The organism is Streptosporangium sandarakinum (assembly GCF_050942225.1).
In the GTDB taxonomy this organism is placed as follows: domain Bacteria; phylum Actinomycetota; class Actinomycetes; order Streptosporangiales; family Streptosporangiaceae; genus Streptosporangium; species Streptosporangium nondiastaticum.
Map to the genome: position 1 here is coordinate 4,348,216 of NZ_CP192034.1, position 56,079 is coordinate 4,404,294.

At 71.1% G+C, this 56,079-nt stretch carries 53 protein-coding genes and 4 pseudogenes (1 of these 57 only partly in view); 23 read left to right on the plus strand and 34 right to left on the minus strand.

Annotated features, from left to right (window positions below; genetic code table 11):
- Together ACQP10_RS20385 and ACQP10_RS20390 are read right to left on the minus strand one after the other, a co-directional pair.
- Positions 1-35 carry the start of a hypothetical protein gene (locus ACQP10_RS20385; protein WP_433539495.1) on the minus strand. The gene continues 361 nt to the left of window position 1, outside the view, so only the first 35 of its 396 coding nucleotides appear in the window; its start codon is at positions 33-35; its stop codon lies beyond the left edge, outside the window.
- Between the two features lie 33 nt (positions 36-68).
- Positions 69-179 (minus strand): annotated as a pseudogene (locus ACQP10_RS20390) (IS5/IS1182 family transposase); the annotation flags it as partial.
- Positions 180-213: 34 nt separating this feature from the next.
- Between ACQP10_RS20390 and ACQP10_RS20395 the strand changes: the two are divergent.
- Positions 214-759 carry a GrpB family protein gene (locus tag ACQP10_RS20395; protein ID WP_433539496.1) on the plus strand — a complete coding sequence of 182 codons (546 nt, stop codon included), beginning with the start codon at positions 214-216 and terminating at the stop codon, positions 757-759.
- A 40-nt stretch (positions 760-799) separates the two neighbouring features.
- Here the strand turns inward: ACQP10_RS20395 and ACQP10_RS20400 are convergent.
- Both ACQP10_RS20400 and cynR read right to left on the minus strand, forming a co-directional pair.
- A protein-coding gene (locus ACQP10_RS20400) for an IS5 family transposase (protein WP_399499141.1) occupies positions 800-1,637 on the minus strand; the annotation gives its coding sequence in 2 pieces (ribosomal slippage) (positions 800-1,261 and positions 1,263-1,637; 837 coding nt in all).
- Between the two features lie 82 nt (positions 1,638-1,719).
- Positions 1,720-2,628: a transcriptional regulator CynR gene (cynR, locus tag ACQP10_RS20405; RefSeq protein WP_346021169.1), complete on the minus strand. Its 909-nt coding sequence runs from the start codon at positions 2,626-2,628 to the stop codon at positions 1,720-1,722.
- Between the two features lie 123 nt (positions 2,629-2,751).
- Here cynR and ACQP10_RS20410 point away from each other — a divergent pair, with 123 nt between their 5' ends.
- The 3 genes from ACQP10_RS20410 to ACQP10_RS20420 all read left to right on the plus strand — a co-directional run bounded on the left by ACQP10_RS20410 (position 2,752) and on the right by ACQP10_RS20420 (position 4,538).
- A complete protein-coding gene (locus tag ACQP10_RS20410; RefSeq protein ID WP_346021168.1) occupies positions 2,752-3,339 on the plus strand; it encodes a carbonic anhydrase in 588 nt (195 codons plus the stop codon).
- 87 nt (positions 3,340-3,426) lie between these two features.
- Positions 3,427-3,897, plus strand: a complete 471-nt coding sequence (cynS, locus tag ACQP10_RS20415; RefSeq protein WP_346021167.1) for a cyanase — start codon at positions 3,427-3,429, stop codon at positions 3,895-3,897.
- 143 nt (positions 3,898-4,040) lie between these two features.
- Positions 4,041-4,538 (plus strand): nucleoside deaminase, encoded by a 498-nt coding sequence (locus ACQP10_RS20420; RefSeq protein WP_433539497.1) that lies wholly within the window; start codon positions 4,041-4,043, stop codon positions 4,536-4,538.
- A gap of 155 nt (positions 4,539-4,693) precedes the next feature.
- Here ACQP10_RS20420 and ACQP10_RS20425 read toward each other — a convergent pair whose 3' ends face one another.
- The 3 genes from ACQP10_RS20425 to ACQP10_RS20435 form a co-directional block, all read right to left on the minus strand.
- A complete protein-coding gene (locus ACQP10_RS20425; RefSeq protein ID WP_346021165.1) occupies positions 4,694-5,008 on the minus strand; it encodes a hypothetical protein in 315 nt (104 codons plus the stop codon).
- Positions 5,008-5,202 carry a hypothetical protein gene (locus tag ACQP10_RS20430; protein ID WP_346021164.1) on the minus strand — a complete coding sequence of 65 codons (195 nt, stop codon included), beginning with the start codon at positions 5,200-5,202 and terminating at the stop codon, positions 5,008-5,010. Before ACQP10_RS20430 ends, ACQP10_RS20425 begins: the two co-directional genes overlap by 1 nt.
- 456 nt (positions 5,203-5,658) lie before the next feature.
- Positions 5,659-6,423 (minus strand): SDR family oxidoreductase, encoded by a 765-nt coding sequence (locus ACQP10_RS20435; protein WP_433539498.1) that lies wholly within the window; start codon positions 6,421-6,423, stop codon positions 5,659-5,661.
- 68 nt (positions 6,424-6,491) lie between these two features.
- Between ACQP10_RS20435 and ACQP10_RS20440 the strand changes: the two genes are divergently transcribed.
- The gene (locus tag ACQP10_RS20440) at positions 6,492-7,109 is read left to right on the plus strand and encodes a TetR/AcrR family transcriptional regulator (protein WP_433539499.1); all 618 of its coding nucleotides are present in this window, start codon (positions 6,492-6,494) and stop codon (positions 7,107-7,109) included.
- Between the two features lie 990 nt (positions 7,110-8,099).
- Here ACQP10_RS20440 and ACQP10_RS20445 read toward each other — a convergent pair.
- The 9 genes and pseudogenes from ACQP10_RS20445 to ACQP10_RS20485 form a co-directional block, all read right to left on the minus strand.
- Positions 8,100-9,332, minus strand: a complete 1,233-nt coding sequence (locus ACQP10_RS20445) for an RNA polymerase sigma factor (protein WP_346021161.1) — start codon at positions 9,330-9,332, stop codon at positions 8,100-8,102.
- Entirely contained in the window at positions 9,329-9,652 is a 324-nt protein-coding gene (locus ACQP10_RS20450) for a YciI family protein (RefSeq protein ID WP_346021160.1), read from the minus strand. The genes ACQP10_RS20445 and ACQP10_RS20450 overlap by 4 nt, the downstream gene beginning before the upstream one ends.
- A 53-nt stretch (positions 9,653-9,705) precedes the next feature.
- Positions 9,706-10,314, minus strand: a complete 609-nt coding sequence (locus ACQP10_RS20455; protein WP_346021159.1) for a dihydrofolate reductase family protein — start codon at positions 10,312-10,314, stop codon at positions 9,706-9,708.
- A 696-nt stretch (positions 10,315-11,010) separates the two neighbouring features.
- Entirely contained in the window at positions 11,011-11,478 is a 468-nt protein-coding gene (locus ACQP10_RS20460; protein ID WP_346021158.1) for a hypothetical protein, read from the minus strand.
- A 154-nt stretch (positions 11,479-11,632) separates the two neighbouring features.
- Positions 11,633-12,106: pseudogene (locus ACQP10_RS20465) on the minus strand (NmrA family NAD(P)-binding protein); the annotation flags it as partial.
- Complete coding sequence (locus ACQP10_RS20470; protein WP_433541928.1) at positions 12,019-12,351, minus strand: NmrA family NAD(P)-binding protein; 333 nt, start codon at positions 12,349-12,351, stop codon at positions 12,019-12,021. The gene ACQP10_RS20470 and the pseudogene ACQP10_RS20465, both read right to left, overlap by 88 nt.
- An 81-nt stretch (positions 12,352-12,432) precedes the next feature.
- The gene (locus tag ACQP10_RS20475; RefSeq protein ID WP_433539500.1) at positions 12,433-13,893 is read right to left on the minus strand and encodes an MDR family MFS transporter; all 1,461 of its coding nucleotides are present in this window, start codon (positions 13,891-13,893) and stop codon (positions 12,433-12,435) included.
- An 82-nt stretch (positions 13,894-13,975) separates the two neighbouring features.
- The gene (locus ACQP10_RS20480; protein ID WP_346021156.1) at positions 13,976-14,626 is read right to left on the minus strand and encodes an LUD domain-containing protein; all 651 of its coding nucleotides are present in this window, start codon (positions 14,624-14,626) and stop codon (positions 13,976-13,978) included.
- Positions 14,627-14,685: 59 nt separating this feature from the next.
- Complete coding sequence (locus ACQP10_RS20485) at positions 14,686-15,069, minus strand: DoxX family protein (RefSeq protein WP_346021155.1); 384 nt, start codon at positions 15,067-15,069, stop codon at positions 14,686-14,688.
- 119 nt (positions 15,070-15,188) lie between these two features.
- Here ACQP10_RS20485 and ACQP10_RS20490 point away from each other — a divergent pair, with 119 nt between their 5' ends.
- The 5 genes from ACQP10_RS20490 (at position 15,189) to ACQP10_RS20510 (ending at position 20,334) form a co-directional block, all read left to right on the plus strand.
- Entirely contained in the window at positions 15,189-15,614 is a 426-nt protein-coding gene (locus tag ACQP10_RS20490) for a MarR family winged helix-turn-helix transcriptional regulator (RefSeq protein WP_346021154.1), read from the plus strand.
- 394 nt (positions 15,615-16,008) lie between these two features.
- On the plus strand, positions 16,009-16,827 hold the full coding sequence (locus ACQP10_RS20495; RefSeq protein ID WP_346021153.1) for a hypothetical protein: 819 nt from the start codon (positions 16,009-16,011) through the stop codon (positions 16,825-16,827).
- A gap of 235 nt (positions 16,828-17,062) precedes the next feature.
- Positions 17,063-18,337 (plus strand): MFS transporter, encoded by a 1,275-nt coding sequence (locus tag ACQP10_RS20500; protein ID WP_390005221.1) that lies wholly within the window; start codon positions 17,063-17,065, stop codon positions 18,335-18,337.
- Positions 18,338-18,578: 241 nt separating this feature from the next.
- The gene (locus ACQP10_RS20505) at positions 18,579-19,295 is read left to right on the plus strand and encodes a recombinase family protein (RefSeq protein WP_390005219.1); all 717 of its coding nucleotides are present in this window, start codon (positions 18,579-18,581) and stop codon (positions 19,293-19,295) included.
- A 31-nt stretch (positions 19,296-19,326) separates the two neighbouring features.
- The gene (locus tag ACQP10_RS20510) at positions 19,327-20,334 is read left to right on the plus strand and encodes an RNA polymerase subunit sigma-70 (RefSeq protein WP_433539501.1); all 1,008 of its coding nucleotides are present in this window, start codon (positions 19,327-19,329) and stop codon (positions 20,332-20,334) included.
- Positions 20,335-20,531: 197 nt separating this feature from the next.
- On the opposite strand, the gene ACQP10_RS20515 is transcribed toward ACQP10_RS20510, so the two are convergent.
- Positions 20,532-21,116: a dihydrofolate reductase family protein gene (locus ACQP10_RS20515; protein ID WP_433539502.1), complete on the minus strand. Its 585-nt coding sequence runs from the start codon at positions 21,114-21,116 to the stop codon at positions 20,532-20,534.
- A gap of 484 nt (positions 21,117-21,600) precedes the next feature.
- On the opposite strand from ACQP10_RS20515, the gene ACQP10_RS20520 reads away from it, so the two are divergent.
- The 4 genes from ACQP10_RS20520 to ACQP10_RS20535 are packed head-to-tail and all read left to right on the plus strand — an operon-like array spanning position 21,601 to position 26,015.
- Entirely contained in the window at positions 21,601-22,368 is a 768-nt protein-coding gene (locus ACQP10_RS20520) for an ABC transporter ATP-binding protein (RefSeq protein WP_399501019.1), read from the plus strand.
- Positions 22,353-24,170: a hypothetical protein gene (locus tag ACQP10_RS20525; RefSeq protein ID WP_433539503.1), complete on the plus strand. Its 1,818-nt coding sequence runs from the start codon at positions 22,353-22,355 to the stop codon at positions 24,168-24,170. The genes ACQP10_RS20520 and ACQP10_RS20525 overlap by 16 nt, the downstream gene beginning before the upstream one ends.
- Before the next feature lie 19 nt (positions 24,171-24,189).
- Entirely contained in the window at positions 24,190-25,398 is a 1,209-nt protein-coding gene (locus tag ACQP10_RS20530; protein WP_433539504.1) for a sensor histidine kinase, read from the plus strand.
- Entirely contained in the window at positions 25,395-26,015 is a 621-nt protein-coding gene (locus ACQP10_RS20535; protein ID WP_399501016.1) for a response regulator, read from the plus strand. Before ACQP10_RS20530 ends, ACQP10_RS20535 begins: the two co-directional genes overlap by 4 nt.
- A gap of 113 nt (positions 26,016-26,128) precedes the next feature.
- Here the strand turns inward: ACQP10_RS20535 and ACQP10_RS20540 are convergent, their stop codons facing one another.
- Complete coding sequence (locus ACQP10_RS20540) at positions 26,129-27,352, minus strand: GNAT family N-acetyltransferase (RefSeq protein WP_399501015.1); 1,224 nt, start codon at positions 27,350-27,352, stop codon at positions 26,129-26,131.
- 67 nt (positions 27,353-27,419) lie between these two features.
- Here ACQP10_RS20540 and ACQP10_RS20545 point away from each other — a divergent pair, with 67 nt between their 5' ends.
- Entirely contained in the window at positions 27,420-30,173 is a 2,754-nt protein-coding gene (locus ACQP10_RS20545; RefSeq protein ID WP_346021144.1) for a helix-turn-helix transcriptional regulator, read from the plus strand.
- Between the two features lie 88 nt (positions 30,174-30,261).
- Here ACQP10_RS20545 and ACQP10_RS20550 read toward each other — a convergent pair whose 3' ends face one another.
- Positions 30,262-31,191: a LysR family transcriptional regulator gene (locus tag ACQP10_RS20550; RefSeq protein ID WP_433539505.1), complete on the minus strand. Its 930-nt coding sequence runs from the start codon at positions 31,189-31,191 to the stop codon at positions 30,262-30,264.
- 157 nt (positions 31,192-31,348) lie between these two features.
- On the opposite strand from ACQP10_RS20550, the gene ACQP10_RS20555 reads away from it, so the two are divergent.
- Positions 31,349-31,570 (plus strand): hypothetical protein, encoded by a 222-nt coding sequence (locus ACQP10_RS20555; RefSeq protein ID WP_433539506.1) that lies wholly within the window; start codon positions 31,349-31,351, stop codon positions 31,568-31,570.
- 31 nt (positions 31,571-31,601) lie between these two features.
- Positions 31,602-32,177, plus strand: a complete 576-nt coding sequence (locus ACQP10_RS20560; protein WP_399501012.1) for a DoxX family protein — start codon at positions 31,602-31,604, stop codon at positions 32,175-32,177.
- Positions 32,178-32,226: 49 nt separating this feature from the next.
- On the opposite strand, the gene ACQP10_RS20565 is transcribed toward ACQP10_RS20560, so the two are convergent.
- The 6 genes and pseudogenes from ACQP10_RS20565 to ACQP10_RS20590 form a co-directional block, all read right to left on the minus strand.
- Complete coding sequence (locus ACQP10_RS20565) at positions 32,227-32,511, minus strand: hypothetical protein (RefSeq protein ID WP_433539507.1); 285 nt, start codon at positions 32,509-32,511, stop codon at positions 32,227-32,229.
- Between the two features lie 35 nt (positions 32,512-32,546).
- A complete protein-coding gene (locus ACQP10_RS20570) occupies positions 32,547-33,455 on the minus strand; it encodes an NmrA family NAD(P)-binding protein (protein ID WP_433539508.1) in 909 nt (302 codons plus the stop codon).
- 88 nt (positions 33,456-33,543) lie between these two features.
- On the minus strand, positions 33,544-34,467 hold the full coding sequence (locus ACQP10_RS20575; RefSeq protein ID WP_346021138.1) for a zinc-binding dehydrogenase: 924 nt from the start codon (positions 34,465-34,467) through the stop codon (positions 33,544-33,546).
- Positions 34,468-34,577: 110 nt separating this feature from the next.
- Positions 34,578-35,054 carry a MarR family winged helix-turn-helix transcriptional regulator gene (locus tag ACQP10_RS20580; protein WP_346021137.1) on the minus strand — a complete coding sequence of 159 codons (477 nt, stop codon included), beginning with the start codon at positions 35,052-35,054 and terminating at the stop codon, positions 34,578-34,580.
- A 63-nt stretch (positions 35,055-35,117) separates the two neighbouring features.
- On the minus strand, positions 35,118-35,666 hold the full coding sequence (locus ACQP10_RS20585) for a hypothetical protein (protein ID WP_433539509.1): 549 nt from the start codon (positions 35,664-35,666) through the stop codon (positions 35,118-35,120).
- Positions 35,663-36,049: pseudogene (locus tag ACQP10_RS20590) on the minus strand (AAA family ATPase); the annotation flags it as partial. The gene ACQP10_RS20585 and the pseudogene ACQP10_RS20590, both read right to left, overlap by 4 nt.
- A gap of 28 nt (positions 36,050-36,077) precedes the next feature.
- On the opposite strand from ACQP10_RS20590, the gene ACQP10_RS20595 reads away from it, so the two are divergent.
- The gene (locus ACQP10_RS20595; protein WP_433539510.1) at positions 36,078-36,770 is read left to right on the plus strand and encodes a sensor histidine kinase; all 693 of its coding nucleotides are present in this window, start codon (positions 36,078-36,080) and stop codon (positions 36,768-36,770) included.
- An 11-nt stretch (positions 36,771-36,781) separates the two neighbouring features.
- Positions 36,782-37,099, plus strand: a pseudogene (locus tag ACQP10_RS20600) (response regulator); the annotation flags it as partial.
- A 74-nt stretch (positions 37,100-37,173) separates the two neighbouring features.
- Here the strand turns inward: ACQP10_RS20600 and ACQP10_RS20605 are convergent.
- The 7 genes from ACQP10_RS20605 to ACQP10_RS20635 all read right to left on the minus strand — a co-directional run bounded on the left by ACQP10_RS20605 (position 37,174) and on the right by ACQP10_RS20635 (position 48,406).
- The gene (locus tag ACQP10_RS20605) at positions 37,174-37,314 is read right to left on the minus strand and encodes a hypothetical protein (RefSeq protein ID WP_433539511.1); all 141 of its coding nucleotides are present in this window, start codon (positions 37,312-37,314) and stop codon (positions 37,174-37,176) included.
- A 58-nt stretch (positions 37,315-37,372) separates the two neighbouring features.
- Entirely contained in the window at positions 37,373-38,359 is a 987-nt protein-coding gene (locus ACQP10_RS20610; protein ID WP_346021133.1) for an ROK family protein, read from the minus strand.
- Between the two features lie 12 nt (positions 38,360-38,371).
- Positions 38,372-39,205 (minus strand): DUF7158 domain-containing protein, encoded by an 834-nt coding sequence (locus ACQP10_RS20615; protein WP_433539512.1) that lies wholly within the window; start codon positions 39,203-39,205, stop codon positions 38,372-38,374.
- Entirely contained in the window at positions 39,202-43,425 is a 4,224-nt protein-coding gene (locus ACQP10_RS20620; protein WP_433539513.1) for an NEW3 domain-containing protein, read from the minus strand. Before ACQP10_RS20620 ends, ACQP10_RS20615 begins: the two co-directional genes overlap by 4 nt.
- A 101-nt stretch (positions 43,426-43,526) precedes the next feature.
- Positions 43,527-46,037: an endo-beta-N-acetylglucosaminidase gene (locus ACQP10_RS20625; RefSeq protein ID WP_433539514.1), complete on the minus strand. Its 2,511-nt coding sequence runs from the start codon at positions 46,035-46,037 to the stop codon at positions 43,527-43,529.
- Between the two features lie 36 nt (positions 46,038-46,073).
- Complete coding sequence (locus tag ACQP10_RS20630) at positions 46,074-47,327, minus strand: glycoside hydrolase 5 family protein (RefSeq protein ID WP_433539515.1); 1,254 nt, start codon at positions 47,325-47,327, stop codon at positions 46,074-46,076.
- A 50-nt stretch (positions 47,328-47,377) separates the two neighbouring features.
- Positions 47,378-48,406: a LacI family DNA-binding transcriptional regulator gene (locus ACQP10_RS20635; protein WP_346021128.1), complete on the minus strand. Its 1,029-nt coding sequence runs from the start codon at positions 48,404-48,406 to the stop codon at positions 47,378-47,380.
- Positions 48,407-48,557: 151 nt separating this feature from the next.
- Between ACQP10_RS20635 and ACQP10_RS20640 the strand changes: the two genes are divergently transcribed.
- The 4 genes from ACQP10_RS20640 to ACQP10_RS20655 are packed head-to-tail and all read left to right on the plus strand — an operon-like array spanning position 48,558 to position 54,680.
- The gene (locus tag ACQP10_RS20640) at positions 48,558-49,784 is read left to right on the plus strand and encodes an ABC transporter substrate-binding protein (RefSeq protein ID WP_433539516.1); all 1,227 of its coding nucleotides are present in this window, start codon (positions 48,558-48,560) and stop codon (positions 49,782-49,784) included.
- Positions 49,781-50,680 (plus strand): carbohydrate ABC transporter permease, encoded by a 900-nt coding sequence (locus ACQP10_RS20645; protein WP_346021126.1) that lies wholly within the window; start codon positions 49,781-49,783, stop codon positions 50,678-50,680. The genes ACQP10_RS20640 and ACQP10_RS20645 overlap by 4 nt, the downstream gene beginning before the upstream one ends.
- Position 50,681: 1 nt before the next feature.
- Positions 50,682-51,638: a carbohydrate ABC transporter permease gene (locus ACQP10_RS20650; protein ID WP_346021125.1), complete on the plus strand. Its 957-nt coding sequence runs from the start codon at positions 50,682-50,684 to the stop codon at positions 51,636-51,638.
- Positions 51,639-51,665: 27 nt separating this feature from the next.
- Positions 51,666-54,680 (plus strand): alpha-mannosidase, encoded by a 3,015-nt coding sequence (locus tag ACQP10_RS20655; RefSeq protein ID WP_433539517.1) that lies wholly within the window; start codon positions 51,666-51,668, stop codon positions 54,678-54,680.
- A 245-nt stretch (positions 54,681-54,925) separates the two neighbouring features.
- Here the strand turns inward: ACQP10_RS20655 and ACQP10_RS20660 are convergent, their stop codons facing one another.
- Both ACQP10_RS20660 and ACQP10_RS20665 read right to left on the minus strand, forming a co-directional pair.
- A complete protein-coding gene (locus tag ACQP10_RS20660) occupies positions 54,926-55,564 on the minus strand; it encodes a maleylpyruvate isomerase N-terminal domain-containing protein (RefSeq protein WP_346021123.1) in 639 nt (212 codons plus the stop codon).
- A 159-nt stretch (positions 55,565-55,723) separates the two neighbouring features.
- Positions 55,724-55,897 (minus strand): hypothetical protein, encoded by a 174-nt coding sequence (locus ACQP10_RS20665; RefSeq protein WP_346021122.1) that lies wholly within the window; start codon positions 55,895-55,897, stop codon positions 55,724-55,726.
- Positions 55,898-56,079: the final 182 nt, after the last annotated feature.

The following is a 56,079-nucleotide window of genomic DNA, read 5'->3' on the forward strand; positions in this document are numbered from 1 at the left end:
GCCCAGCGCGGGGTGTGGCGCATCCATCCGATCACGCTGTGGATCGTCCCATTTCCGGGCGCTGCCCGTCAGGCCACCAGCCTGCGATAGCAGATGAGAGCGGCTGCGATCCCGGCGAAGGCCGGGAAGTGCTCGGCCTTGCGCTCGTAGCGGCGGTGCAGGCGGCGGCAGCCGCACATCACGGTTGCGGCAAGCCCTGCAACACTTCTCAGCATGGGAGAGCCAGTCGAGATCATGCCTTACGACCCTGCATGGCCAGCCATGTTCGCCAAGTGGGGCACGCACCTACGTGTCGCCCTCGGTGATGCCGTGGCTCGTATCGACCACATCGGGTCCACCTCGGTGCCAGGACTGGCGGCCAAGCCGGTGATTGACATCCAGATCTCAGTGGCATCGCTGGAAGCGACGGATGCATTCCTGCGCCCGCTGACAGAGATGGGGCTCGTGTACCGGGCGGACAATCCCGAACGGACCAAACGATACTTCCGGGAACCTCCAGGTCAGCACCGGACCCACGTGCACGTGCGGCAAATGGGCAGCTTCTCACAGCAGTTCCCACTACTGTTTCGCGACTACCTCCGGTGCCACACGGCTGCCGCGAACGAGTACGCGGCAGCCAAGAAGCACTGCGCAGCCAAATTCCGCAACGACCGTCCCGCCTACGTCCAAGCAAAAGATGCCTTCGTATGGGACATCATCCGGCGCGCTGACGCCTGGGCCCAGCACGCCGGCTGGGCTCCCGGTCCCAGTGACGCCTGACCAAGCTTTCCGATCACAGTCGAAGCCAAGGCCGTCGGAGTCACGAGACAACCCTTACGGCAGGAGTCACCTCATTTGGTGAGTTGAGTCCGCGGTAGCAGATCAGGGTGCAGGCGATGCTGGTGAAGGCGAGGAAGTGCTCGGCCTTGCGTTCGTAGCGTCGGTGGAGTCGTCGGCAGCCGGCGAGCCAGGACATGGTTCGCTCGATGGTCCATCGGTGTCGTCCGAGTCGCTGGGAACTCTCGATGCCTTTACGGGCGATGCGGTGACGGATGCCTCGGCCGGAGAGCCATTGCCGCAGGTGGCGGTAGTCGTAGCCCTTGTCGGCGTGAAGCTTGCCGGGCTTGCGCCGGCGCCGGCCGCGGCGTGAACGGATCGGGGGTATGCCCTTCACCAGCGGGATCAGGGCCTGACTGTCGTGGAGGTTGGCGCCGGAGATCCCGGCGGAAATGGGCAGACCGGTCCGCTCAGTGATCAGATGGATCTTCGATCCGTACTTGCCCCCGGTCGACAGGATTCGGACCCGTCAGCTCCCCCTTTTTCATCGCCCGCACGCTGACCGGGTCGATCGCGCACCTCGACCAGTCCAACTCGCCCCGAGAGCCGAGCTCGTCGAGGACCAGGCGGTGCAGCTTGGCCCACACCCTGGCCTTCGACCACTCGGCGAACCGGCGGTGAGCCGTGGCCCGGGAAGGCCCGAATGATGCGGCAGGCAACTGCTGCCAGGTGCACCCGGAGGTGGCTACGAACACGATCGCCGCCAGCACCTCCCGATCGCCATGCCGACGCCGGCCCCCACCCTGAGGCCGCGAAGGAGCCTCCGGCACCACCCGCTGGAACAACTCCCACAGCTCATCCGGCACCAACCGCTCAACGATCCCCGCCACGGGCACAGCCCACCGAGCCAATTGAGATGGCTTCTAAGGACCGTTCGCGGGAGTCCCGCCTTGGGCAGGCGGTTCACGGAGGCGGGGTGTAGCCGCGGGTGCGGACGAGGTCATGGGTGAGGTGGATGAAGGCGCGCGTGGCGGCGCTTTGGTAGGCGTTCTCGCGGTGCAGGAGGGTGACGGTGCGGGTGGGCAGGGGTGGGTTCAGGGGGACGGGGGTGAGGTGGGGGTGGTCATGGGTGATGGCATCGGGCAGGACGGTGGCCAGGTGGGTGCGTTGGACGATTTCGGTGAGGGCCTGGATGGAGTTGGCTTCGACCGTGATGCGTGGGGTGGCCCGGTGGTGGGTGAAGTAGGCGTCGATGTGGCTGCGGGTGGCGAAGTCGCCGCTGAGCAGGGCGAGTTGTTCGTCCTTGAGGGCGTGGACCGGTAGGGGGTTGGGCATCGCTTGGACACGCGGGGTGCTGGTGACGAGGCTGAGGGTCTCGGTGAACAGGGCGGTGGCGATGACGCCGGGCAGGTGGGGGCCGGCGAAGGCGATGCCGAGGTCGAGGTCGTCGGCGAGCAGGGCCGCTTCGATGCGATCCTGGGTCGTCTCCGTCAGGGTGAGGTTGATGGCGGGGTGGCGGGTATGGAACTCGGCGGTGAGCGGGCCGACCAGGTAGGCGGTGAAGGTGGGTGTGACGCCCAGTCGCAGGTGGCCGCGGGAGAGGTCCTGGACGTCGTGGACGGCGCGTTCGGCGGCGGCCAGGTCGCGCAGTGCCCGCCGGGCGTGGTCGGTGTAGACGGCCCCGGCGTCGGTGAGCCGTACGGTGCGGCCGGTGCGGTCCAGCAGTTGTGCGCCCACCGTCCGTTCAAGCTGCCTGATCTGCTGGGAGAGCGTGGGCTGCGAGATGTGCAGTTCCTGGGCGGCGCGGGTGAAGTTGCCGTGTTCGGCCACGGCGAGCAGATAGCGCAGGTGACGCAGTTCGAGAACGGCCATGGGAAAACTATAGATGAAACCAATAGGCTTCAGGCCTAATGACTCTTGGACACTATAGGGACAGGTCATGCATGCTGGATGCCACCAGCCCGCAAGGGTCGGCCACCGCCGAAGGGAGTGACCATGCAGGACCTCGCCGAAGGCGTCGCCCGTTTCCAGCGGGACGTCTTCCCGGCCAAGGCGGAGCTCTTCGCCCGCCTGGCCACGCATCACACACCGCACACGCTGTTCATCGGCTGCTCCGACGCCCGCGTCGTCCCCGAGCTGATCACCGGCACCGAACCGGGTGACCTGTTCGTCATCCGCACCGCCGGCAACCTGGTGCCCGCCTACAGCTCCGAAGCCGACGGAGTGGCGGCGAGCATCGAGTACGCCGTCGCCGCACTGGGCGTGCAGGACATCGTCATCTGCGGCCACTCGGCGTGCGGCGCGATGACCGCGCTCGCCGAGGGGCACGACCTCAGCGGCGCCCCGACGGTCGCCGCCTGGCTGCGACACGCGGATGCCTCCCGGGCCCGCACCACCGCCCACGGTGACGTGCCTGCCCTGGTACGGCAGAACGTGCTCGCCCAGCTGGCGAACCTGGCCACCCACCCCTCGGTCGCCCGCGCCCTGGCGGAGGAGAAGGTCGCCCTGCACGGCTGGGTCTACGACATCCCCACCGGCCGCGTCGAGGACCTGACGGCCGCGGGCTCCGCGCTCACGGCCTGACCGTCCCGGCTTCGAGGTTCCCGCCCGCAACCGCCCGCCGGGAACCCGTATCCATCCGACACCACCTGAGAGAAGGACGTACCGATCATGGTGCACGCACAGTTCGACCCCACCGCCCGCCAGGCCCTGGCCGCCGCCGCCGTCGAGGCCAAGACCCGTAAGAACCTCTCCTGGCAGCAGATCGCCGACGCCTCCGGCCTGTCGGTGGCCTTCACCACCGCCGCCGTCCTCGGCCAGCACCCGCTGCCGGAAAGCTCCGCCAAAGCCGTGGCCGAGCTACTGGACCTGGACGAGGACGCGGTGATGCTGCTCCAGACGATCCCGGTCCGCGGCTCGATGCCGGACCGGATCCCGACCGACCCGACCATGTACCGCTTCTACGAAATTCTCCAGGTCTACGGCACGACCCTCAAAGCCCTGATCCACGAGCAGTTCGGTGACGGCATCATCTCCGCGATCAACTTCAAGCTCGACGTGAAGAAGGTCGCCGACCCCGAGGGCGGCGAGCGCGCCGTCATCACCCTGGACGGCAAGTACCTGCCGACCAAGCCCTTCTGACGACCCGCCACCGAGACGGCGCCGCACACGGACGGCAACGGGGCGGGCCGGAAACACCTTCCGGCCCGCCCCATCTCCCCCCGAACCCCGCGAAGCCGCCTGCCGGCGGCCCCGCACCCCCTTCCACCTTTGGAGGACCTTTCATGGACTTCGCCCAGCGCACCATCGACATTGCCCGCCAGAACGTCGCCGAGGGCGGCCGCCCGTTCGCGACCGTCATCGTCAAGAACGGCAAGATCCTCGCCGAGAGCCCCAACAAGGTCGCCCAGACAAGCGACCCCACCGCACACGCGGAAATCCTCGCGATCCGCGAGGCCTGCATGAAGCTGGGCACCGAGCACCTGACCGGCACCACCATCTACGTCCTCGCCCACCCCTGCCCGATGTGCCTGGGATCGCTGTACTACTGCTCGCCGGACGAGGTCGTCTTCCTCACCACCCGCGACGCCTACGAGCCCCACTACGTCGATGACCGCAAGTACTTCGAGCTCGACACTTTCTACGACGAGTTCGCCAAGCCCTGGCAGGAGCGCCGACTGCCGATGCGCTACGAGGAGCGCGAGGCCGCCGTCGAGGTGTACCGGTTCTGGCAGGAGCACAACGGCGGCGAGCGCCACGTCGCCGGTGCTCCCACCGCCTGAGCCTGCCGTACCCGATGTGATCGAGAAGGTGGCCTGGATCCACCTGGATGAGGGCCGGCTTCCTCCGCACCACCGAAGGGAGCCCTTACCCGACTTCACCGCGGAGGCGGCGCCGCCGGAGTGCAGCTCGTGCGCGCTGTGGGCGCTTGCCTGGCTTACGTCTGCAGAGAAGGGTTGGTCGGAATGCCCGCCATGGTCGCCCACCTGCTTATGGACGGCCACTGTGAACCCCACGCCTCCTGCTGCAGGACACCTTCGCGGGTGATCTGCAGCGTGCCCACGGCGTTGAACGCCTGAAACAGGTCACTGGCCAGGCGCGCGGTGACGGCGGCCAACGGCTGACCGTCGTCGGCGAGGTCGTCGAGGAGGAAGTCCGCTTGACCGCTCGCGTGCTCCTGGGCCCCAGCTCCGTAGACGCGGCTTCCAGCGCCGAAGTGACTGGGCAGATACAGCCTTGCCGGACGGGCCATCACGGTGAGGACGTCGCCCGCCAGATCCTCACCGCCTGGGCCGCCACGTACGACTGCGCCCACCCCGGGGCACTGACCGCTGTCGGCGTCCCTCCTGTCCGCGGGGCCGCGCTGCTTCGGCTGCCGTCCTGGGCGAGCCGGACCAGTTCCAGGGCGCCGTCGGCCCGGCCGAGGTACAGCAGTTGACGTGCCATCGACGCGAGGACGCTCGCACCGAGCGACGGTCCCCCGCAGGTTTCACCACCTGCAAGCCCAGCACGAAGTACTTCGTCTCCCCCAGCGGCGGCCGCCAGTCTGCACACATCCCCTTCCCTCAGTGGCTGGGTTTTGTCCGGAAGAGAGGGGGGGTATCCAAGGAAGACGCCTTTACAATGTAGATTCGAACGATTCGGATTCCCGCACTTCGGGAACCGTCCGTGGCGGACCTGTGTATGGCTCGCTGCGTGCGCGGCCCCGGCCGCCGCGGGCGTGAGTGTGCGTACGACCGGAATCGGCCGGCGACGAACACCGCCGCCGCACCGTGGCGGCGTGGCGCGGCGGTCGCGCGATCCCACGGGAGTGATCCCTGCGCATGCCGGGAGTCGGGACCGGCTTGTGCTCCACAGCCGCGGCCCGCCACGGCCAGGGGCCGCCGGCGACAGGGGTTCGCGTCATGTGCGCGGCCCCAGGAACAGGCCGCCGCTGGCGTCGATGACCTGGCCGGTGATCCAGCGGGCGGCGTCGGAGGCGAGGAACGCGACCACATCGGCGATGTCGCCGGCGTCGCCGAGGCGGTTGAGAGCCGTCGATCCGGCGATGAACGCGGCCAGGCCCGGTGCTTCGAAGACGGCCGCGTTGGCGGGCGTCCGGGTGGCGCCGGGGGCGACCGCGTTCACCGTGATCCCCCGGACTCCGAGTTCGTTGGCCAGGGTCAGGCTCATCGTCTCGATCGCACCCTTGGTCATGGCGAAGGACGTCTGGGCGGGGTTGGCCATGCGGGTCGCGACGGAGGAGATCGTGATGATGCGGCCGCCGTCGCACAGCAGGGGCAGCGCCCGCTGGATGATGAAGTACGGCGCCCGTACGTTCACCGCGAAGAGATGGTCGAACTCGGCTCGGGTCGTGGCGCCGAGCGGGCCGATGGGCTGAGCCGCCGCGTTGTTGACGACGATGTCGAGGGGCCGTCCGACCAGGCCCGCCTCGATTCCGGCGAAGAGCTTGTCGGCGTCGCCGTCGACGCCCAGTTCCGCCTGGACGGCGAGGGCGGTGCCGCCGGCGCGCTCGATCTCGCCGACCGTCGCCGTCGCGCCGTCCTCGTCCGTGCCGTAGTGCACGATCACCATCGCTCCCCTGACTGCCAGCCGGGTCGCGATCACCTGGCCGATGCCGCGCGAGGCTCCGGTCACCAGGGCCGTCCTGCCGGTCAGATCGTTCATGTCCAACGCTCCTTACTGTTAGTAACTACCTATTTGGTAGTCTCTATCACGGTGGTAGTGTCTACCACATGGCTGAGCGGCACTCAACCCTGCGAGCACGACGACGAGCCCAGACGCAGCGCACGATCCAGGCACACGCGATACGGCTGTTCAGCGAGCGCGGATACGACGCCACGACCATGAACGACGTCGCCGAGGCGGCCGGCGTGTCACCCATGACCGTCTACCGGCACTTCCCCACCAAGGAAGATCTCGTGCTGGTCGACCAGCACGGCGAGCTCATCGCCGAGCGGATCGCCGCCTCACCCGCCGGCCAGCCCCTGGTCCGCCGCATCGGCGGCGCGCTCGTCGACGCGGCCGCCGCCTTGACCGGCGACGACGTGGCGGCGGACCGGCGGTTTCTACTCGTCCGCCTTCAGCTCATGATCTCCACGCCCGCGCTGCGGGCCAGGCATCTGGACAACCAGTACGCCCTCCAGCAGGCCATCATCGGCGCCCTGGAGGGCGATGCCGCCGACCCCGACGCGGCGTTCCAGGCCCAGGCGGCGGCCAGCGCCTGTCTGGCCGCCCTGCACACGGCGATGGTGCGCTGGGCCGAGGACGACGGGCGGACCGATCTGCCCCACCTGATCGGCAAAGCCTTCGCGGCCGTCTTCGGCGACGACGTCCTCGGACCCGCACGATGACCGGCCGCGCGTCGCCGGAGGCGGTGGAGCGGCATCGCGCGGCCCTGCTCCCCACGGGAAGCCCCGGGCTCGGTGACGCGCAAGCAGCCCAGGCTCCTCAACTCCTGGGGAGCTCTCGGCAGGGACCACTTGGCGGGTCGGTCTCAGCGGGTAGCTGATGTCCCGGTCGAAGGTGATCTCGCGCAGGATCGTGGTCGGCCGCCCGTCCCGCGCGCGCCAGATGAACGTGTGTGGAGACCGGTTCGCCCTTACCGGGCGGCCTCAACGCTCCGATGTGATGGCTAGCCAGGCCGCCACTTCGGAGACCGCCTGCCTGGCGGTGGCACCGGCAGCGGTGAGCAGGACGAGGCCGATCGTGCGCAGCAATCGTCTGCGTCGTGGCGGTGCCGGGGAGATGTTCGGTGGCGGGTCTGGTGGCGAGGGTTGCGTAGGTTCGGGCGCGGGGGCTGCTGGCGCGGCGGGCGTTGGGGTCCGGGTTGAGGCCAGGGCCGCGCCCGCTACAGCGGATGCGACGATCGCGGCCATTGTTAAGACTGCGCGGGCCCCCCGGGAAGATCTGACCGCCGCTCCCCTACTGGAGCGCTTCGCGGTGACGGCTCGGGCGGGAATCCGTCACTTCGCGGTGAATGCTCCTGCTGAGGGTTCTTCCATAACCTCGGTACCGGTAGGCATCGTGTTCACCGTGCTCGCCGCTCTCTCGGGGATGGAGCGGGTACATCCGCGACCGCACCCTGGAAGGCAAGAAGAAGGGCCGACACCCCTCACCCGCGACCGTCCTGCGGATGCTCCGTGAACACGACGAATCGCAGGACACGCTTACCAACCCTGACCGTCTGAGCTGCGGTTACCTTGTAATTTCGCGCCCGCCGCAGCTTCGGGAGTCCGGGGCCCCGTTGCTCGGCGAGGGGGTTGGCGTCTGAACATGTCAATGATGCAGCGCTCCGCGGCGCCTTTCATCGCTGTGTCAGGTGCGCCCTTCAAGCGCGGGCGCTACTGCAGTTGGGCGCGGCGGCGGGTGAGGTAGGCGGTCTCGCCGGTGTTGCCGGCCAGCTCGATGGCCCGGTCGTAGGCCGCGCGTGACCGCTGACTTCGGCCCAGCCGGCGCAGCAGGTCGGCGCGGGTGGCGTGGTAGGCGTGGTAGCCGGCCAACGCCTCGGCGAGGCGGTCAACGATGGCCAGTGCCACCTGCGGCCCGTCGAGTTCGGCCACGGCGATGGCCCGGTTGAGGGCGATGATCGGCGAGGGGTCGAGGCGGACGAGCTGGTCGTAGAGGGCAAGGACCTGCGACCAGTCGGTGTCGCGGATGTCGCGGGCGGAGGTGTGCACCGCGTTGATCGCCGCGAGAATCTGGTAGCGGCCCGGAGCCACCCCTGCGGCGGCAGCGGCCAGGCGCTCGCGCACCAGCCGATGACCTTCGGCGATCAGTTCCGCGTCCCAGGCGCCGCGGTCCTGCTCGGCCAGGGGGACCAGTTCGCCGCCGGCCGAGACCCGGGCGGTGCGGCGGGCCTCAGTGAGCAGCATCAGCGCCAGCAGCCCGGCCACTTCTCCGTCCTGCGGCAGGAGCGTGCGGATCAGGCGGGTGAGCCGGATCGCCTCGGTGGTCAGGTCGTGTCGTACGGGATCGGTGTCGGGGCCGCTGGCCAGGTAACCCTCGTTGAAGACGAGGAACAGGACGGCCAGGACGCCGGAGACACGAGCCGGCAGATCGTCGGCGGACGGCATCCGATAGGGGATGCGGGCCGCCTTGATCTTTGCCTTCGCGCGGGTGATGCGCCGCTCCATGGTGGTCCCCTGCACCAGGAAGGCGCGGGCGATCTCGGGCACGGTCAGACCGCCGACCATGCGCAGGGTCAGCGCCACGCGCGCTTCCATCGCCAGCGCCGGGTGACAGCAGGTGAAGATCAGCCGGAGCCGGTCGTCATCGATGGCGCCAACAGGCTCGGGCGGGTCGTCGCACGTCATCTGAGCCTCCCGGTGCTTGTCGTCGCGCTTGTTCTCACGCCGGATCCGGTCGATGGCCTTGCGGTTGGCGGTCATGGTCAGCCAGGCGCCGGGATTGGGCGGCACGCCGTCGGCCGGCCACCGCTCCACGGCGGTCGCGAACGCCTCGGCAGCCGCCTCCTCGGCGATGTCGAGGTCACCGAAACGCCTGGTCAGGGCGGCCACCACCCGCGCCCACTCGCCGTGGTGGGCCCGGGTGATCGCCTCCTCGGCGTCGCTCACAGGAACGGCCGCACCTCGATCTTCCGATCGCAGACCTTCGACGCCTCGGCGGCGAGCTTGAGCGCCACATCCAGATCGGGGGCCTCCCACACCCAGACGCCGGCGAGATACTCCTTCGACTCCACGAAAGGCCCGTCGCTGAACACCGCCTGCTCGCCCCGGTTGTCGATGACCGTGGCCGCGTCGGTGTCCGCGAGTCCACCCGAGAAGACCCAGTAGCCCTCGGCGATCAGTCGTTCGTTGAACGCGCTGATGGCAGGCTGCCTGTCCGTGCTGCCGGGATTGCTCTTGTCATCGATCACGGAAACCAGATACTGCATCTGAAGATCATCTCCTGTGGTGTCAAGACAGCGTGGTTCGGTGGTCAGGGACTTCAGGTCGTTACATACTGAGGGCGCCCGGCCGGCCGGTAGACCTGGACCGTCACGCCCTTCGAGTCGGTCCGCGACTCGACCAGGTCGAGCGCAAGGTCCGGGCCGGTCTCCGGGAACAGTCTCGCGCCCTGGCCGAGGATCACCGGGATCACGATCAGAGTCATCTCGTCGACCAGGTCGTTCTCCAGCAGCCACCGGGTCAGGATGCCACTGCCGTGCACCTGCAGCTCACCCCCGGGCTTGGCCTTCAGTTCACCGATGGCCGCCGCGAGGTCACCGCGGAGAACGGTCGTGTCCTCCCAACGCGGCGCGGTGAGCGTGGTCGAGGCAACGTACTTGGGGGCCTCGTTCAAGGCCACGCCGATGGGATGTGCGCGCATCTGGTCGATTGATCCCCAGGAGCCGGCGAACAGCTCGTAGGTGTGCCGGCCGAACAGGAACGCCTCGGCGCGCTGGTAGGTCTGCGTGATGAACGTCCTGGTCTCGTCGTCACCCTTCCCCCGGGCCCATCCGCCGCGCTCGAATCCGTTCCTGCGGTCATCCGACGCGGCGCCGTTTCCCTGCATCACTCCATCGATGGTGACCTGAGTCATGGTCGTCAGCTTCATGATCGCGGTTCCTTCGCCTTGGCGCCGCCCCCCTTGCGGGCGGCCTCACCCCTGCTACGAACACCACCACCCCGATCCGACACCGCCTCCCGGATTTCTTTGCGGAATTTTCCGGGACGCCGGTCGTCGGCGATCCGACGGCACGGCGGTGTCGCGGCGACCGCGCTCCACTTCCTCGAGCACGCCCAGTGCGGACAAGCTCGTGGACCAGGTCGATCGCGAAGATCCTGATGCGGATGGGCGGTCCACTCGATCCACGTCATCCCAGGCCGTCCCTCGCCTCGATCCCGGCGTCCGGACACCGAAAACCGTAGCGGTGATCAACCCCGCCGAACGGCCGTGCTCATCAAGCCGCGACCAAACCCAGGCGGAGAGTCACATCATCCGACAAAAACCCTCTGAGCAGCACCTCAACACCCCACTGTCTCTTTCTCCCGTACTTGATCTGCCTCCTGCGAGGAGGCGAGCAGCGTGACCAGGACCCACTCCCCCGGTACGGCATCGACGCCGACCAGTACGGCGACGCCCTGGCGGAGGCCAGGCCGACCGGCAGAGCGAGCGAGGAAGAGATCCGCGAGTCGGTTCCCAGCGTTCATGTCGATGCCGCCCTGCCGGACGACGGCGTGGTGGGGACCCTTCCTGGGCAGGGGCGGGCGTTCTCCCATGGCTGCCGGCTGAGCGCGCCCGCACCGAACGTCAACGTGTGCGCCCGTCGGAGAGGTCGCTTTCGCGGACCCAGCCGCCGGGGATCAGCAGGGCAAGCCGGTCCTCAAGGAATTGTGCGCAGGCCCGCGCCACAGCTTCGGGGAGCACGTCCAGCCGCCCCTGGCGGAGGTCACGGTTCAGGTTGAGCAGGAGGCCGGGCCGGGGCAGGAGCTCGTCAGGGTCGTCGATATGGTCCAGGTAGGCCCGCACCAGATTCGTCAGCTCGTCTTCGAACCGGTCGGCCCGGCCCAGGCGAAGGAGACTGTCGATCGCGTACTGCCAGGCGACGAGGTAACGCCAGTCCTTGTCGTCCCGGGCGAAGGACGCGCGGTCCAGAATCTCGAAGTGGTGCATCACCGAGGCGTGGTCACCCTTCTCGTGGCAGAGGATGACGGCGGCGAGCGCGGCGAAGCCGAACAGGCTGATCAGCAGCGGCAGCCGGAACCCCGCGCCGCCCAACCTGATCAGGGCTCCGACAACAAGGCACTGGTGGCGCCGCTGGGCGGGGGGACAGCGGTCTGAGGCCGTCTCAGATCGCGGGGCTGGGCTACGGCTCCGGCCGGGCCGGCTTGTACGGGCACCCCGTACAAGACCCTGCCGACGTGCGGACGGTTCAGGCGCCTTCACCGTATGATGCGGGCGCCGGCTGCCGGCCGGTACGGCGCAGCCGGCCCTCCAGCCTCGCCACCTGCGGGTACAACCGGCACAGCGCCGGGATGCCGGCCTGGAAACCCTTGTTCTCGAAGAACTCGTACATGTGGGCGAGATCCTCGCTGTAGGCGCGGACCTGCTCGATGTACTGCACTTCGTAGCGCGCCGGAATGCCGGTGACCTTGGTGAAGGCCTCCACGATCTCGGTCATGGTCAGCTCGTCACCGGCGAGGGGAATCCGGCGGCCGACGAGCTTCTCCGGCTGAGAGAAGGCCAGCGCGGTGAACGCGCCGATGTCGTCCACCGCGATCAGCTGCGGTTTCGTGTCCGGCCGCACCGGCCGGCTCATCACGATCGTGTTGTCGACGAGTGGCGGCGCCGCGTAGGTGCTGAAGTTGTCGATGAAGGACACCAGCCGCAGCATCGTCGCCGGGAGGCCGAGGAGGCGATGTACTCTTCACCGCGGTACTTGCTTTCGAAGTGGGGAACGCCGCTGTCCCGTTCCGCACCGTCGATCGAATCGAAGTCGGCGCGCAGAAGTTCGGCGCCCGCCGCGTGCAGCGCGACGGCGGCGGGCTTGCCGGGGTCGCGGACGAGCGCGGGCACACGCCGGCCGCCTGCGGTGAGCAGGTGACGGGCGACGGCGCCGCCCTGCTGTCCGGTGGCTTCGGTGACCAGGATGGTTCAGGTGTCAGGCATGATCGGCTCCCTGGCCGTGGTGGAAAGGGTGGGTCGATGGAGTCCCTGGCTTACGCGCGATGCTTACTGCCGAGGCGCCTGCGCTGATCGGTTTTTCATCCCTGTCGGAACCGGGCGCATGGTGGTGATGGCGTCGCTGTCACGCACGCGCAGCGCGATGAGGAAACCGATCAGCGCGAGTGCGGTGGTGAGGAGGAAGACGTCGTGGTAGGCGGCGAAGAGCGCTTCCTGCCTGTCCGCGAGATCGGCGCCGCGATCGCCTGGGCCGGCGAGCCTGGCGTCCGTGCGCGTGGTGAGCAACGTGGCGACCGCGGCGACGCCGGCGGCGCTGGCGACCTGCCGGGTGGTGGAGAACACCGACGAGGCTCGCGCGATCGCCGCGGGGGCGACCGCGGCGAAGCTGGCCGCCTGCAGAGAGATGACCGTCAGCGCCATCCCCGCGCCCAGGGCGGCCAGTGACAGCCTGACCACCCACAAGGTGGTCCCGGGACCGACCGTGATCAGCACCGCCTGGGCGGCGGCGATGACGCCGAACCCTGTCGTGAGCAGGCGGCGAGGGCCGATTCTCGGGTACAGGCGACCGGCCAGCGGGAGAAAGGCCATCATGCCCAGTGCCTGGAACATGGTGACCAGGCCGGAGTCTGTCGCGTCGACGCCCATCTGATATTGCAGAAGCAGCGGCACCAGGAACAACACGCCCATCAGCGCTCCCGACGCCGGAAGCATCAGCAGGTTGCCTGTTCTGAACAGCCGTTCCTTCAGCAGGCGAAGGTCGATCATGGGCTCGCTGCGGGCCAGCTCGATCACGACGAACACGGCCGCCAGCGCCAGCCCAGCGGCCAGCGGCACGAGCACCGGAGCGGTGCCCCAGCCCTCGCGCGCGCCAGCGTCGAGACCGAGCAGCAGTAGCGCGAGCGCGGCGCCGCCGGACAGGAACCCGGCGATGTCGAAGCGGCCAGGATGGTCCGCGCGTTCCTCACGAAGGGCCACCAGCGTGAAAAGCAGGCCGAGCACGCCGATCGGCACCTTGAGGAAGAAGATCCATCGCCAGCTGATGTTGTCGACCATCCATCCGCCGAGCACCGGACCGAAGGCCGGGGCGATGGTGGTCGGAACGGACAGCACCGCCGATGCCCTCGCCCGCTCAGCCGGCGGGAAGGCCCGGAACAACATCGCGGTACCGACCGGGGTCAGCAACCCGCCGCCGACGCCTTGGACGACCCTGGCCACGATCAGCTCGCCGAGCGAACCGGCGATCCCGCCCCAGGCCGAGGCGGCGGTGAAGACCGCGAGCGCGAACAGGAAGGTGCGCTTGGTGCCGAACCGGTCGGCGACCCAGCCGGAGGCGGGGATGAACACCGCCATGCTGACCAGATAACCGGTGACCAGCCACTGCAGCGTCTCGGTCCCGACCCCGAAGTGCTGGCCGAGTGCGGGCAATGCGGTGTTCAGCACCGTCATGTCGAGGATCTCCATGAACAGCCCGAACACGAACGCGGTGGCGACCAGCCACTTGTACGGCACACGCCTCACCACGGTGTGGCTCCTGCCCGTCCACGCGTCGAACTCATGACCTCAGCCGAGAGGATCGAATCGAGCATCGGAGTCAGAAGCCGATGGATTCCCGGACGAGGACCACGGTGCCTCGATCGGGAAACATCTCGCGGTCGATGATGAGGATCTTGGAGAGCAGAGCCGGCGTACCGTAGGCCTGGCGAGCGCGGGCGTCCTCGCGCGGGTAGGCGTAGGTCTCGATGCGGCGCAGCGCCGTGTCGAGGTCGGGCACGATCTTCTGGGAACCGATGATCCAGAAGGTCCGGCCCGCGCCGAAGCTGTAGGCGCCGAGCTGGCTGCCGCTGCCTGAGGCGGTCAGCAGCCGCCCGTCCTCGGTCACCGCGTGCACGCTCCCGACGACCACGTCGGGGGCGGCGCCGAGGGTACGCATCTCATCGAATCGCCCCTCTTCGCGCAGCCGCATGAGCTTGGGGCGCACGGCGTCGAACCGGCCGGAGGCGTTGATGTCATCGTCCAGGCCGGAGATACGGAGAGTTTCGCTGGAGACGGTGAGGACGCTCCGATCGGTGGGCAGCAGCCGATTGGCCACGGCACGTGCGTCGGCTGCGGTGTCGACGATCTCGACGGCGTGGCCCTTCTCCCGCAGGGCGGCCGCGGTCCGCTGGAGCTGGTCTTCCGTGGCGGGCTGCTGGAAGCGGGTGTCGATGGGAAGGCCGGCTTCGGTCGTGGTGTGAGTGGTCATGGGGATGTTCTTTCTCGTGTCGGGGTGGGTCGGGCCGGCGGGCTGTGCCGGGTTGTGTTTCAGAGGCCGGCCAGCCCGAGGCCGAGCGTGATCGCGCTGAGGATCAGCAGGACCAGCGAGGGCAGGGTGCGCTTGGCGTCGTCGCGGGCCCTGACATGGGCGGCGACGGCTCCGGCCATGAGGAGCGCCAGTCCGGTCGCGGCCGCGATCCCGAGGACCGTGATCCACAGCCCGATGATCAGCCCGATGGCTCCGAGGATCTCCAGGGCGCCGATGACGCGTGTGAATCCGGCTGACACGCCGAGCCTGCCGAGCTCGGCCGCCATTTCGTCCTTGCCGGAGAGCTTCGGGAAGCCGGCCCCGGCGAAGGCCAGGGTCAGCAGGAGGGACAGGGCGACGGTGGCGATGAACATGGACACCAGCTCCTCACGTAGAACGTTCAACAGTTCAGCAAATGAAATATGTTCTACCAGAAGTTATCGCGTCGATGTGAGGGGGGTCAGAGCTCACGGAAGACATGAGATGGTTCAATGGCTGAAACAGTGCAGGCGGCAGGGGAGTCGTGACGGAGCTATACACCGATTGGCCGGACCCCGAGGGCCAGGAGATCGTGGAACGTCTGTTCGCCGCGGATGCGGCTCTACGGGCGCACTTCGAGAAGACCGCCGCCGCGGTCGAGCTGACCGTCCCGCAGGCTCACACTCTGGTCCAGCTCGGCCAACCCCTGCGTATGGGCCAGATTGCCGGCCAGCTGCACTGCGAACCCTCCCACGTCACCGGCATCGCCGACACTCTCGAACGGGGCGGTTTCGTGCGGAGGGAACCGGACCCGGATGACCGCAGGGCCAAGCGGCTCGTACTCACGGCGTCAGGGGAGGAACTTCGGAGCCGCCTCCTGGCCCGGCTGTTCGAGAAAGCGCCGATCATCTCGGTGCTCGACGCCGACCAGCGGACCGTACTACTGTCGCTGCTCCGCCTGGCGCAATAGGCGGTCAGCTCCGCGTTCCAGTTGTCCAGCCGCAGGGCACGGCATCAGCGTTCGGCCCGGTCGTAGGCGAACCGCAGGCCCGCAGCGCCGCCCGCCTCGATGAACAACCGCACGAAATCCCCGACGGTCCCCTTGCGCGGATTCGATATCGGCGCACGGCATCTGAGCCCGGCGGCCGCCAGGTGAACACGCCGGCCCCGCCGGCCGGTGGCACGACTCCACCGTCGGAGCGAAGGGCCGCCCGGCCCAGGCGCCGGCGCCTGCCGCAGGACTCGTCACAGGAACCTCTCGACGAGAATTCCACTCCTTCCTGGAATACCCCCGGAGGGTATATGGTTGTGACCATCGTCCAGAGCGGACAACGCCACAGCGCATCACCCCGAGGAGACACGCCATGAAGAACCACACCGGCCATGACGACCACGGCGCCCACGGCGGAGGCCAGCCCGGCGGGCTGTCGGTCTCGGCGAACGGGTACACCCTCGAAATCGACTCCGCGATCCTCGCCGCCGGCGCGCGGCAGCCCGTCGGGTTCAGGGTGATCGGCCCCGACGGGCAGCCGGTGACCGAGTTCGTCGCCGAGCATGAGAAGGACCTGCACTTCATCGCCGTCCGGCGGGACACGGCCGGGTTCCAGCATGTGCACCCGGTGCGGGACGAGAAGGGCAGCTGGAGCACCGAGCTGGACCTGGAACCCGGGGACTGGCGGTTCTTCACCGACATCCACCCGGTCGGCCATGACGGGACCCTGACGCTGGGGATCGACGTCGCGGTCGCCGGACCGTACGACCCCTGGCCGCTCCCCGAGGCGACGCGTACCGCGCGGATCGGCGAGTACAGCGTCGCCCTCGACGGCACGCTGGTGCCGGGCGAGGCGAGCGAGCTGACCCTCACCGTCAGCCGGAACGACCGGCCCGTCACCGACCTGGAGCCCTATCTGGCCGCCTACGGACACCTCGTGGCCCTGCGCGTCGGCGACCTGGGCTACCTCCACGTCCACCCGGAGGGCCACCCCGGCGACGGCGCCACCGCCCCCGGGCCCGACATCAGGCTCGTCGCGGTCGCGCCCTCGGCCGGCACCTACCGCCTCTACCTGGACTTCCAGCACGAGGGCATCGTCCGGACCGCCGAGTTCACGGTGCACACCACCGAAGCCGCGCCCGCACACGGCGACCACCACGGACACGACCACGGGCACCACGCACACCACTGACCTGCCCGACAGAACCCGTCACCGCCGACTTCCCGCCCCGAGAAGGAGCGTCATGAGCCGCCCGACCCGCCCCGCACCCCACTTCCTTGCAGCCCGGGCCCCGCAGGAATGCGGACCGTGCCCCCACACCTCAAAGAGCGACACCCATGCCTGAGAACTCCCCCGCCTGTACTCGCGGGGCGCGGCCCCCGCCCCGGGGCCGCGCCCCGCCGCATGGACACGGAAGGAACCCGCCATGCGACTGTTCGGCATCCGCGACTACCGTCATCTGTTCGGTGCCCAGGTCATCGCCCTGTTCGGGACCGGGCTGACCACGGTGGCCCTCGGTCTCCTCGCCTACGACCTCGCCGGTCCACGCGCCGGCGCAGTGCTCAGTACGGCCCTGACCATCAAGATGGTCATGTATGTGGCCATCGCGCCCCTGGCCGCCGCGTACGTCGACCGGCTCCCCAGAAGAACCTTCCTCTTCCTCCTCGACGCGATCCGCGGCGCGGTGGTGCTGGCCCTGCCGCTGGTCACCGAGGTCTGGCACATCTACGTGCTCATCGGCCTGCTCCAGGCCGCCTCCGCGGCGTTCACCCCGACGTTCCAGGCGGTCATCCCCGACATCGTCACCGACGAGGCCGCCTACACGCGCGCCCTGTCCGCCTCCCAGGTCGCCTCCACCATGGAGAGCCTGCTCAGCCCCGTCCTCGCGGCCGTCGCCCTGACGTTCATGAGCTTCGACCGGCTGTTCCTGGGCACCTCCGCCGGATTCCTCCTCTCCGCCGCGCTCGTTCTGTCGACACGCATCCCCGACGCCCGCCCCAGCGGCCGCACCAAGGCGTGGGACAAGGCGTCGGCCGGGATCAGGACGTTCCTCAGGACACCCCGGCTGCGTGGCGTCATGGCACTCAACCTCGTGGTCGCGGCGGCCGGATCGATCGTCGTCGTCAACACCGTCAACCACGTCCGCGACGAACTCGGCGGCACGCAGTCGGACGTCGCCTGGATGCTCGCCGCCTCCGGTACCGGCACCCTCCTGGCCGCCCTCGCCCTGCCCCGCGTCCTCGACCGGGTCACCGCCCGCACCGTCATGACGACCGGCGCCGCAGTCCTCGCCGGCTCCACGGTCGCCGCCGTCACGCTCACCACGACCGATCTCCTCACCTGGACAGGCACGGCGATCGTCTGGAGCGTGATCGGCGTCGGCATGGCGCTGGTCATCACACCGACCGGTAAGGTCCTGCGCGCCTCCGTGGCAAGGAACGCGATCCCCGAGGCGTTCGCGGCCCAGTTCTCCCTGTCACACCTGGCCTGGCTGATCACCTACCCCATCGCGGGATGGCTCGGCAGCAGCGCGGGCTTCACCCTCACCTGGTCCGTCCTCGCGGTCCTCGCCGGGACAGGGGCGATCGGCGCCCTCCTCCTGTGGCCGCGCCACGACGGACGAGGAACCCCGACCGGCCTCACAGCACCCACCCGGCACACCCCCATCCCAGACCGGTCCGCCCTGACCAGGGCCGCGTGAAGCAACCCGCACGACACTCCGGCCAGGGATCCCGCAGAGAACACACCCGCGACCAGGCGGCGGCGCCGTCCACGCTCCTCCTGTCGTCAAAGATCGTTTGACGACAGGAGGCCGGCGCGTCCAATGAGCCCGTGCAATCCGGGGCTTCGCGACGACCAGGATCCAATCAGATCCGATGGTGATCACTGACAGGGTTTGACGACAGACAGGGCCCGATCCTCCGTACGGAAGGGGCCCCTCGGTGGCGAACCTGGTCTACAAGCGGGTCTCGATCGACCGGCAGTCGACCGCCCGGCAAGACCTCGTCCTGTCCGGGGCCTGCATCGAGGATCCGGTCGTCTTCGAGGAGGACGGCGGAACTTCCAGCCGCCTCCACTCCCCCCAGCGGCCAAAAGTGGTCGAACTCCTGGCCTACGCCCGGCCCGGCGACACCGTGCACATCTCTGAGACGTTCCGCCTCGTCCGCGGCGCCCAGCACATCCTCGATGTTCTCGACGTCCTCCACCGAGAGCGGCTGGCGCTGCGCATCCACGACGGCGCGTTCTCCGACAAGACCGCCGCCGGGATCCCCCTGAGCGTCTGCCCGTCGTCGAAGGCGACCAGGAGCAGCTTTTCTGAGTTCCTGGAAACCGCTGTGCGTAGCGGATACGGTCGGCCGGTGACCGACGACACCCTGCCTTCCACCGTTCCTGGGCTGCTGCGCACCGGCGTGGTCGCCGCTTTGAAGGAGCGGGGCTGGATCAGCTCCCCCGAGGTGGAAGCGGCCTTCGCCGCCTGGTGGTCTCAGTGGACATCGACCCGTTCGTCGTCGGACGACGGGGACCCCACCTCGACATCGAGGGTGTGCCCGACCCGGACACGTCCCCTGGATCGACCCGACCCATCCGGCCTGACGAACGGCCCGGTGTCAGCGGCTTCACCGCTCAGAAATCCTCCGCCACGTCGTCAGTTCTGGTAGCCCCTCGCCACCCGCGGAAGGATTGACGACCATGACCGACGCCAGAGTGCTGGGCGACGACGAGGCCACGTTCATCGCGGCGGCCCGCTCAAATGACGCAGCACGGCTCGCGCTCATCACGGAGCGCTACCGGCGTGAGCTGCAGGTGCACTGCTACCGGATGCTCGCGAACTACGAGGACGCCCAGGACATGACGCAGGAGACGTTCCTGCGGGTGTGGAACAAGCGGGAGTCGTTCAAGGGCCACGCCGCGCTGCGGACCTGGCTGTACCGGATCGCGACGAACGCCTGCCTCGACTTCCTGGAGAAGCGCAACGACCGCACACCCGTGCCCGCCGAGCTGCCGGGCGCGGGCTCGGAACTGCGCTACCTGCAGCCCTACCCGGACCGGATGCTCCCGGAGGACCCGCAGGAATCGGTGGTGGCGCGGGAGACGATCGAGCTGGCGTTCATCGTCGCCGTCCAGCACCTGCCGCCGCGGCAGCGGGCGGTGTTCATCTTGCGCGACGTCCTCGGCTGGCCGGCGTCGAAGGCCGCCAACGCCCTTGAGCTGACCGTCGCATCGGTGACCAGCGCACTGCAGCGGGCGCGCGTGACGATGCGCGAGCAGCTGCCCGACCGCCGCCTCGACTGGCGGAGCCCCGCCACGCACGAGCTGTCGGATGACGAGCGCGGCGTGGTGAAGTCGTACATGGACGCCCATGAGCGCAACGACCTCAACGGGCTGATGGCCCTGCTGCGCGACGACCTGCGCTTCGCGATGCTGCCCGAACCGGGCACCTTGATCGTCACGGCCAAGGACGCGGTGGACGGCTGGATCTCCGGTGGGCTCTTCCAGCGCGGCTGCGACGACTGGCGCTGCATCGCCACGACGGTCAACCGCATGCCTGCCGCCGTGCTGTACCTCCGCACCCCCGACGACCCGGAATACCGTTTGTTGAACATCGCGGTCCTGCACATCGTCGACGGGAAGGTCGCCGAGCTCACCGGATTCGACGTCACCGACAAACCATGGCTGAGCCTGCCCGCGACGCTGTGATCAGACAAGTCCCCATCGTCGACGAGTGCGGCGCGCGGGCCGGCGTCACCGTCGTCCCCATCTTCAGCGAGTCGGTCAACAGCTCACTCGGAACGCAAGGAAGGGCCGGGAAAAGGCTCCCTCATCGCCGAGGGTCACGGTGAGCACGCCAGGAAGGATTTCGACCTGGCCTTACGAGCCGAGCGTCCGGCCCGTGCTCATCGCCTCGTCTCGTATCGGGTCAGCACCACGCCGCCGGGAAATGTCCGCGTCTCGACCAGGTTCAAGTTCACCCAGCTGTCCAGCGCGGTGAAGAACGGCGTGCCGCCGCCCACCAGGACCGGCACGGTGACCAGCACGTACTCGTCGATCAGCCCGGCCCGCATGGCCGCCCCGGCGAGCGTCGCGCCGCCGATGTCCATCGGGCCGCCGTCCTCGGCCCTGAGCCGGGCGATCTCGGCGACCGCGTCGCCGGTGACCAGGCGGGTGTTCCAGTCGACCTTGTCGATCGTCGATGAGAACACCACCTTCGGCATGTCCCGCCAGCGGCGGGCGAACTCGATCTCCGCCGGCGTGGCGTCAGGCTGCTGGTCGGCGGTCGGCCAGTGGGAGCTCATCGTCTCCCACAGTTTGCGCCCGTACAGCGCCAGGCCCGTCGCGCCCACCCGGTCGGACCACCACTGGAACAGCTCGGCGCTCGGCGATGGGTCCGGTCCATCCCCCCCACCCCAGCCGATGTCGTCGCCGGTCGCGGTGATGTGGCCGTCCAGGGTCACGTTCATGCCGAAGATCGGTTTCCGCATCGTGCCGGCCTTCCGTGTGTCGATCTCACACGTACGGACGGGCGCGGCGCGGAAACCTAATCGGTGCGCGATCGGCGTCCGCGGGTGGTCCTCGCGTTCCGGACTCGGCACGGCGTACTCGGCGGGCTCGGGCACCGCCGACCGGATGGCGCAAGACCGGCCCGGTGTTTCTCACCGACCGCAAGGCGCGCCCCTCGGTGGCGCTGGTCGACGTCGACCCCCGCACCTGCCGCGCCCGGCTGTCGTACCGACGGGCAGCGGAGGTGTTCGAACAGCACACCACCGACCTACCGGGCGGGGGTCGGGGCGAGCGGAGCCGCGCCTGTTCAGAGGCTGGTCGAGCCGGCAGAACATGTGCCGCCGGACGTCGCCACGCACCAGCAGCTGCTTGCCCGCATCAACCGATCGGTTGATGCCGTGATCCACCACCCCGCTCCCCGTACGGACGATCCGTCACCCCCCGCCCCCGCGCGATTCTCAAGGCATGCCAACACACCGGGAGCCCGCCCTCCGCACCACCGGACTCCGCAAAGCCTTCGGCGACCACCTGGCCGTCGACGACATCCACCTCACCGTCCCCGCCGGATCCTTCTACGGCCTGGTCGGCCCCAACGGAGCCGGCAAGACCACCACCCTGGCCATGGCCGTCGGCCTGCTCCGCCCCGACTCCGGCAGCGCCGAGATCTTCGGCGTCGACGTCTGGCGTGACACCGTCCAGGCCAAGGGACTGATCGGCGTGCTGCCCGACGGCAACGCCATGCCGGAACGACTCACCGGCCGCGAGGTCCTCACCTACCTCGGCCTGCTGCGCGGCCTGCCGCCCGCCGTCGTCGCCGAGCGCACCGACGAACTCCTCCAGGTCCTCGAACTCGACTCCGCCGAGCGGACCCTGGTCATCGAATACTCCACCGGCATGCGCAAGAAGATCGGCCTGGCCGTCGCCCTCCTGCACGCGCCCCGCCTGCTCGTCCTGGACGAGCCCTTCGAGGCCGTCGACCCCGTCTCCGCAGCCACGATCAGGACCATCCTGCGCAGGTTCGTGGGCAACGGCGGCTCCGTGATCATCTCCAGCCACGTCATGGCCCTCGTCGAGCAGCTCTGCGACCACGTGGGCGTCATCTCCGACGGCCGCGTCGTAGCCGCCGGGCCGCTGGCCGACGTACGCGGCGCCGGAACCCTGGAGGACGCCTTCGTCGACCTCGTAGGCGCCCGCACCGGAGGGACGGAGGGGCTGGCATGGCTCACCTCCTGACCCCCGGGCCGGCCGCCCTGGCACAGCACATGATCCGCATGCGGCTGGCGCTCATGCGCAACTCCCTGCGCGGCGACAACGCCTCCAACCTCTACACCGGCGTCTCGCTCGGGCTGATCCTGGCCTTCGCGACGATCGCCGTCGCTGTCCTGTGGCCCGTCCACCTGCCGGTCACGCTGGCGGTCTGGCTGTCCGGCTGGATCTTCGGTCCCATCTTCATCGGGGGTGGCAGTGAAGCCCTGCGCCCCGAGTACTTCTCCATGCTCCCGACCACGCCAGGCCGGATCGCGGCGGCGCTGCTCGCCGGAGCCTTCGCCGGCCCCGCACCGGCGGTCAACCTCGTCGCCCTGATGTCGCTGCCGGTGTACGGCTGGCGCTTCGGCCCGGCAGGTGTGCTCATCGGCCTCGCGGCAGCGGTCATCACGCTCATCACGATGGTGATGATCTCCCGTGTGATCGTGGCCCTGATCGGCCTGTTCGTCAGATCCCGCGCCACCGCGGCAGCGGTCGGCGTGGTGACCGGAACCGCCGTCGCCCTGTGCAGCAACGGCTGGGCCCCGGTGGCGGCGCTGGGCGGCGCCGATACCGCCGCGTGGTCGCAGCTCTTCGTCCGCGTCCTGCCGTCGGGATGGGGCGTGGCCGCCATCGAGGCCCCCTGGCTCCTCGCCCTGGCCATCCTCGCGGCCAATGCCGCCGTGATCACCCTCCTCCTGGCCGCCTGGTCCGGCCTGCTCACGCGCCGCGTCGTCTCGGCCGCGCGGGGCGGAGTGCCACCCCGCCGGGGCACCCCGCGCCCGCTTCCTGTGGCGGCCGGTGCCCGGCTCGCGGCTGCGAAGGAACTGCGCGCCTGGTGGCGTGACCTGGTCCGCATCCAGCTCCTGGCCACCGCCCTGTCCTACGCCGTCGTCACGCCCCTCCTGCTCGTGACCATCGACGCCTGGGTCATGGTCCCGTTCACGGGTCTCATCGCGATCGTGATGGGAGCCGCCACCTCGGCCAACCTGTACGGCTCCGACGGCACCGCCCTGTGGCTCACCCTCATGACCCCCGGAGCCGAACGCGCCGACGTCCGCGGCCGCCAGCTTGCCTGGTCGGTCATCGTCGGCCCGGCCGCGCTCGTCCTCTCCCTGGCAGGCACCCTCATCAGCGGCCTGACCTGGGCCTGGCCGTGGGTCCTGGGACTGCTGCCCGCCCTGCTCGGTGGCGGCGCCGGGGTCATCGTCCTGCTAGCCGTCACCTCACTCGTCCCCGGCACCGACCCGCACAAGCGCGGCGGCAACCCGCTCAGCACCGGCGCCGACGAGACCGCCGAGACCAGCCTCGCCTGGCTCGTGCTCCTCGCGGTCCCCGCCACCGCCCTGCCCGCGGCCGGCGCCATCCTCCTCAACCCCTGGGCCGGCGTCGTCACCGGCGTGCTGACCGGCGTCCTCAGCGCCTGGGGCCTGGGCAAGATCGCCTACCGCAGGCTGGAGAGCCACGGGATCGAACTGCTCAACCTCATGAAGTACGGCCCGCCCCCCGAACCCGCCAAGCCCGCCACCGCCGATCTCCCCACCCACCACCGCATCGGCGTCACGATCAGCTACCTCATCGCCTGGCTCCCCCTGTTCCCGCAGGGCCTGGCCCCCCTGGTCATGAAGATCCTGGGTGTCGAGGAGCGCGTCTGGTTCCTGGCCCTGCACCTCCCGCCGGTCTGGCAGTGGCCGACCATCATCTTCATGATCGCGATCGGGCTGCTGATGTACGGCTACGCCATCCTCATCCCGATGCGTCTAAGCTCGTCCACGCCGGCTACCAGGTGAGAAGGAGGGTAAGCCCCGGATGAACGATCCCTTCCCCCCTTCCGTCTGGGAACGGCGCTTCGAGCGCGTCATCGAGATCGTCCCCTACCTCACCCTCGCCACCTCCCTGGTCATCAGCCTGGCCTCCCCCGAGCAGCCCCCGGGCGGGATCCCGCGCACCCTCGCGCTCACCGCCCTGGCACTGGTCTGGATCCTCGGCGCCCGCACCCTCCTGCCCGCCGCCGTTCGTGGGCGGCGGGTGGCGGTCACCGCGCACTTCCTCGGTGTCCTGGCCACCGCGGCACTACTGGCCTTCCACGACCCCATCTTCGTCATCTACTGCATATCCGGCTTCTTCCTGGCCGCCCACTTCGCCCCCTCCAAGTGGACCTTCGCCGCCGTCGCCGCCACCTCCTTCGTCCTGTACGGCTCGACGCTCGACTGGTCGCAGGCCACCATCCAGCTCGTCGCCTTCTACCTGGCGATCATCGCCGTGCAGACCGTCGCCATCGGCGGCGGCTCCATCGCCGGAATCAAGATCGAGGAACGCCAGCGCGTGTACCAGAAGGCGGTCAGCGACCTGCAGACCGCCCTGGAGGAGAACGCCGACCTGCACGCCCAGCTCCTCACCCAGGCCCACGAGGCGGGCATCCTCGACGAACGCCAGCGCATGGCCCGCGAGATCCACGACACCCTCGCCCAGGGCCTGACCGGCATCATCACCCAGCTACGCGCCGCCCAGCGCGTCGAGGACTCCGACACCCATGTCGCGCTCGCCCTCGACCTGGCCCGCGAAAGCCTCACCGAGGCCCGCCGTTCCGTCGCCGCCCTCCACCCCCACCAACTCGACGACGCCCACCTGCCCGAGGCGATGACCACTTTGGCGCGCAACTGGGCGCAGTCCACCGGCGTCGACCTGCACGTCGAGGTCACAGGCGACCGTATCCCGCTCAGCCCCGCCATCGAGGTCACCCTCTTCCGCGTCGCCCAGGAGGCCCTCACCAACGTCGCCAAGCACGCGGGCGCCACGCGCGCCGGCCTGACCCTCTCCTACACCGGCGCCGTCGTCCTGCTCGACATCCGCGATGACGGCACCGGCATCCACGTCCCCGGCGGCAGAGGATTCGGCCTCAGCAGCATGCGGCAACGCCTACGCGGCGTCGGCGGCTCCCTCGAAATCGAGAGCACGCCCGGCGAGGGCACCGCCGTCAGCGCCACCGTCCCCGCGCTCCAAGGAAACCCCCGATGATCCGCCTCCTCATCGTCGACGACCACCCCATCGTCCGTGACGGCCTGCGTGCCGCCTTCGAAGCCGAACCCGGCATCCACGTCGCCGGCGAAGCCGCCAACGGTCGCGAAGGCATAGAGCGTGCCGCCGCACTCGAGGTCGACATCGTCCTCATGGACCTGCGCATGCCCGAAATGGACGGCGTGACCGCCATCACCGCCCTGCGCCACTCCCACCCCCACATCAAGACCCTCGTCCTGACCACCTTCGACGCCGACTCCGACGTCCTGCCCGCCATCGAAGCCGGCGCCACCGGCTACCTCCTCAAAGACGCCCCCACCGACGAACTCCTGCGCGCCGTCCGCGCCGCAGCCGCCGGCGAGCCGGTCCTGTCCCCCTCTGTCGCCGGACGCCTGATGGGCCAGGTACGCAAACCGGTCAAGGCCGCCCTCACCGACCGCGAACTCCAAGTCCTCGCCCTCGTCGCCGACGGCGCCTCCAACCGCCAGGCGGCCGCCAAGCTCTTCATCAGCGAAGCCAGCATCAAGACGCACTTGCTGCACATCTACGACAAACTCGGTGTCCGCGACCGCGCCGCCGCCGTCGGTGAGGGCTACCGGCGGGGTCTGCTCAGCTAGCCGACCGACAACCCGCCTTACCGAGCCCACTCCGTCCACCTGCAGGAACGCCGCAGACGGTGGCTGGTGGAGCAGGCCTCACCCTTACACCCCCTCGGGGACGATCAACACTGTCAGAAGGCGGGGAACGCCCAGCCAGAGGGGTGGAACGGTTCCCGCTCGCCGCGGAAGGCGAGCGAGGCGGCGGCGAGCGCCCCTGGGCGCAGCTCCTCCACCCGGCCCGCGGCCGCCAGGGACGCCAGGGTGGTGCCGCCCAGGTAGGCCGCGCCCAGCTCGGCGGAGGTCAGGCGCAGGTCGGGCCGGTCCCGGGTGCGTTCGCAGATGACAGAGCCGCCGTCCGCCCGCAGGCGATGGCGCCCCGCGTTCCACGGGCAGAACGTGTCCTGCACCTCCAGGACCAGATCCAGCGGGGCCGAGTAACGGCGTGCCGTCAGCGCGCGGTCGACGTCCACCAGGCGGACCCAGAGGTTGTCGATCACGGTGGTGTGGGCCGCGCGCGGGTCGGTCAGCAGGTGCTTCAGCGGTTCGTCGACGGCGCCGTCGTAGGTGAGGCCGGCGTGGGCGTCGAGGTCGATGAGGTAGCGCCACAAGGCGGCGTAGGACTGCCTGGTGGTGGCCGCGACCTCGATGACCTGCGCCAGCCGCGGCTTGGACCGGTAGAGGGCGTAGCCGGTGACCTCGCCGCCGGGCTCGGTGTGGACGGCGAAGCGCAGTGCCGTCCCGCCGTCGCGCACGCGCTCGCCGTCGGCCAGCCTCGCCTCCCAGAATCTTTCCGTACGGTCGACCCAGCCGACCGCGGTACGGCGGGCGGTGTCGTACACCTTCTCCAGCAGCGGCCGAGCCCGCCGGCGGTCGAGCAGGCGGATCGTCCCGTCGCCGAGGTCGGTGCCGGGCCTGAGGGCCAGGAGCTTCTTGTCCGCCTGGATCTCGGCCACGTGGCTGGCGACGCCGTACCCGAAGCGGCCGTAGATCGTGGCCTCGGCGGCGTTGAGCGCGGCGATCGGCTCACCGCCTGATTCGTGCAGGTCCGTGAGCTGCTTGCGCATCATCGCGGTGAGGATGCCGCGGCGCCGATGCGTGGGCAGGACCGCGACGAGCGTGATGCCGGCGACGGGCGTCACCGCGCCGGGGATCGTCATGAGGCGGCCGTAGATCGACGCGCCGCCGACGATCTCCTCGCCGTCGTAGGCGGCGATCGTGCGTCCGGGCTCGATGGAGACGGCGGCGTTCCTGAGGCCGCCCTCGTACCAGTCCTGGCCGTAGGTCGTGGTGATCATGCGCGCCCACGCGTCGAGCTCGTCGGCGCGGATGGTCCGCAGGGGGTAGGTCGCTGTCATGCTTCGAGAGTGGCCGGGTAAACAGGCACCGCACATCGGGTGATCTCTGTATTTATATGCTGGCACGGTGGTGGCGGAGCGCGTGGTCAGCCCGGTGTTCATCGGCCGGGGCGAGGAGTTGTCGGCGCTGGCTGCGGCCCTGGACACGGCTGTCGGGCAGGGGCCGGCGGTGGCGCTGGTGGCCGGGGAGGCCGGGATCGGCAAGTCGCGGCTGCTCGCCGAGTTCGCGCGGTCACTGGGGCCGGGCGTACGGGTGGTCGAGGGCGCCTGCGCGGAGCTGGGCAGCGACGGCCTGCCGTACGCGCCGTTCGTGACGGTGCTGCGCAGGCTGATCCGGGTCGAAGGGGTGCTGCCCGGGCCGTACCGCCAGCTGGCCCGCTGGTTCCCGGAGCTCGGCGAGGCGGGCGACGCGGAAGGCGGCAAGCACCGGCTGTACGAGGAGGTCCTGACGCTGGTCGAGCGCGTGGCCGCGGACCAGCCGCTCGTCGTCTCGATCGAGGACCTGCACTGGGCCGACGCCGCCACCCGCGAGCTGCTCGGCTTTCTGGCCAGGAACCTGGCCCAGGCCGGCGTGCTCCTGGTGATCACCTACCGGCCATCGGAGACGGGCGACAGACTGCTCGGGCCGCTGCTGTCCGAGCTGGCCCGCCGCCCGCGCACCACCGCGCTGCGGCTGGAGCGCCTGGACCGGCGGGGCGTGGGCCGGCAGCTGGCCGCGATCCTCGGTGCCGAGCCGGACGCGGCCGCCGTACGCCGCGTTCATGAACGCAGCGACGGCAACCCGCTGTTCGTCGAGGCGCTCGCCCGCGCCGGCGAACGGACCCCCGACAGCCTGCGCGACCTGCTGCTGCACGGCCCGCGGTCGCTGCCGGGCCCGGCCCGCGAGCTGCTGGGCATCGCCTCGGCAGCGGGCGGCCGGGTCGGCCACCGGCTGCTGGCGCAGGTGGCCGGGCAGGACGGGGCCGCGCTGGACGCCCTGCTGCGTGAACTCGTCGACCGCGGCCTGCTCGTCACGTCAGGGGACGGCTACGACTTCCGCCATGCCCTGATCCGGCAGGCGGTGTACGAGGACCTGCTGCCCGGCGAGCGGTCGCGCCTGCACGCGCGCTACGCCGAAGCCCTGCGCGATTCCGGCGCCCACGCGGAGCTGGCCGCGCACGCCTACGCCGCCGGTGACCGCGGGCTGGCCCTGTCCGCCGCCTACCTGGCCGCGGGCCGGGCGCGCAGGTCCTACGCCTACGCGGAGCAGGTCCGCCTGCTCGACCAGGTCCTCGAACTCTGGGACCCGCAGGCGCGGCTGGGCGCCGACAGGATCGACGTCCTGACCGGCGCGGCCGAGGCCTGCATGCTCAGCGGCGAATACGCGCGCGGGATCGAGTACGCCACCGCCGGCCTGGCCGCCGTGGACGAGCGGCGCGAGCCCGAGCGGGCCGCCCAGCTGCTGGAACATCGGGGCAGGCTGCGGCACCGGCTGGAGGCGACCGGCGTCTCCGACTGGGCACGAGCCTTGGAACTGCTGCCCGCCACCCCCGACCACGTCCAGCGGGGGCGACTGCTGGGGGTACTGGCCATGGGTCTGCTGCCGGAGGTGAACAGGGCTCGCGAGCCGTTCGAGGAGGCGCTCGCCATCGGCCTGCGCACCGGCGATCCCACGGTGACCGTCCGCGGACTGCTGGGCGTGGGGTCCATGACGCGCGACCTCGGGATGCTGGCGCAGGCCCGCACGCTGGCCGAGCGGCTCGACGGCCACGACCTGCTCATGACCGTCCCCATGTACGAGGCCACCCTGCACACCAAGGCAGGCGACCAGCACCGCGCCATCGAGGCGGCCCGCGACGGCATCCGCCACGCCCGCCGGTACGGGCTGGGCCGCAGCCGCGGCGCCGAACTCGCGCGCCACGCCGGATACAGCCTGATCCTGGCCGGGCGGTGGGACGAGGCGGCCGCCGTGCTGGAGGAGAGCCTCCAGGAGGACCCGCCACCGCTGCCGCGGCAGGCCCTGCGCGCGCTCGCCGGCTACCTGGCGCTGCTGCGCGGTGACCTGGACGGGGCGGCCGACGCCGCGGCGGACGTGGAGCACACCGACAACGGAGGCATGTTCCCCCGCTATCGGCTGCTCTGCCTGCTCGCCGTCGCCCAGGGCGACCACGAGAGGGCCGACCTGCTTCTGGACCGGGCGCTGGCCGATCCGGCGCTCACCCGGATCTACACCAGCGACGCCCGGCCGGTCCTGGTCGCCGGCGCACTGGCGCAGCGCGCCCGGCTCGCGCACGGCGACGGCGAGAACCTGCGGGAACGGGTCGAGAAACGACAGGCCGAACTCTCCGCGGCCGATGCGGCGCTCGGCGTGGACGGGCCGCTCGACCGGGCTTGGCAGACCATGCTGCGCGCGCTGATCGAGGATGACGGCTGGGACCACGCCGCGGGTGCCTGGCGGGAGCTGCGGCAGCCGTACGAGCTGGCGCTCAGCCTGTTCCATGGCGCGCGAGCAGCCCTGGCGGCGGGCGACCGGCCCGGGTCGACGGACCGCCTCAACGAAGCCGCGCGGCTGGCCGAAGACCTGGGCGCCGCGCCGCTCACCCGCGAGATCGCCCTGCTCGGGCGGCCCCGACCGGCTCAGGGCGGGCTCACCGAGCGCGAGCGCGACGTGCTCAGGCTGATCGCCGAGGGGCTGAGCAACCGGCAGATCGCCGCCCGGCTGCACATCTCACCGAGTACGGCGGGGGTGCACGTCTCCCACATCTTGAGCAAACTGGGCGTCACGACCCGTACCGAGGCGGCGGTCATCGCCCACCGGCAGCAGCTCGTGGACAGGTCCTAGCGACCAGGTGCACCCGCGCAGCATCGGCGCCGAGATCCGCGCTGCCCACCGACGCCGGGAGCGGCGACCAGCCGAGGAAGCCGCGCGATCAAGATCTTTGCCGGTCCCGGCGGCCATCCGCGGATCGCTCGTCTTCGAAGACGCCGGGTCCGACCTGGCGGGCGGTGTGTGCGAAGGAGCGGATCAGGTCGGTTTCGGTGGCGGTACGCCACAGCAGCGCCCACCGCGCCGGAGGGGCGTCGTGGACGGGCACATAGACGATGTCGGGCCGGGAGTGGTACCGACCGGCATGGGAGTGCACGAGCGCGACGGCTTCGCCGTTGGACAGGATGGGCAGCATCTCGCTCTCGGCGGCCACGGCCGGCCCCACATGGATCGGCCGTCCGCTGGGAGTGTGGCTGGGGACGAGGGCCTCGCGCCAGTAGTCGGGTTTGGCGCCGCCGATGACGATCTCGTCGGCCAGGTCCTCGTACGACACCGTCCGCCGCTGGGCCAGCCGGTGGCCGGCTCCCACGGCGAGGACGACGGGCTCGACGCGGACGACCGGCCCCACGGTGAGGTCGGCCTCCCTGACCGGCAGCCAGGCGATCTGAACGTCGACCTCCCCGGCCCGCAGAGGCCCGAACGGGTCCCCGAATCCGACGTAGCGGATCTGTGCCTCACCTCCGGGATGCCGGGCATGGAACCCGTCGAGCAGCGGCCGGAAGTCCTGGACATTGCTGGAGAGCATGCCCAGGCGCAGCACTTCGGTCTTTCCGCCGGCCGCGCGGATGGCGCGCTGCAAGCCGTCGTGCAGGCCGCGGTACATCGGCCCGAGGTCCTCGTAGAGCTGCCTGCCTATCGGCGTCAGGGTCACGGCCCGGTTGTTGCGTTCGAACAGGGCGGCGCCGATACGGCGCTCCTGCTTCTTGATCGCCTGGCTGACGCGGGCGGGCGTCACGTGCAACCGCTCGGCGGTCCGGCCGAAGTGCAGCTCCTCGGCCAGGGTCAGGAAGATCTCGATGTCCCGCAGCTCCACACGTGCTCTTTCGTTGTTAAGTGAGAGGTTAAGGCACATTATCGGACCTGGCGTTGCCGCCGGTGCGGGCTTGCGGCCAGGCTGGAGGGCGTCCGGAAAATCACCGTTGGCCAGTGATGCTCGCCGGGCTCCCGAATTTCCGTTCCAGAAAGACGCCATGCACATCTTCAGCCCGGCCGTGTCGCTGAACGTCGCCGACATGGCGGCCTCCGGCAATTTCTTCACCGCGCATCCGGACTCTTACGAATCCGTGGCGGCCACGGGCTTCATGGCTCTCACCCGTCCCGGCAGCACCGACATGGTGGCCCGGCAGCCGCCGGGGTCGACCACCGCGCAACATCCCGGCTCGACCTCGATGAGTCCACAGAGATCTTTCTAGGCCAAACCAATGAGAAGGTATGGAAAAAGGTATGAGCCTGCACGTCAGTAACAACCCGCTCGACGTCAAGGACATCGAGCAGCAGCCCAAAAGGCGCGGAATGAGGTTCACGCTCAACGGCGTACTTTGGTCGCTGCAAGCATTGTTCGGCTTCTTCTTCGCCGGCAGCGGTTTCGGCAAGGTGCTGCTGTACGACGAAGCCCTGTACGCGGCGGCGCCCCAGGCCGTGGCCTGGTACGCCGCGGTGTCGCAGCCTCTGATCGTCTTCATCGGGGTCTGCGAGGTACTGGGCGGCGTCGGCCTGATCCTGCCGGCGATGGCGAAGGTCGAACCGATGCTGACGCCGCTCGCGGCCGCCGGCCTGACCCTGACGATGATTCTCGCGGCCGGTTTCCACATCATGCGCGGCGAGTACGCGTTGGTGCCCGCGAACCTCTTGCTCGGCGGCGTCGCGGCGTTCATCACGGCCGGACGATGGAAGCTGAGGCCCATCGCGCCCGCGAACATCACCACCTCACGCGCGGGCGGGTCGATCGCGGTCCTCGTCGCGGTGGCCCTGCTGACATTCGTCCCGACGTGGTACACGATGACCAACGTGCATTTCTGATACCTCGCCCGGCAAGGGGTTCGTCACCGGCAGCACGACCCGCCGTTTCTCACCCGACGCAAGCCGGCCATGGACACCCGTGGCGTACGACGGCCACCTCACCACCCTGCCGATGGGCCAGTACCTGGATCGCGCGCTTGGCGGGGACTACGTCGCGCCGGCGCTCACCAGCACCGCTGATCACACCGTCGAGATGTATCCCGATCCCGACGCCGCCCTCGGCTTCACCATCGCCGGCACCGCCCTCGCGCCGCCGGAGCCCGGCAGCGTCGAGGCCGCCGCCCTGGATGCCGGAATCGGCCTGGCGCTGGTGGACCTGCGCCGCGCCCGCCACTCCGAGGATCCTGCCCGGCCTGGAATCGCTGTGGATCAGGCCGTGGGTACGGCCGCGCGGACGAAGTCGGTCACCGAAGCCGGCGTGATCCGCGGGTACCTGGCGTTGTCGAGGACGTCGAACTTGGCCTTTCCGGTCACCATGCACCACTGGTACTGGAGAGCGACGTAGTCGAACGGGTTCTGCGTTCGGGCGGCTCGGCGTTCGATCTCCGCGCGCAGCTCGTCGGCGGTGCCGAGGTGCCGCAGTTTCAGGGTGCGGCCCGAGCCGCGCTGAACGGCCTCGTGGAACCGCCGCATCGACAGCACCTCACCGGCGAAACGCAGCGTGCCGGTGGCCTTCGAGTCCAGGGCGACGGCGGCGGTGTAGGCGGCGGTATCGGCCACCGAGGTCAGGTCGAGCGGCTGATCGGGGTCTCCCCAGTGCGACAGGGTGCCCCGATCCCAGTCGACCAGCCCCATGAAACCGACCATCACCTCGTAGAACGCGCCGTTGAGCACAGAGATCACCTCAAGCCCGGCGTGGGCGTACCCGGCGGCGGCCCGGCGACGCCAGTCGATCATGAAGTTGTCGCCGTCCTCCAGCTTGGTCACGTCGACGGCGAAGTCGGAGGGGATGAACCGGCGGGCACCGGCCTTCGCGGCGGCACGCGCCAGGTTGACCTGACCGTCCACGATCACTTCGGGGCCGCCTTGCACGGCCGAGATGACGGTGGCGGCGTCGCCGACGGCCTCGGCCAGCGCCTCGGCCGGGTCGGTGACGTCGCCTTCCACCACCTCCAGGCCGCGCGACCGCAGCGCGGTGAGCGCGGTCTTCTTGTCCGCGTCGGCACCGGGCCGCACCAGGGCCCGGACGGGCGCGCCCCGATCGAGAAGAGCGCTGATGATCTGGCTGCCGAGCAGTCCCGTGGCGCCGGCCACGAAGACCTCGGGGGAAGTGGACACGTCTACTGGCTCCTTGTTCGGAAACGAATCGGCACTTCACCCAGGCCGGTAACGGCTCTTGGGCGTCTTCGGGGAGTCCGCGCGGGACTCAGGGAATGAGCAGGGTCTTGCCGAGCGTTTCGCGCGCCTCGACGGCGGCGTGCGCGTCGGCTGCCTTCTCCAGGGGGAACCGCTGACCGATCACCGGCGTGAGCCGACCGGCGGCGGCCAGGTCGAGCACCTCGGTCACCAGCTCGCGGGCGAAGGCGGGCCGGCTCCAGATGAGGCCCGCGCTGAATCCGGTGACGGTCAGGCCCCGGCCCATCAGCTCCACGGGCGCGACCTCCAGCGGCGCGCCGCTGGAGAAGCCGAACACGACCTGCCGGCCGGAACCCGGGGTGAGCAGCCCGAACGCCTCCCGTCCGGGTGTCCCGCCGACGTGGTCGAACACCACCTCCACCGAACCGCCCACCGCCTCACGGACCCGGTCGGTCCAGCCGGGCAGCGAGTAGTCGACGACATGACCGGCACCGAGTCCGGCGACGAGGTCGAGCTTGCGTTCACCACGCGCCGCCCCGACGACCGTCGCGCCCGCCCGCGTGAGCAACTGCACCAGAACCGTGCCGACGGCACCGGCGGCGGCCTGGACCAGCACACGATCGCCAGGGGCCACCCGTGCCGCACGAATCAAGCCCTGGGCTGTGGCCCCGTACCGGTAGAGCGCGACGGCGTCGTGCAGGCCGAGCCCCGCCGGAATCGGGATGAGCGAATCGGCGGGTACGGCGGCCGTTTCGGCGTACCCGCCCGTCCCCAAGGTGCTGGCAAGGACCTGCGTGCCGACGAGGGCGGGATCGCCTCCGGGACCGACCTCGGCGACCTCTCCGGCGATCTCCTTGCCGAGAACGACCGGCAGGCCCGCGCCGCCCAGCGCGCCGCGCATCGCTCCCGAACGCACCTGGGTCTCCAGGAACTGGACCCCGACGGCGGCCACCCGTACGGTGACCTGCCCCTCCCCCGGCCGAGGTTCGGGCACCTCTCCGATGGTCAAACGGGCCGGTGGCCCGAATTCACGCAGCACGACGGCACGCATGGTGCTCACTCCGTTCGATCGGCGACGCACGGCCCCGTGGACCGGCGCCGAGGTCATGCGCCTTTTTTGATCGCCTCGGCGAAGGCGGCGAGACCGTCGGCCAGATGCTCGATGTCGGCCAGTTCCCAGCCCTCCATGAGGGCGGCGACGGCGGTCGTCCTGGCCTTCCAGAGCTCGCGGATGGCGAGCTTGCCCTCCCGCGTGACGCTCACCAGCTTCGCCCGGGCGTCGGCCGGGTCGGACCGCCGCTCGATGAACCCGCGCGACTCCAGGCGCCTGGCGGGGGGCGAGAGTGTGGACTTGTCCACCTCCATCAGCTCGGCCAGCACCGACAACCGCACCGGCGCGTGCAGGGAGATCTGCGCGAGCAGTGTGTAGTCCCCCAGCGACAGCTCCAGTCCGGAGGCCGCCATGATCCGCCGCCGCGTCGCCGGGGCGAACATCCAGTTGCCCACCGTGGCCAGCGCCGCCGCCACCCGATCGGTGGCCTCCCGCGGCCGGTCGTCCCCGTTCCCCGCCGTACCTTCCATCCCGGCACCCTCACTCCGGTTAGTTGGTTGAACCCAACCAACTATATAGGAAGGATCAATGATTCATGCAAGTGCATTCACCTGTCGCGGCTCCTCCCGCGTTCGAGGAACACAGCGCCAGGACACCCGCTTGTCGGCGAGGACCGCGATCAGCAGCGGTACGACGGCCCAGGCGCCCAGGACGGCGAAGGCGGCCGCGTCCGGCATGATGTCCGGCATCTGCTCGATGAGCTGGAGCGCCGGATAGCCCGGCAGGATGCGGTTGACCACCTCGCCACCCGGCAGCATCCGCCCGGCGAAGGGAACCAGCGCCATGGGCACCACGAGCACGGAGATGGCCACGACGCCGTTGCGGAGGATCGCGCCGAGTGCGGGCCCGAGCAGCGTGGTCATCACGATCATGAGCGTGCCGCCGCCGATCACCGCCCATGCTCCGGCGGGTGGCGGCGTGGGGTGGAACCCGGAGGCCACCGTGCGCCCGTACAGGTATCCGGGGATCGCGATGAGCAGCGAGGCGGCGATGGCGATCCCACCCAGCACGGACGCCTTGGCGAACGACACCCGTGAGCGCGACGTACGCAGCTTGATCCACTCGGCGGCGACGGCATTCACGACGCGCTCCCTTCGATGACGTTCATGAACGTGTCCTCCAGCGACATCCCGGGCCGCACGAACTGCGTGATCTCCGTGTCGGCCGGCAGCCGGCCCCGCCCGATGACGATCAGGTGATCGGCGGTGACCGCCATCTCGTGCATGAGATGGCTGGAGACCAGCACGGTCCGCCCCTCGGCCGCCAGCGACTTCAGCAGCCCGCGCATCCACCGGATGCCTTCGGGGTCGAGCCCGTTGAGCGGCTCGTCGAGCAGCAGTACCTCGGGGTCGCCGAGCAGGGCGGCGGCCAGCCCCAGCCGCTGCTTCATGCCGAGGGAGAAGCCGCTCACCCGCTTGCGCCCCGCTTCGGCGAGCCCGACCAGCTCCAGCAGCCCGCCGATACGGGGCCAGACCTTCGACCAGCTCGGGCTGGTGCTGGCGATCGTGGTGGCGGCCTGGACCACCGGCACCGCGGTACGGCAGCGCAGGCTCTACACCGAGCAACTGGCCGCCCAGGCAGAAGAGCGGGCCCGTGCCGAGGCGGCGGAGGAACGCCTGCGCATCGCCCGCGAGCTGCATGACGTCATCGGCCACAGCCTCAGCACGATCGCCGTGCAGGCCGGCGTCGAACGGCACGTCGGCGGCGCCGAGGAGATGAGCCGCGCGCTCGGCTCGATCGAGGAGACCAGCAGGTCGGCGCTGCGCGAGACCAGGCGGCTGCTCGGCGTGCTGCGCGAGGACAGCCCGGCGGACCTGGTCCCCGCTCCCGGGCTCGGCGACCTCGACGACCTCCTGGCCAGGACCAGGGCCGCGGGCCCGGAGGTGGAGTTGCGGCTCGACGGCGAGGTCCGGGGGGAAATGGAGCTCACGGTCTACCGGATCGTGCAGGAAGCACTGACCAACGTGCTCAAGCACGCGGGGACCCAGCGGGCCACGGTGCTGATCGAACGGCGGGAAGAGGGACTGGTCGTGGAGATCACCGACGACGGGAGAAACGCGCGGGAGCGACCCTACGGCCACGGGCTGAAGGGGCTGCGCGAGCGCGTGCGCGTCTTCGGCGGCGAGTTCGAGGCGGGAGTCCGCCCGGTGCGTGGTTTCCGGGTGACGGCGAGGTTGCCGCTGTGATCAAGGTGCCGGTGGCCGACGACCAGCCGCTCATCAGGGCGAGCTTCCGCCGGCTGATCGACAGCGTGCCGGGGTTCCGGGTGTACGGCGAGGCCGCGACGGGCGCGCAGGCGGTGGCCGTCGCCGCGGGCGAACCGCCCGACCTGGTGCCGATGGACGTGCGGATGCCCGAGATGGACGGCATCGAGGCCACGCGCCGTATCTGCGCCGCGAACCCGCAGGCCCGCGTGCTCATCGTGACCACCTTCGACCTGGACGAGTACGTCTACGGAGCGCTCCAGGCCGGCGCCGCGGGCTTCCTGCTCAAGGACACCCCGCCGGCCGAGCTGATCAGGAGCGTGCGGGCCGTCGCGTCCGGCGACTCCCTGCTCGGACCCGGCGCCACGCGGCGGCTGATCGAGCGTTACGTGAATCCACCGGCCCGTCGCCTGGACATCACCGAACGCGAGCGGGAGGTGCTGGTCCTGGTGGCGGCTATCCCCTGCACCAGCGCGGAGACGTTGTTGCCGGCACCGACCACCGCGACCTTCACCCGTTCGATCATGAACGCAAGGCTACGGCCGCTCGTCCAAGGGGCCCCGGGCGGGCCCGCGAAACCCCGGTCATCTGGCCTCCGCCGGGCTCGGCGGAGTGCGGGGGAAGGCGACGGCGGGCTCCACCGCTCCCGCCGCGACGGGCCGCCGGGTCAGCGCGGCGGCCCCGGCCAGTCCGGCGTCGCCGCCGAGCGCGGACGGGCGGAGCCGTACGCGGCGCAGGAAGTCCAGCCCGGCCAGCCGCTCGAACCAGGTCCGCAACGGGGTGAACAGCACGTCCCCGGAGCGGGCCACCCCTCCCCCGACCACGACGAGGTCGAGGTCCACGGCGGCCGCGGCGGACAGCATTCCTCCGGCCAGGGCTCGTGCGGCGCGGTCGAACGCGGCCGTGGCGACCGCCCGGCCCTCGCGGGCGTCGGCGGCCAGTACGGCGGCGTCGGCCTCCGGCTCTCCGGCGCGCCATCCCTGACCGCGCGCCCAGCGCACCATGCTCGGGCCGGAGGCGTACGTCTCGACACAGCCGCGCGAGCCGCACGCGCACGGCTCGCCCTCGGGGTCAACGATCATGTGCCCGACATGCCCGGAGTTTCCGGAGGACCCGAGCAGGAGCGCGCCGTCCAGCACCAGGCCGCCGCCGACGCCCGTGGAGACCACCACGCCGAGCAATGCGCGCGACCCGGCTCCGGCCCCGGCGACGTGCTCGCCGAGCGCGAAGCAGTGCCCGTCCCCGGCCAGCACCACGGGCCGGTCGAGCGACTCGGCCAGCCGGTCCACGAGCCGGAACGCCCGCCAGGCGGGGATGTTGACCGGGCTCACGGTGCCGGCGCGCGGGTTCAGCGGACCGGCCGAGCCGACGCCGAGCGGCGCGTTCCGGGCGAGGTCCCCGGCGGAGACCACGACGTGGGCGGCGAGCCGCGCCACCGCGCGGAACACCTCCTCGGGGTCGTCGGTGCGCGGGGTGGGGCGGGTCCGGCGGTGCGAGACGACGCCGCGGGGATCGACGAGCGCGGCAGCGATCTTGGTGCCGCCGATGTCGACGGCCAGGGCGTGGGTCACGGGGACTCTCCGTCAGTGGCGGTGGTGGTTGTCGGGCTGCGCGGGGTCGCCGGGGTGCTCCAGCCCCGGCACCAGCCGCAGCCGGTGGGCGCGCGCGTGGTCGAGCCAGCGCACGAACGCCAGGCGGCGCGCGGCGCCGAGGAGCGCGCCCTCCGGGCCGGGCGATCCCGGTCCCGGTCCCGGTCCCGGCCCCGGGTCCGGGTCCGGGTCCGGTGCCGGTTCGCGGCGGGCGAGGAGCGTGGCGGCCCAGGGACCGGCCGTCACGGTCTGCCCCGGTACGGCGGAGCCCAGCGCCCCGGCCAGATCCGCCGGCAGGGTGCCGGGTTCGGCGTCGAACTCACCGTCCGGGGTGCGCAGCCGCCACACCGGCCCGGCGGGCGGCCGCGCGGTGGACTCCCGGTAGGCGGCCACCTCGGCCGGGGAGACGGTGACATCCGCGGTGACGGCCCCGTACACGGCGCGGACGGCCGCGCTGCCCTCGTAGGCCGCCGCGGCGATGGAGCCCAGTTCGACGGCCGCACGCTGATCGAGCCGGACCGGCGGGGCGCCGTCCGCGGCGAGCCCGCGCGCGGCGGCCTCGGCGGCGCACAGTTCCTCGGTCAGCACGACCTGGGCCACCCAGCGTGTGAGCTGCCGGTCTTCGGCCGTGCCCGGTGCGGGGAGCGCGGTGGACCGGGGTCCGGTCCGCAGGGCGGCGAGCCGGCGGTCCAGCTCGGCGCGCGGCAGGGGCTTCCCGTCGAGCCAGCCGAGCACGGCCCCCACCCCGGGCGCGTCGGGCTCCCCGGTGACGGGCGCGTACCCGCCGGCCGGGTCACCGTACCCGTGGTGGGAGGGGCCGCGCGTCACGGGGTCACCACCAGCTCGACGGTCGGGGCGTACTGGCAGCGGCCGTACCACATGACCTTGACCAGGGCCCAGGAGGAGCCCGGGTCGGCGTCGCGCGGGGCGGCCACCTCGAACTCCACCGTGGCGGTCCCGCCCGCCGGGACGGCGAACCCGCGGACCGGGTCGGCGATCAGGTCCCAGGTCCCCCAGGGGGAGACGAGCTGCAGCTCGCCGCGGATCTCCCCGCGGGTGCGGTTGCGCAGCGTGAGCCCGAGGGAGGCCCGGCCGCCGGGGGCGACGCGCACGGCGGGCCCGGTCACCTCCACCGACAGGCCGGTGTCCCGGCCGGGGGCGTCCTTGCTGCCCTGCGCCGCCACCCAGTCCTCGGGCACGTCACCGGGCACGGGCAGGACGCCGGGCAGGTCGCCGACCGCGAGCGTGACCACGTCCTCGACGACCTGGCCGCCGTGCCCGATCCGGGCGGCGGCGAAGTACATCCCCGCTTCCGCTCCCTCCGGCGGCGTGATCGTCACCGGGAACCGCAGGTGCCCGCCGGCCGCGAGCCGGTACGGCCGCCGCGTCAGGCTCGCCGTCCACCCCTCGGGCACGAGGATCTCCGCCGCCCCCTCCACGTCGGCGTCGAGCAGGTGCGAGGAGAGCACCACCGACACCTCGACCGGCTCCCCCTCGGTCCGTACCAGCCCCGGCGAGACCGCGACGCTCACCGGCAGGTAGCCCAGCGGCGCCGGGCCCCGGTTGTGCAGCCAGTACCGCGAGTGCACCGGCTGCGCCGCCTCGGCCACCGGTCCCAGCACCGCTCCCCCGTACGGCGGGGCCCCCGTCCCGGCGCCGCACGGGGTCAGGCCGGGTCCGGCGATCACGGTGGCGACCTCGGCGCCGGTCAGCGCGATGGCTCCCGGAACCGGTTCGCACCGGCGTTCGAGCAGGTCGGCGCGGTACGCCCCGGTGAGGGCCAGCGCGCCGGAGAGGACGGCGTCGCGGCCGTGGCCGGTGGACTCCATCAGGCGCACGGTCACGCCGGACGCCGGGTCCGGCGCGGCGGCCGACCCGTGCGCGATCGGGTTGCCGGCCGGCTTGAGGGCACCGACCAGCACCTCGCGGGCGGGCTCGACACGCAGGTAGGAGTGGGCCGGCGGGAGCGGCCCGGGGTGCGGCTCGGCGACCACGGCGTACAGCGGGTGGGTGAACTCCTGTCCCTGCGCGGGCAGCGTGAGCGCGCGCCAGTCGCCCTCGCCGGAGACCAGCGCGTAGCGGAACTCGTGGGTCCAGTGCTGGAGCTGGAAGCCCGCGCCGCCGGGCAGCGTGCGGCGGGGCGGATCGATCCACACGCCGGACGGCCAGCCGGTGCACGAGCGCATGAGCGACAGGTGCAGCGTCCCGGCCGGATCGACGGCGAAGCCCGGCAGGCCGTAGGTGAGCAGCGCGACGGTGTGGCCGGTGAGCGGTTCCGACTCCGGGATCTCCCCCGGGCAGAAGGCGCTCACGCGGGCGTCGGCGAGGTCGGCGGTCAGCGCCGCGGGGTCCGTGGTGACCAGGGCGGGCAGCGCGCGCAGGCCGCGCAGGTCGGCGTTGGGCCGCCACACCTCGCGCAGCGGCCGCGCGGCCGGCACCCAGACGCGGCCGTCCCGGGCCAGGGCCTCGGCGTAGGCCGGCCCGGCGCTCTCCAGCACCTCGCGCACCGCGTCGTTCTCCGCCGGCCCGCCGACCATGATCCGGAAGTCGGGGAGGTTGGAGTCCACGTCGAGCCAGCCGTAGCGGGACCAGCCGGCGCTCGCCGTGGTCGCGGTCACACCGGCCCGGACCAGCGCGACGAGCAGGTCGCGGACGCCGGCCGCGTCGTCCAGGGCGGGTACGACCACCTCGGCCACCCCCAGTGCCCGGTCTCCCAGCGGGCGGCCGCCGGGCCCGGTGAGCGTGACGCGGGCGGTGGAGCCCAGGCCGAACCAGGTGTTGGCGGGGTTGTCGAGGGTCCACGGGGCCTCGGCCGCGTCCACGTCGGGCAGGGCGAACCCGCGTCCGATGACGGCCCCGGCCACCTCGCTCACCGGGAGCGCGCCGGGCAGGTCCGCCGGGAAGCGCAGGCGCAGCAGCCGGTCGGCGCCGGCGTAGTCGAGGACGCGGGTGGCGCAGTCCACGCGGTCCACGCCGTCCCAGAGGGTGACGGTCTGCTCGTAGCCGATGCCGTCCACGGTCCCGGTGACCACCAGGCGCTCGCCGAGCGGACAGGTCTCGCGGCGCACCCGGGCCGCGCCCTGCGCCGCGCCGGCCACCGGCCCCTTGGGCACCAGGTGCCAGGGACCCTCGCCGAAGTCGGGGTGAGCCGGGTACTCCTCGTAGACGCGCAGCTCGTTGCCGACCTCGCCGTCCCGGATCAGCTCGCGCCCGGCCTTCCTGTCGAACACCCCGGACAGGCCGCCACCGCGCTCGGGATCGGCGGTGACGCGGTAGCGGGTGTTCTCGATCGTCACGCCCTCCGCGGGGGTCCACGCCGGCTCCGCGCCCGGTGCGCCGGGCAGGAGCCGCCAGGTGCGCCAGCCGGTCGCGGGCACGTCCTCGGCCAGGAAGCGCAGGGTCCCCCGGTCCACGACGCACGGCACCTCCGCGCCGGCGTCGTCGAGCACCCGTCCGCCGTCGAGCCCGGCGGGCAGCCGTACGGCCACGGGCGCCGACCGGTCGAAGGAGAGCGTGTTGGCGACGACGACCGCGACGCCTTCCCCGGTGGTGTCCACGCGGGCGACGAGCGCGTCGAGCGAGGCGTCCCGTACGGCCGCCGCCAGGTCGTACGCCTCGCGCCAGCCGGACAGCAGGTCGATGTAGACCTGGTCGGACTCGCTGCCGGTGATCGCGTCGTGGTGGGCGCCGTAGGCGAGCTGCCGCCACACCTTGTCCAGCGCGGCCTCGGGGTAGGCGCCGAGCCCTTCCAGCGCGGCGATCGTGGCGAGCTTCTCCGCGTCCACCGCGGCGACCTCGCCGGCCCGCTGCGCCTGCTTGGTGTCGATGTAGGAGACGTCCTTGCCCGTGTAGATCGGGTTCATGTCGCGGGTCTGCGGGCTGGGCCGCCGCCCGGAGGCCGCCAGCTCGGCCCGGACCGCGTCGAGGAAGTCCCGCGGGGTGCCGCAGACGAACCGCGGCCAGACGTACCGGGCGTTCCAGGAGCGGTGGATCTCGGTGACCCACTTGTTCGGCGGGGTGTAGTCGGTGCCCACGGGAAGCAGCAGGTTCTTCGTGGCCCCGACCGGCTTGAGCTTGCGGTACAGCTCGTACACGGCCTGCTCGGCGGTGGTCAGGTCGGCGGAGGAGTCCATCCACCAGCCGGCGGAGTAGTGGTGCGGCATGAAGTGCGTCAGCACCCCGAGTCCCGACGGTGAGATCCACTCGAACTCGCTGGGGAACTGCATCACGGTGACGTCGTCCTTGGCCTCGCGGAAGTTCTTCTGGATCGGGCCCCACTGGTGGAACGGGCCGCGGGCCCAGGCGCTGCCGGTCAGCCCGGCCGCCGCGAGGTGGCCGGGGAACTGCGGATCGTGCCCGAACGCGTCGAGCTGCCAGGCGGTCGCGGGCTCGCCGCCGAGGATGTCGCGCTGGTAGCCGACGCCGTACACGATGTTCCGGATCGTGGTCTCGGCCCCGGTGAGGTTGGTGTTGGGCTCGTTGTAGGTGCCGCCGACCAGTTCGACCTGCCCGCGTTCCATGAGCCGCCGCAGGTCGGCGCGGCGCTCGGGGTGCAGGTCGAAGTACGGCTTGAGGTAGTCGATCTCGGCCAGCACGAACCTGTAGACCGGGTCGCGCAGCGCCAGGTCCAGGTGCGCCTCCACGAGGGCGAAGCCGTTGCGTTCCCACAGCGGGCGGGTGGTGGCGTCGCCGGACAGCAGCTCCCACGGGGAGGTGTAGGCGGCCTGCGTGTTCCACCAGACCGGGTCGTAGTGGAAGTGCGAGACCAGGAACATCGTCCAGCCGGGCTCGGCCACGACGACCACGCCCTCGGCGCGGGATTCCCCCGCCGTCACCACGACCGGGATCCCGGCCCCCGGAACCGGATCGGCGATCTCCAGCGGGACCTCGACCTCGCCGGACCCCTCGGCCCCGCCCGTGACGCCGGGGCCGGTGACGGCGACCCGCGCGGGCGGGCCGTCGAGCGTCACGCGCAGCACCTGGCGCGGGGCGTCCTCGGTGCCCACGAACAGGTCCGTGGACTCCACGGAGACGATGGTGACTGACACGGGGTTCCTCTCTGCGGGTCGGTGGCCGGCCGTGCCCCCGGGGCCGCCGGAGGCACCGGGGCCCCGGAGGCACGGCCGGACGGGTGACGCGCGTTACCGCGCTACCTCCCCCACGCCTCGAACTCGTAGATCCGGGCGGCGGGGTCGGTGTTCTGGGTCGGTTTGGTGATGGACAGCCGGAGGTACCGGGCGGTCAGCGTGACGGGGTGGGTGGTGGAGGCCGCCGTGTTGCCGGTGACCGTCACGGCGGTCTGCCACGGGTCGGAGGAGCCGGAGCGCACCTGGATCGTGAAGTCCCGGGTGTTGAACTGCGCGGACTCCCCGCCGGCCTGGGCGTGCCGGACCACGAGGCGGCTCAGCGAGCGGACCGAGCCGAGGTCCACCTCCAGCCACTTCTCACCGGTCGTCGTGCACCACTTGTCGGAGTTCCCGCCCGTGACGCTGCCGTTCACGGCCTTGGCGGGACCCTCGTTCGCGTTGCACTGCCCGGAGGCGGTCGCCGTACGGCCGAGCGCGACGTTCTCCTCGCCGGGCTCGCCGGACCAGGTGACGGTCGCGGTGGCCGCGGGTGATCGGCCGTACTCGGTGGAGACGGCCTCGACCTCGATCGTCGTACCGGTCTCCGAGCCCGCCCGGTCGAGCTGCGGCACGAAGTACGCGTCGTTCGGGGTCGCCCCCAGGTAGGTCCGGGAGCCGCCGGCATCGCGGCGGTAGACGTCGTAGTGGTGGACCTGGCCGGAGCCGGACGGGGTCCAGGCCAGGCGGAGCGACTTGCGGGACGGGGACACGTCGGCCGCGCCGAGCACCTGGAGGCCGGAGGGCGCGGCGGGCGTGTCCACGGCCCCGTCGTACACGGCGAGCTGCCCGACCCGGATGTCGTAGGAGGTGACCGAGCCCTCGGCGCGCAGGCCGAGCTGGGCGATGGTCCTGCCGGCGTACGCCGACAGGTCCAGGGTCCTGCGCTCCCAGCCGGTGCCGCCCGTCGATCCGAGGTCGAGCGTGGTGAAGGTGGTCGGCGCGTCGGTGAAGGCGACCGCCGCCTTCAGGCGGGTCGGGCCCGCGACCGGGGTCTTGACCACGACGGACAGCTTGGTGTCGGCCGTCACCGGCAGCCTCGTCTGGTAGAGCCGCACGGTGTTGGCCGCGTCGAGCCTGCCGGTGAGCCGCAGCGAGGAGCCTCCCTCGTAGGCGTCGCCGTAGTCGATGGACGGCGTGAGCCGGGTCCCGGCGGACTCCACCACCCACCGGTAGGTGGGCGGCACGTCCTGCACCGACAGGTTGTTCCAGCCGCCGGTGCGCACGCGGGTCCCGGCGACGTTGTAGAAATCGCCGTGGCCGGTGTTGAACCCGGTGACGAACGGCTTCGCGGTCACGGCCGTGGACTCGGCGATGTAGTTCGCCAGGCCCTTCCAGGAGGAGGAGGTCGCGGTGTTGGACGGGTCGGCGTTCGCGCCCACCCAGAACCGGGAGTCACGGGTGCGGAAGTCGGCCGGGCCCGAGGAGGACTTCCACGTCCATTCGGGCCGGTAGATGCCCAGCGAGGTGACGTGCGGCTGCCCGGTGGGGAACACCGCGTCCCAGTTCACCCCGGTGTCGTATCCGTTCGCCTCGGTGTCGATGCCCGCGTACAGCTCGTGCTCGTCCCGGCCGAGGCCCCGGGCGTGGGTGCGCGAGGAGGCCAGGGCTCCGGAGCCCCAGCCGAAGTCCAGGAACATGGAGTCCGCGACGCGGCCGCCGTCCTCCAGGAACGCGTCGTTGTTCCCGTTGAGCGCGTCCTGCCAGGAGACCGAGCCGCTCTCGGTCATCGCGTCGTACCACATGAACTCGACCGGGCCCTTGGCGCGGGCGTACTTCATCAGCGAGCGGATCTCGGTCGCCAGCGCGGCGTCGCCGCCCGCCGTCTCCTGGTTGATGAACCAGCCGTCGAACCCGTAATACTGAGCCGCCTGCACCAGTTTGTCGGCGACGGGGTAGGACGAGCCGGATTTCCGGGTGAAGTCGCGTACCCACTGGATCTGCCCGCCGTACGCCGTGGGCGGGAAGAACACCGTGCCGTACACCTTGACGCCGTTGCGGTGGGCGGCGTCGATCACCGTCGCGTTGGGGGCGAGGATCAGGCCCTCACCCGCGGAGCCGCCCCAGAAGACGAGCGTGTCGATGTACTGCCAGTAGGTGAAGGCGTAGTAGTTCGGGTCGAGCGAGCCCTGCGAGGGGTTGCCCGAGGTGGGCGCGAACGACACCAGCGAGGCGATCTCGCCCTCGCCGGCGCGGGCGTTCGCGTTCGCCTTCAGCGCCGGGTCGGAGGTGCGCGGCCGCAGCGGCACCCGGGACCTGTTGAACCGCGCGTCCGGGTCCGTCGCCGGGTCCCAGCCGAGGATCGTGTTCGGGTACCAGTAGGAGGCGTACGGCTGGGCGCCCGGCTCGGCCGCCTCGGCCGCGCGGGCGTGGACGGCCGCGGGTCCGCGGCGGACGCGGTGGACGGGGTGGACGGGATGGACGGGATGGTGGTGCCGACCGGGGACGGGGTCCCCGGCGGTGCCGTGAGGCCCGGGTTCTCCGGGTCCGCGTGGGCGGGGAATGCGACGAGGAACGTCGCGATCACGGCCCCGCACACGGCGGGTAACACACGACGACGCATCGGTGGCTCCTTACGCCTGGGTGATAACTGCGTCGATCCCCCGAGTCCTGAGGTGTTGCGCGTCGTCGGCGCGGTCGCCGGCGACGATGGCGAGCGGGCCGGCCTGGCGCAGCCGTACCCACTCGGTGTGGAAGGGGCCGCCGGGCGCGACCTCGGCCCGGCGCTCCGGCTGGGTCCGCAGGTCGACCGGGCAGCGCAGGGCGCGCCGGCCTCCGGCGGTGCGGCCCGTCCCGGCGATCCGACCGGTCCCGGCGGCGCGGCGGACTTCGCCGATGACGGCCTCCAGTTCCTTGGCCGCGGGCTTGGGGCGGTGGTCCACGGTGAACAGGCCCAGGTCGTACTCCCGCTCGGGGTAGTCGGCCAGCGACCGGTCCAGGTCGTGGGAGCACCACCAGGTGACGCCCCACAGCGCCGGGTTGGCGGTCACGGCGTCGAGCGTGCGGCGGACGAACTCCGCGGCGTCGGCCCCGGGCACGTCGGGCAGGGGCACGCCGATCTCCTGCAGCCACACGGGCCGGGCCGGATCGAGCGCGGTGGCCGCGGCCAGCTCGACGAGGTAGTCGGCGTGGGTGACGGTGGCGGGCCCGAGCGGGCCGTCGATCTCCGAGACGCCGTTGAACACCCATGAGTGGACGGTCGTCAGGTCGCCGAGGTCCACGTTGTCGGCCGGGTGGAACGGGTGCCCCGGATCGTACCACGTGGCGTCGTACAGCGAGTGCAGGGAGAGCAGGCCGGGCGCGGCGGCGCGGACGACGTCGATCAGCTCGGCCGCCCAGCTCCGGGACTCCTGCGGCGTGGTGGGGTTGGCCGGGTAGAGGTTGTTGACCTCGTTGCCGAGCGTCACGGCGAACACGTTGTCCCGGCTCGCCACGGCGCGCGTCAGCGTGTCGGCGTACGCGGCGATGCCGTCGCGGACGTCGCGGTCGGTGAAGACGCTGCGCCGGTGCCAGGTCAGCACCCATGACGGCAGGAAGTCGAAGCTGGACAGGTGTCCCTGGAGCAGGTCCACCGCGACGGACAGGCCGAACTCGGCGGCGACGTCGATGAGCGCGAGCACGTCGTCGACGCCGCGCCGCCGGATCAGCGCGCGGTTGGGCTGGATCCACGGCCAGACCGGGAACACGCGCACGTGGTCCAGGCCGATCCCGGCGAGGTCCTCGAAGTCCCGGCGGTAGGTGTCGGGCGAGGGGTCGAGCCAGCTGTGGAACCAGCCCGCCGAGGGCACGTAGTTGGCACCGAAGCGGGTGGGGCGGGACAGGGGCACACGTCCTCCGGGGGTCGTCCGATCTCCCGGCGGAGCCTAAACCGATTTAGTTATCCTGCCAAGACCCCGGGCGGAGCCGTGCTCTCCCGGACGGTGAGGCGCGGGGTCGCCGTCCTGACGTCCCGGCGCAGGCCGGGCTCGTCGATCACCTCCAGCATCACCTCGGCGAGCCGCCTGCCGAAGACGAAGGTGTCGCGCGAGAGCGCGGTGATGGCGGGGTGCGCGATGCGGGTCAGCACCGAGTCGTCGAAGGCGACGATGGACAGCTCGTCCGGCACCCGCACGCCCATCTCGCCCGCGACGCCCAGCCCGGCCAGCGCCATCACGTCGCTGTCGTAGACGATGGCGGTCGGCCGGCGGGGGCGGGACAGCAGCGTCCTGGTCGCCGCGGCGCCCTCGGAGTCGCTGAAGTCGGTGGGCACGGACACCGCGTCCGCCAGCCCCAGGCGGCGCACGGAGTCGCGCAGCGCGCGCACGCGGCGCTGGGTGTGCCGGAACCCGGGGAGTCCGGCGACGTGGGCGACCCGGCGGTGGCCGAGCGCGGCGAGGTACTCCAGCACCGACAGCATCGCCTCGCGGTCGTCGGCCCACACGCTGGACAGCCCGCCGTGCCCGCCCGGCCCGCCGAGCACCACGGCGGGCACCCCCAGCTCCTCCAGGACCTCGACACGCGGGTCGCGGACCTTCAGGTCCACCATGACGAACCCGTCCACCCGGTGCGCGGAGGCCCACTCGCGGTAGACCTCCATCTCGGCCTCGGCGTCCTCGACGATCAGCAGGTGCAGGGCCACCGACCGCGCCGACAGCCCCGCCTGGAGCCCGGACAGCAACTGGGCGAAGAACGGCTCCACCCCGAGGGTGCGGGCGGGCCGGGCGATGACCAGGCCCACCGCCTCGGCGCGGGCCCCGCCCAGGGCCCGCGCGGCGCTGTGCGGACGCCAGTTCATCTCCTTCGCGACCTGCAGGATCCGCGCGCGGGTGGCCTCCGCGACCCCGGGGCGTCCGTTGAGCGCGAAGGACACCGCGCCCTTCGAGACCCCGGCCCGCTCGGCGATGTCGGCGATGGTCGGCCGGTTCACCGCGGCTCCTTCACAAGTTCGTCTCAGCTATTGACACACGAGTCTAGCCGGGGAGATAGTCCGGCAACTAAAGCGATTTAGAGGCCAAGGAGAGTACCATGCGCAGGCGCTGGGCAGGGCCGGTTCTGGCGACGGTCATGATCGCCTCGGGATGCGGGCTCGGGGGGCCGACCCGGAGGGCGGCGCCGCTCCGGCCGCGGCCGCCACCGGCGAGGTGAAGGGCAAGGTCACGCTGCAGACGTGGGCGCTGAAGCCCAAGTTCACCCAGTACATGGAGGGCGTGATCGGCGCCTTCGAGAAGAAGTACCCGGGCACCGACGTCGAGTGGCTCGACCAGCCCGCCGACGCCTACTCCGACAAGGTCCTCAGCCAGGCCGCGGGCGGCACCCTGCCCGACGTCGTCAACCTGCCGCCCGACTTCGCCCGGCCGCTGGTCAAGCAGGACATGCTGCTCGACGTCGCCCAGGTGGACGCCAAGCTGGCCGACGAGTACGTCGCGGGCGGCCTCGACGCGTACCGGTTCCGCGGCCACCAGGGCACCTACGGCTACCCGTGGTACCTCAACACCGACGTCAACTACTGGAACTCCGAGTTGATGGAGAAGTACGGGCTGGACCCGAAGAAGCCGCCGGCGTCCTTCGACGAACTGGTCGAGCAGGCCCGGATCATGAAGGAGAAGTCGGGCGGCAAGGTCCTGCTGATGAGCCGCCGCCCCGAGCTCGGGGACCTGAAGGAGGCGGGGGTCGAGATCCTGTCCGAGGACGGCACGAAGTTCGTCTTCAACACTCCCGAGGCCGCCGCGGTGATCGACAAGTACCGCGCCGCCTTCAAGGAGGGCCTGATGCCGCGCGACGTGCTGACCGACACGTACGCCGGCAACGCCAAGCTGTTCAACGAGGGCGCGGTGGCCTGGACCACCGGCGGCGGCAACCACATCACGAGCGTGGCCAACGAGAACCCCTCGCTCGCACCCAAGATCGTGCCCTCCCCCGACTTCGGCATCCCGCCGCTGTACGTCCAGGGCCTGTCGGTCTCGAAGAGGACCAAGAACCTTCCGGCCGCGATCGCACTGGCCCGCTGGGTGACCAGTCCGGAGAACCAGTCCGCCTTCGCCCATCTGGTGAGCGTCTTCCCGAGCACGAAGGCCTCGGCGAACGACCCGTTCTTCAGCAAGAGCGACGGCACCAACGTCGGGGATGCCAAGGTCATCGCCTTCACCTCCCTGGCCAAGGCGGAGGTCCTCCAGCCCTTCGAGGTCACCGACGCGATGAGCAAGCTCATCCGGCAGCAGGTCTCGGCCGCCCTCACCGGTGAGATCTCCGCCAAGGAGGCCCTCGACACCGCGGTCGCCGAGTGCAACAAGCTGCTCAACCAGTGACGTCTCCCGCATCGACCCACCAGGGGCGGCTGCGCCGCCTGTTCACGCCCTGGGCGCTGATGGCGCCCGCCGCGCTGTGGCTGCTCGTGTTCAACGTCTGGCCGTCGATCAACACGATCGTCCTGGCGTTCACGAACGCGAAGCCGCTGGGCGGCGGGCGCTTCACCGGCCTGGACAACTTCGCCCGGGTGCTGAGCGACGCCCAGCTCGCCGACGCGCTGCTCAACAGCATCGTGTTCATGCTGGTCTGCCTGCCGCTGCTCACGATCCTGCCGCTGCTCCTGGCGATCCTGGTCGAGAAGAAGATCCCGGGCATCGCGTTCTTCCGCACCGCCTTCTACACGCCGGTCGTCGCCTCCGCCGTGGTGGTCGCGCTGATCTGGAGCTGGGCCCTGAACGACCGCGGCCTGGTCAACGGGTTCGCGCAGTGGCTCGGCGTCATCACCGAACCGATCCCGTTCCTCACCGAGCGCTGGCTGCTGGTGTTCAGCGCCATCTCGCTGACCGTGTGGAAAGGGCTCGGCTACTACATGATCATCTACCTCTCGGCGCTCGGGAACGTCCGGCGGGAGCTGCACGAGGCCGCGGCCGTGGACGGGGCCGGACCGGTCCGCCGGTTCCGGAGCGTGACGATCCCCGGCGTGCGGAACACGATGCTGCTGGTCTCGGTGATGGTGGCGGTCTCGGCGCTGCGCGTGTTCTCGGAGCTGTTCATCCTCTCGAACGGCACCGGCGGCCCCGGCGGGCGCGCCCAGTCCGTCGTGATGCTCATCCAGATGTACAGCCGCGGCTTCTACGGCCACTTCGGCTACGCGTCGGCGCTCAGCATCGTGCTGTTCGTCATCACGGTCGGCCCGATGCTCCTGCTGCTCCGGCTCAACAGGAAGGCGGCCTGACATGCCCGACGTCACACCACGCGCCGCACCCCGGCCGCACGGCGCACCGTACGGCGGACCGGGGCCTAAGCCCGGCCCGGGCCCGAGCCGGCACGCGAGCCGTACGCGGCGGCGGAGGCGGGACGGATTCGGCAGCCCGGGACCTGCCGAGCTGGTCCTGCGCTACGCGCTGCTCGTGCTGGTGCTCCTGCTGCTGATCTCGCCGTTCCTGTGGCAGCTGTCCACCTCGCTGAAGAGCCTGCACGAGGACATCTACACCGAGACCCCGAGCTTCCTGCCGAAGCAGCCCACGCTGGACAACTACGCCCAGGTCGCCGAGACCATCCCGGTGTGGTCGTACGCCGTCAACTCACTCGTCGTGGCCGCCATCGTGGTCCTGGGCAACGCCGCCGGAGCGACCCTAGCCGGTTACGCGCTGGCCCGGCTGAGGTTCCGGGGTGCGAAGCTTCTGCTCGTGGGGTTCCTGGCCACGCTGGTGCTGCCGGGCGAGGTGACGATCATCTCGCAGTACATCACCGTGCGCGGGCTCGGCCTGGCGGACACCCTGCTGGGCGTCGCGCTGCCCGGCGCGATCGGCATGCTGAACGTGCTGCTGATGCGCACCGCGTTCCAGGCCATCCCCCAGGAGATGGACGAGGCCGCGGTCATCGACGGCGCGACCCCGTGGCAGCGGCTGGTCCACATCGGCCTGCCGAACGTGCGGGGCATGCTGAGCGTGATCACGATCTTCGCGTTCATCGGGGCCTGGGACGACTTCCTGTGGCCGCTCATCGTCCTCAACGACCCGGAGAACTTCACGCTCACCGTGGGCCTGCAGTACCTCAACGGGACGTTCACCAACAACCCCCGGCTGCCGGCGGCCGGAACCATGATCTCCTTCATCCCCATCGTCATCCTTTTCGCGTCGTTGCAGAGGTTCTTCTTCCGCGGCGTCGAAGAGGGCGCGATCAAGGGCTGATCGACAACTTCACCGAGGAGTCTTTCCATGCACGACGACCGCGCCCTGGTCGAGAACCGGCTCAAGCGGGTGCTCGACGAGCGGATCCGCCCCGCGGTGTACCCCGCGTCCACGCCGCTGGACGTGGCCGTCTGGCACGCGCCCGGCGAGCCCGTGCCGGTGGCCGAGGGCCTGACGGCCTCCCCCGCGCCGATCGCGGTCGGTGACGCGTGGGGCGCGCCGTGGGGTACGAGCTGGTTCACCGTCACGGGCACGGTGCCCGCCGAGTGGGCGGGCCGGACCGTGGAGGCGATTCTCGATCTGGGCTTCGACGAGAACATGCCGGGCTTCCAGTGCGAGGGCCTGGTCTACCGGCCCGACGGCGGTCCGGTGAAGGGCCTCAACCCGCGCAACCAGTGGGTGCGGATCGGCGCCCCGGTGGAGGGCGGCGAGGAGGTACGGCTGCACATCGAGGCCGCCTCCAACCCGGTGATCCTCGACTACCACCCCTTCCTGCCCACGAAGCTCGGGGACAGGGAGACGGCCGGGAGCGAGCCGCAGTACCGGCTGGCCCGCATGGACCTGGCGGTCTTCGACGAGACCGTCTGGCAGCTCGTGATCGACCTGGAGGTGCTCGGCGAGCTGATGGCGGAGCTGCCCGTGGACGGCGCCCGCCGCTGGGAGCTGCTGCGCGCCGTCGAGCGGGCCCTCGACGCGATCGACCTGCAGGACGTCAACGGCACGGCCGCCGCCGCCCGCGCCGAGCTGGCCGGGGTGCTGGCCACGCCCGCCGCGCCCTCGGCCCACCGGATCAGCGCGGTCGGGCACGCCCACATCGACTCGGCCTGGTTGTGGCCGCTGCGCGAGACCGTGCGCAAGGTCGCCCGTACGGCCTCCAACATGACCGCGCTGCTGGAGGACGAGCCGGAGTTCGTCTTCGCCATGTCCCAGGCGCAGCAGTGGGCGTGGATCAAGGAGCACCGGCCGGAGGTCTGGGCCCGGGTCGTCAAGGCCGTGAACGATGGGCGGTTCGTCCCGGCCGGCGGCATGTGGGTGGAGTCGGACACGAACATGCCCGGATCGGAGGCCATGGCCCGGCAGTTCGTACACGGCAAGCGCTTCTTCCTGGAGGAGTTCGGCGTCGAGAACGAGGAGGCGTGGCTGCCCGACACGTTCGGCTTCGCCGCCGGGCTGCCGCAGATCATCAAGGCGGCCGGGTCGAAGCGGCTGCTCACCCAGAAGATCTCCTGGAGCCAGGTCAACAAGTTCCCCCACCACACGTTCCTGTGGGAGGGCATCGACGGCACCCGGATCTTCACCCACTTCCCGCCGGTGGACACCTACAACTGCTCGATGAAGGGCGGCGAGATCGCCCACGCCGCGCGCAACTTCAAGGACAAGGGCGTGGCGCGGCACTCACTGGCCCCCACCGGCTGGGGCGACGGAGGCGGCGGCACCACCCGCGAGATGGTCGCCAAGGCGGCCAGGATGCGCGACCTGGAGGGGTCGGCCGCCGTCGTCTGGGAGACGCCCGCCGAGTTCTTCGCCAGGGCCGAGGCGGAGTACCCCGCCCCGCCGGTCTGGGTCGGCGAGCTCTACCTGGAGCTGCACCGCGCCACGCTCACCAGCCAGGCCAAGACCAAGCAGGGCAACCGCCGCAGCGAGTCGCTGCTGCGCGAGGCCGAGCTGTGGGCGGCCACCGCGGCCGTGCGCACCGGGTTCGCCTACCCCCACGAGCGGCTCGACCGGATCTGGAAGACGGTGCTGCTCCACCAGTTCCACGACATCCTGCCCGGCTCGTCCATCGCCTGGGTGCACCGCGAGGCCGAGAAGACGTACGCCGCCGTGGCCGCCGAGTTGAACGAGATCATCGACGACGCGCAGCGGGCCCTCGCGGGGAACGCCGGCTCCGGCGAGCTGGTCTTCAACGCCGCGCCGCACGCCCGCAACGGCGTCCCGGCCGGCGGCGCGGCCATGGCCCCGGCCCCCACCCGCGGCGGACTCCGCGCGCGCGACGAGGGCGGGTACGTCCTGGACGACGGCCTGCTCCGGGTGGAGATCGACGACCGCGGCCTCGTCGTCTCCGCCTGTGACCTGCGGGCCGGGCGGGAGACGGTCGCCCCGGGGCAGGCCGCCAACCTGCTGCAGATCCACCCCGACTTCCCGAACATGTGGGACGCCTGGGACGTGGACCAGTTCTACCGGAACACGGTGACCGACCTGGTGGACGCCGACGAGGTCACGCCCGGCGAGGAGCCGGGCTCGGTCCGCGTGGTGCGCTCCTTCGGAAGGTCCAGGGTCACGCAGGTCCTCACCGTGGAGGCCGGGCGGCTCGACATCCGCACCGAGGTGGACTGGCACGAGACCGAGAAGTTCCTCAAGCTGGCCTTCCCGCTGGACGTGCACGCCGACCGCTACGCCTCCGAGAGCCAGTACGGCCACGCCTTCCGCGCCACCCACACCAACACGAGCTGGGAGGCGGCCAAGTTCGAGGCGTGCAACCACAAGTTCGTGCACCTGGAGGAGCCGGGCTGGGGCGTGGCGCTGGTCACCGACTCCACCTACGGCCACGACGTCACCCGAACCGTGCGCGCGTCCGACCGGGGCACGACCACCACGTTGCGGGTGTCGCTGCTGCGCGCGCCGCGGTTCCCCGACCCCGAGACCGACCAGGGCCTGCACCGGTTCCGGCACGCGCTGGTGCCCGGCGCGACGATCGGCGACGCGGTGCGCGAGGGCTGGTTCCTCAATCTGCCCGAGCGGCGGGTCCCGGGCGACGCCGAGGTCGCTCCGCTGGTCACCGTGGACGACGACGCGATCGTGGTGACCGCCGTGAAGCTGGCCGACGACGGGAGCGGGGACGTGGTCGTCCGCTTCCACGAGTCCCGGGGAGGCAGGGCCCGCGCCCGGATCTCCACCGGCTTCACCGCCACTGGGGTCGCCGTCACCGACCTGCTGGAGCGCCCGCTCGCCGGCACGGCCGCGCCAGAGCCGGCCGGCGGGTCGGTGGCGGTGTCGCTGCGCCCGTTCGAGCTGGTCACGCTCCGGTTCAGTCGTTCCTGATCCGCGGGTTCCGGGTCGTCGCCGACGCTCGGATTCCGGTCCCCGGCGCCACGCGGGTGCCGGGGGCCGGTTTCCACCCGCCGCCGGCATGACCCGGGCCCCGGCGCCCCACCCTGTCCGCGCGCCGAGTGCCTGTTCAGGACCGCGGGCTCCAACCTCGGCCCGCACCGCCGGGGCCGGTCACCTGGCCGTCTCCGCGAGCCGTGCCCGTGTGACCCGGACCACCGGTACGGAGACCCCGGCCTTCAGAAGGCGGTGATGGTGGCCGGGGCGCGTTCGGCGCGGCTGAGTGCCCGTAGGACGTCGGTCGGGCCGTGGCGGCGCACGGCCAGGCGGGCCAGCAGGCCGATCACCGTGTCGACGGCGCCGGGCGGGAGCGTGGGTGTCGCCACGCCCACGCTGACCGCCAGGTCGTCGGAGTGGACGGCGAGCTCCATCATCCGGGTGATCAGCATGTCGTCGAGCGCCAGTGACCATGGCCCCCACAGCGGGATGCGCACCGGCCGGTTCGCCGCCGAGGCGAGGGTGCCGTCCAGTTCCCCGAGGGCCGAGTCCACGCGCGCCACCAGTGCCGCGTGTCCTTCGACCGAGACCTCCTGACCGCCCCGCCGGATGCGGACGTTGATGTCGTCGTCGAGGCTCGCGCCGATCCAGCCCACCCGGGTGTAGTGATCCAGCAGGGCGATGGTCTCCTCGTGCGGCACCGGGCCGGTCAAAAGCCGTGGGACGGCCAGGATCTGGTAGGCCATGTGTCCCGCCAGACCGGCCACGCTGAACTCCGGCAGCGCGCTCGGCCGGCTCCAGGCGGCGGCGACCGCCGGATCACGCAGCAGATCCGCAGCCGAGCGGGCAGTGGACAGGAAATCGGCTCTGGTGTCGGTCATTCACCTACTCCTTCCAGCGAATTCCACCTGTGCGGGCCAGGCGGCGTCCCACCGCCGGCGACGGTCGCGGACAGCGGGGTACGGCGTTCCCTGCCCCTCGGGGCGGACAGAGGCCCCCACCCCGGGACAGGGGGCGCCGCGGCGTGCAGGCGTCACCGGCTACAGGCAGAACTCAGGGTCTGGCGTACTCCTGATCAGATGATCGCGCTCGTGAGTCCGCAACACGTCGGCCTCCGCCGCCAGGTACTCGCGGGCGACGTAGCCGCCGCCCCCGCACATCGGCGTGCGGCCCTCGGCCCGGCCGCGGCCGACACGGGCGAGTTCGACGCTCATGGGCTCTCCTTGGGGTCGTGGGGTCAGAGTACGGCGTGCTGTCTCCCCGGGGCAGGGGTATCACTCCACGATCTCGCCCAACGCCGCGTCTTGAGGGTGTCCAGCCGCAAGCCCCGCGACGCAGGGATGATCCGCCTCCAGGTCGCCGAGGACGCCATACCGGGCAGCGGTTCGGTGGATGA

What these genes read in the sequence shown, in the direction of transcription:
- ACQP10_RS20440 (WP_433539499.1), top strand. Translation starts at nt 6,492, where the DNA reads ATGGCTGAGCGGCACTCAACCCTGCGAGCACGACGACGAGCCCAGACG.
- ACQP10_RS20535 (WP_399501016.1), top strand. Translation starts at nt 25,395, where the DNA reads ATGATCCGCCTCCTCATCGTCGACGACCACCCCATCGTCCGTGACGGC.
- ACQP10_RS20665 (WP_346021122.1), bottom strand. Translation starts at nt 55,897, where the DNA reads ATGAGCGTCGAACTCGCCCGTGTCGGCCGCGGCCGGGCCGAGGGCCGC.
- ACQP10_RS20510 (WP_433539501.1), top strand. Translation starts at nt 19,327, where the DNA reads ATGACCGACGCCAGAGTGCTGGGCGACGACGAGGCCACGTTCATCGCG.
- ACQP10_RS20560 (WP_399501012.1), top strand. Translation starts at nt 31,602, where the DNA reads ATGAGCCTGCACGTCAGTAACAACCCGCTCGACGTCAAGGACATCGAG.
- ACQP10_RS20660 (WP_346021123.1), bottom strand. Translation starts at nt 55,564, where the DNA reads ATGACCGACACCAGAGCCGATTTCCTGTCCACTGCCCGCTCGGCTGCG.
- ACQP10_RS20640 (WP_433539516.1), top strand. Translation starts at nt 48,558, where the DNA reads ATGCGGGCTCGGGGGGCCGACCCGGAGGGCGGCGCCGCTCCGGCCGCG.
- ACQP10_RS20655 (WP_433539517.1), top strand. Translation starts at nt 51,666, where the DNA reads ATGCACGACGACCGCGCCCTGGTCGAGAACCGGCTCAAGCGGGTGCTC.
- ACQP10_RS20420 (WP_433539497.1), top strand. Translation starts at nt 4,041, where the DNA reads ATGGACTTCGCCCAGCGCACCATCGACATTGCCCGCCAGAACGTCGCC.
- cynR (WP_346021169.1), bottom strand. Translation starts at nt 2,628, where the DNA reads ATGGCCGTTCTCGAACTGCGTCACCTGCGCTATCTGCTCGCCGTGGCC.
- ACQP10_RS20435 (WP_433539498.1), bottom strand. Translation starts at nt 6,423, where the DNA reads ATGAACGATCTGACCGGCAGGACGGCCCTGGTGACCGGAGCCTCGCGC.
- ACQP10_RS20495 (WP_346021153.1), top strand. Translation starts at nt 16,009, where the DNA reads ATGAAGAACCACACCGGCCATGACGACCACGGCGCCCACGGCGGAGGC.
- cynS (WP_346021167.1), top strand. Translation starts at nt 3,427, where the DNA reads ATGGTGCACGCACAGTTCGACCCCACCGCCCGCCAGGCCCTGGCCGCC.
- ACQP10_RS20410 (WP_346021168.1), top strand. Translation starts at nt 2,752, where the DNA reads ATGCAGGACCTCGCCGAAGGCGTCGCCCGTTTCCAGCGGGACGTCTTC.
- ACQP10_RS20530 (WP_433539504.1), top strand. Translation starts at nt 24,190, where the DNA reads ATGAACGATCCCTTCCCCCCTTCCGTCTGGGAACGGCGCTTCGAGCGC.
- ACQP10_RS20650 (WP_346021125.1), top strand. Translation starts at nt 50,682, where the DNA reads ATGCCCGACGTCACACCACGCGCCGCACCCCGGCCGCACGGCGCACCG.
- ACQP10_RS20555 (WP_433539506.1), top strand. Translation starts at nt 31,349, where the DNA reads ATGCACATCTTCAGCCCGGCCGTGTCGCTGAACGTCGCCGACATGGCG.
- ACQP10_RS20455 (WP_346021159.1), bottom strand. Translation starts at nt 10,314, where the DNA reads ATGAAGCTGACGACCATGACTCAGGTCACCATCGATGGAGTGATGCAG.
- ACQP10_RS20540 (WP_399501015.1), bottom strand. Translation starts at nt 27,352, where the DNA reads ATGACAGCGACCTACCCCCTGCGGACCATCCGCGCCGACGAGCTCGAC.
- ACQP10_RS20500 (WP_390005221.1), top strand. Translation starts at nt 17,063, where the DNA reads ATGCGACTGTTCGGCATCCGCGACTACCGTCATCTGTTCGGTGCCCAG.
- ACQP10_RS20480 (WP_346021156.1), bottom strand. Translation starts at nt 14,626, where the DNA reads ATGACCACTCACACCACGACCGAAGCCGGCCTTCCCATCGACACCCGC.
- ACQP10_RS20580 (WP_346021137.1), bottom strand. Translation starts at nt 35,054, where the DNA reads ATGGAAGGTACGGCGGGGAACGGGGACGACCGGCCGCGGGAGGCCACC.
- ACQP10_RS20520 (WP_399501019.1), top strand. Translation starts at nt 21,601, where the DNA reads ATGCCAACACACCGGGAGCCCGCCCTCCGCACCACCGGACTCCGCAAA.
- ACQP10_RS20395 (WP_433539496.1), top strand. Translation starts at nt 214, where the DNA reads ATGGGAGAGCCAGTCGAGATCATGCCTTACGACCCTGCATGGCCAGCC.
- ACQP10_RS20425 (WP_346021165.1), bottom strand. Translation starts at nt 5,008, where the DNA reads ATGGCCCGTCCGGCAAGGCTGTATCTGCCCAGTCACTTCGGCGCTGGA.
- ACQP10_RS20515 (WP_433539502.1), bottom strand. Translation starts at nt 21,116, where the DNA reads ATGCGGAAACCGATCTTCGGCATGAACGTGACCCTGGACGGCCACATC.
- ACQP10_RS20450 (WP_346021160.1), bottom strand. Translation starts at nt 9,652, where the DNA reads ATGCAGTATCTGGTTTCCGTGATCGATGACAAGAGCAATCCCGGCAGC.
- ACQP10_RS20525 (WP_433539503.1), top strand. Translation starts at nt 22,353, where the DNA reads ATGGCTCACCTCCTGACCCCCGGGCCGGCCGCCCTGGCACAGCACATG.
- ACQP10_RS20430 (WP_346021164.1), bottom strand. Translation starts at nt 5,202, where the DNA reads ATGGCACGTCAACTGCTGTACCTCGGCCGGGCCGACGGCGCCCTGGAA.
- ACQP10_RS20605 (WP_433539511.1), bottom strand. Translation starts at nt 37,314, where the DNA reads ATGATCGAACGGGTGAAGGTCGCGGTGGTCGGTGCCGGCAACAACGTC.